The sequence below is a fragment of the Streptomyces sp. NPDC045431 genome (assembly GCF_040646655.1).
Lineage (GTDB): Bacteria > Actinomycetota > Actinomycetes > Streptomycetales > Streptomycetaceae > Streptomyces.
Genome location: NZ_JBEZAQ010000001.1, coordinates 849158 through 905887, shown reverse-complemented (window position 1 = coordinate 905887; position 56730 = coordinate 849158). Strand labels below are relative to the sequence as shown.

The 56730-nt window shown below is 73.5% G+C and carries 49 protein-coding genes, 2 pseudogenes and 1 riboswitch (2 of these 52 only partly in view); of the genes and pseudogenes, 32 read left to right on the top strand and 19 right to left on the bottom strand.

Translation table 11 applies throughout. The annotated features are described in order from the left end of the window. Positions 1-1062: the 5' portion of a ribosomal protection-like ABC-F family protein gene (abc-f, locus tag AB0A69_RS04035; RefSeq protein ID WP_361414996.1), read on the bottom strand. Its footprint begins 537 nt before the window's first position; only the first 1062 of its 1599 coding nucleotides appear in the window; it begins with the start codon at positions 1060-1062; its stop codon lies beyond the left edge, outside the window. Positions 1063-1346: 284 nt separating this feature from the next. On the opposite strand from abc-f, the gene AB0A69_RS04030 reads away from it, so the two are divergent. Further along, on the top strand, positions 1347-1748 hold the full coding sequence (locus AB0A69_RS04030; RefSeq protein ID WP_361414994.1) for a VOC family protein: 402 nt from the start codon (positions 1347-1349) through the stop codon (positions 1746-1748). Positions 1749-1818: 70 nt separating this feature from the next. Here AB0A69_RS04030 and AB0A69_RS04025 read toward each other — a convergent pair whose 3' ends face one another. From AB0A69_RS04025 to AB0A69_RS04015, 3 genes are all read right to left on the bottom strand, one after another. Beyond that, positions 1819-3162 carry a hypothetical protein gene (locus AB0A69_RS04025; RefSeq protein WP_361414992.1) on the bottom strand — a complete coding sequence of 448 codons (1344 nt, stop codon included), beginning with the start codon at positions 3160-3162 and terminating at the stop codon, positions 1819-1821. A gap of 155 nt (positions 3163-3317) precedes the next feature. Then, positions 3318-4445: a hypothetical protein gene (locus AB0A69_RS04020; RefSeq protein WP_361414990.1), complete on the bottom strand. Its 1128-nt coding sequence runs from the start codon at positions 4443-4445 to the stop codon at positions 3318-3320. 136 nt (positions 4446-4581) lie between these two features. Continuing rightward, positions 4582-5343, bottom strand: coding sequence for a class II aldolase/adducin family protein (locus tag AB0A69_RS04015; RefSeq protein WP_361414988.1), 762 nt, complete (start codon positions 5341-5343; stop codon positions 4582-4584). Positions 5344-5624: 281 nt separating this feature from the next. Here AB0A69_RS04015 and AB0A69_RS04010 point away from each other — a divergent pair, with 281 nt between their 5' ends. The 10 genes and pseudogenes from AB0A69_RS04010 (at position 5625) to AB0A69_RS03965 (ending at position 16487) form a co-directional block, all read left to right on the top strand. Next, positions 5625-6887: an inorganic phosphate transporter gene (locus AB0A69_RS04010; protein ID WP_361414986.1), complete on the top strand. Its 1263-nt coding sequence runs from the start codon at positions 5625-5627 to the stop codon at positions 6885-6887. Positions 6888-6899: 12 nt separating this feature from the next. Next, on the top strand, positions 6900-7121 hold the full coding sequence (locus AB0A69_RS04005; protein WP_361414984.1) for a hypothetical protein: 222 nt from the start codon (positions 6900-6902) through the stop codon (positions 7119-7121). A 173-nt stretch (positions 7122-7294) separates the two neighbouring features. Further along, a riboswitch (cobalamin riboswitch) is annotated at positions 7295-7385 on the top strand. Between the two features lie 95 nt (positions 7386-7480). Then, positions 7481-8458 (top strand): cobalamin biosynthesis protein, encoded by a 978-nt coding sequence (locus AB0A69_RS04000; RefSeq protein WP_361414982.1) that lies wholly within the window; start codon positions 7481-7483, stop codon positions 8456-8458. After that, positions 8455-9966, top strand: a complete 1512-nt coding sequence (locus AB0A69_RS03995; protein WP_361414980.1) for a cobyric acid synthase — start codon at positions 8455-8457, stop codon at positions 9964-9966. The genes AB0A69_RS04000 and AB0A69_RS03995 overlap by 4 nt, the downstream gene beginning before the upstream one ends. 172 nt (positions 9967-10138) lie before the next feature. Next, positions 10139-12175: a putative cobaltochelatase gene (locus AB0A69_RS03990; RefSeq protein ID WP_361414978.1), complete on the top strand. Its 2037-nt coding sequence runs from the start codon at positions 10139-10141 to the stop codon at positions 12173-12175. Beyond that, entirely contained in the window at positions 12175-12783 is a 609-nt protein-coding gene (cobO, locus tag AB0A69_RS03985) for a cob(I)yrinic acid a,c-diamide adenosyltransferase (RefSeq protein WP_361414976.1), read from the top strand. The genes AB0A69_RS03990 and cobO overlap by 1 nt, the downstream gene beginning before the upstream one ends. Next, entirely contained in the window at positions 12777-14117 is a 1341-nt protein-coding gene (locus AB0A69_RS03980) for a cobyrinate a,c-diamide synthase (protein WP_361414974.1), read from the top strand. Before cobO ends, AB0A69_RS03980 begins: the two co-directional genes overlap by 7 nt. A gap of 17 nt (positions 14118-14134) precedes the next feature. Next, positions 14135-14491, top strand: a pseudogene (locus tag AB0A69_RS03975) (cobalamin biosynthesis protein); the annotation flags it as partial. A 192-nt stretch (positions 14492-14683) separates the two neighbouring features. Further along, positions 14684-15754 carry an Rv2231c family pyridoxal phosphate-dependent protein CobC gene (gene cobC / locus AB0A69_RS03970; protein ID WP_361414972.1) on the top strand — a complete coding sequence of 357 codons (1071 nt, stop codon included), beginning with the start codon at positions 14684-14686 and terminating at the stop codon, positions 15752-15754. Between the two features lie 265 nt (positions 15755-16019). Then, a complete protein-coding gene (locus AB0A69_RS03965) occupies positions 16020-16487 on the top strand; it encodes an excalibur calcium-binding protein (RefSeq protein ID WP_361414970.1) in 468 nt (155 codons plus the stop codon). Positions 16488-16494: 7 nt separating this feature from the next. Here AB0A69_RS03965 and AB0A69_RS03960 read toward each other — a convergent pair whose 3' ends face one another. Continuing rightward, the gene (locus tag AB0A69_RS03960) at positions 16495-17445 is read right to left on the bottom strand and encodes an SCO1860 family LAETG-anchored protein (RefSeq protein ID WP_361414968.1); all 951 of its coding nucleotides are present in this window, start codon (positions 17443-17445) and stop codon (positions 16495-16497) included. 244 nt (positions 17446-17689) lie between these two features. Here AB0A69_RS03960 and AB0A69_RS03955 point away from each other — a divergent pair, with 244 nt between their 5' ends. Then, complete coding sequence (locus AB0A69_RS03955) at positions 17690-19744, top strand: penicillin acylase family protein (protein ID WP_361414966.1); 2055 nt, start codon at positions 17690-17692, stop codon at positions 19742-19744. Next, on the top strand, positions 19731-20303 hold the full coding sequence (locus tag AB0A69_RS03950; RefSeq protein WP_361414964.1) for a GNAT family N-acetyltransferase: 573 nt from the start codon (positions 19731-19733) through the stop codon (positions 20301-20303). The genes AB0A69_RS03955 and AB0A69_RS03950 overlap by 14 nt, the downstream gene beginning before the upstream one ends. Here AB0A69_RS03950 and AB0A69_RS03945 read toward each other — a convergent pair. Then, the gene (locus AB0A69_RS03945; RefSeq protein ID WP_361414962.1) at positions 20300-21397 is read right to left on the bottom strand and encodes an amidohydrolase family protein; all 1098 of its coding nucleotides are present in this window, start codon (positions 21395-21397) and stop codon (positions 20300-20302) included. The two genes, AB0A69_RS03950 and AB0A69_RS03945, sit on opposite strands and share 4 nt — an antisense overlap. 124 nt (positions 21398-21521) lie before the next feature. Here AB0A69_RS03945 and AB0A69_RS03940 point away from each other — a divergent pair. Beyond that, positions 21522-22622: pseudogene (locus AB0A69_RS03940) on the top strand (aminotransferase class V-fold PLP-dependent enzyme). Between the two features lie 46 nt (positions 22623-22668). On the opposite strand, the gene AB0A69_RS03935 reads toward AB0A69_RS03940, so the two are convergent. Then, entirely contained in the window at positions 22669-23547 is an 879-nt protein-coding gene (locus tag AB0A69_RS03935; RefSeq protein ID WP_361414960.1) for a LysR family transcriptional regulator, read from the bottom strand. Between the two features lie 26 nt (positions 23548-23573). On the opposite strand from AB0A69_RS03935, the gene AB0A69_RS03930 reads away from it, so the two are divergent. From AB0A69_RS03930 to thpD, 5 genes are all read left to right on the top strand, one after another. Beyond that, the gene (locus tag AB0A69_RS03930; protein ID WP_361414958.1) at positions 23574-24191 is read left to right on the top strand and encodes a cupin domain-containing protein; all 618 of its coding nucleotides are present in this window, start codon (positions 23574-23576) and stop codon (positions 24189-24191) included. Positions 24192-24336: 145 nt separating this feature from the next. Next, on the top strand, positions 24337-24864 hold the full coding sequence (gene ectA, locus AB0A69_RS03925; protein ID WP_361414956.1) for a diaminobutyrate acetyltransferase: 528 nt from the start codon (positions 24337-24339) through the stop codon (positions 24862-24864). 36 nt (positions 24865-24900) lie between these two features. After that, a complete protein-coding gene (ectB, locus tag AB0A69_RS03920; RefSeq protein ID WP_361414954.1) occupies positions 24901-26169 on the top strand; it encodes a diaminobutyrate--2-oxoglutarate transaminase in 1269 nt (422 codons plus the stop codon). 44 nt (positions 26170-26213) lie between these two features. Continuing rightward, on the top strand, positions 26214-26612 hold the full coding sequence (locus AB0A69_RS03915) for an ectoine synthase (protein ID WP_355360336.1): 399 nt from the start codon (positions 26214-26216) through the stop codon (positions 26610-26612). Positions 26613-26616: 4 nt separating this feature from the next. Next, positions 26617-27489, top strand: a complete 873-nt coding sequence (gene thpD / locus AB0A69_RS03910; RefSeq protein ID WP_361414951.1) for an ectoine hydroxylase — start codon at positions 26617-26619, stop codon at positions 27487-27489. Positions 27490-27593: 104 nt separating this feature from the next. Here thpD and AB0A69_RS03905 read toward each other — a convergent pair whose 3' ends face one another. After that, entirely contained in the window at positions 27594-28676 is a 1083-nt protein-coding gene (locus AB0A69_RS03905; RefSeq protein ID WP_361414949.1) for an alkene reductase, read from the bottom strand. Positions 28677-28811: 135 nt separating this feature from the next. On the opposite strand from AB0A69_RS03905, the gene AB0A69_RS03900 reads away from it, so the two are divergent. Next, positions 28812-29366 carry a MarR family winged helix-turn-helix transcriptional regulator gene (locus tag AB0A69_RS03900; protein WP_361414947.1) on the top strand — a complete coding sequence of 185 codons (555 nt, stop codon included), beginning with the start codon at positions 28812-28814 and terminating at the stop codon, positions 29364-29366. Here the strand turns inward: AB0A69_RS03900 and AB0A69_RS03895 are convergent. Beyond that, the gene (locus AB0A69_RS03895) at positions 29312-30373 is read right to left on the bottom strand and encodes an aminotransferase class V-fold PLP-dependent enzyme (protein ID WP_361414945.1); all 1062 of its coding nucleotides are present in this window, start codon (positions 30371-30373) and stop codon (positions 29312-29314) included. The genes AB0A69_RS03900 and AB0A69_RS03895 overlap by 55 nt on opposite strands. Positions 30374-30443: 70 nt before the next feature. Next, on the bottom strand, positions 30444-31175 hold the full coding sequence (locus tag AB0A69_RS03890) for a DsbA family oxidoreductase (protein WP_361415219.1): 732 nt from the start codon (positions 31173-31175) through the stop codon (positions 30444-30446). A 309-nt stretch (positions 31176-31484) separates the two neighbouring features. Here AB0A69_RS03890 and AB0A69_RS03885 point away from each other — a divergent pair, with 309 nt between their 5' ends. Both AB0A69_RS03885 and AB0A69_RS03880 read left to right on the top strand, forming a co-directional pair. Continuing rightward, positions 31485-32003 (top strand): GNAT family protein, encoded by a 519-nt coding sequence (locus AB0A69_RS03885; RefSeq protein ID WP_361414943.1) that lies wholly within the window; start codon positions 31485-31487, stop codon positions 32001-32003. A gap of 47 nt (positions 32004-32050) precedes the next feature. Further along, positions 32051-32647 (top strand): hypothetical protein, encoded by a 597-nt coding sequence (locus tag AB0A69_RS03880; protein WP_361414941.1) that lies wholly within the window; start codon positions 32051-32053, stop codon positions 32645-32647. A 4-nt stretch (positions 32648-32651) separates the two neighbouring features. On the opposite strand, the gene AB0A69_RS03875 is transcribed toward AB0A69_RS03880, so the two are convergent. Further along, positions 32652-33656, bottom strand: coding sequence for a helix-turn-helix domain-containing protein (locus AB0A69_RS03875; protein ID WP_361414939.1), 1005 nt, complete (start codon positions 33654-33656; stop codon positions 32652-32654). Between the two features lie 71 nt (positions 33657-33727). On the opposite strand from AB0A69_RS03875, the gene AB0A69_RS03870 reads away from it, so the two are divergent. Continuing rightward, the gene (locus AB0A69_RS03870) at positions 33728-35269 is read left to right on the top strand and encodes an MFS transporter (protein ID WP_361414937.1); all 1542 of its coding nucleotides are present in this window, start codon (positions 33728-33730) and stop codon (positions 35267-35269) included. Here AB0A69_RS03870 and AB0A69_RS03865 read toward each other — a convergent pair. Beyond that, on the bottom strand, positions 35173-36702 hold the full coding sequence (locus tag AB0A69_RS03865; RefSeq protein ID WP_361414935.1) for an aldehyde dehydrogenase (NADP(+)): 1530 nt from the start codon (positions 36700-36702) through the stop codon (positions 35173-35175). The genes AB0A69_RS03870 and AB0A69_RS03865 overlap by 97 nt on opposite strands. Before the next feature lie 110 nt (positions 36703-36812). Between AB0A69_RS03865 and AB0A69_RS03860 the strand changes: the two genes are divergently transcribed. From AB0A69_RS03860 to AB0A69_RS03830, 7 genes are all read left to right on the top strand, one after another. Next, positions 36813-37583 (top strand): IclR family transcriptional regulator, encoded by a 771-nt coding sequence (locus tag AB0A69_RS03860; protein WP_361414933.1) that lies wholly within the window; start codon positions 36813-36815, stop codon positions 37581-37583. Positions 37584-37732: 149 nt separating this feature from the next. Beyond that, positions 37733-38755 (top strand): hypothetical protein, encoded by a 1023-nt coding sequence (locus AB0A69_RS03855; RefSeq protein WP_361414931.1) that lies wholly within the window; start codon positions 37733-37735, stop codon positions 38753-38755. 80 nt (positions 38756-38835) lie between these two features. Beyond that, entirely contained in the window at positions 38836-40095 is a 1260-nt protein-coding gene (locus AB0A69_RS03850) for a histidine kinase (protein ID WP_361415217.1), read from the top strand. An 11-nt stretch (positions 40096-40106) separates the two neighbouring features. Then, positions 40107-40781: a response regulator transcription factor gene (locus tag AB0A69_RS03845; RefSeq protein ID WP_361415215.1), complete on the top strand. Its 675-nt coding sequence runs from the start codon at positions 40107-40109 to the stop codon at positions 40779-40781. A 65-nt stretch (positions 40782-40846) separates the two neighbouring features. Next, on the top strand, positions 40847-42295 hold the full coding sequence (locus AB0A69_RS03840) for a penicillin-binding protein 2 (RefSeq protein WP_361414929.1): 1449 nt from the start codon (positions 40847-40849) through the stop codon (positions 42293-42295). 197 nt (positions 42296-42492) lie between these two features. Continuing rightward, positions 42493-42882, top strand: a complete 390-nt coding sequence (locus AB0A69_RS03835) for a hypothetical protein (protein WP_361415213.1) — start codon at positions 42493-42495, stop codon at positions 42880-42882. Then, positions 42879-43526: a hypothetical protein gene (locus AB0A69_RS03830; protein ID WP_361414927.1), complete on the top strand. Its 648-nt coding sequence runs from the start codon at positions 42879-42881 to the stop codon at positions 43524-43526. Before AB0A69_RS03835 ends, AB0A69_RS03830 begins: the two co-directional genes overlap by 4 nt. Positions 43527-43554: 28 nt before the next feature. On the opposite strand, the gene AB0A69_RS03825 is transcribed toward AB0A69_RS03830, so the two are convergent. Next, positions 43555-44964, bottom strand: a complete 1410-nt coding sequence (locus tag AB0A69_RS03825) for an NCS2 family permease (protein WP_361414925.1) — start codon at positions 44962-44964, stop codon at positions 43555-43557. A 190-nt stretch (positions 44965-45154) separates the two neighbouring features. Here AB0A69_RS03825 and AB0A69_RS03820 point away from each other — a divergent pair, with 190 nt between their 5' ends. Continuing rightward, on the top strand, positions 45155-46219 hold the full coding sequence (locus AB0A69_RS03820) for a LacI family DNA-binding transcriptional regulator (protein ID WP_361414923.1): 1065 nt from the start codon (positions 45155-45157) through the stop codon (positions 46217-46219). Here AB0A69_RS03820 and AB0A69_RS03815 read toward each other — a convergent pair. Both AB0A69_RS03815 and AB0A69_RS03810 read right to left on the bottom strand, forming a co-directional pair. Beyond that, entirely contained in the window at positions 46179-46742 is a 564-nt protein-coding gene (locus AB0A69_RS03815) for a hypothetical protein (RefSeq protein ID WP_361414921.1), read from the bottom strand. The two genes, AB0A69_RS03820 and AB0A69_RS03815, sit on opposite strands and share 41 nt — an antisense overlap. A gap of 131 nt (positions 46743-46873) precedes the next feature. Then, positions 46874-47560 carry a hypothetical protein gene (locus tag AB0A69_RS03810; RefSeq protein ID WP_361414919.1) on the bottom strand — a complete coding sequence of 229 codons (687 nt, stop codon included), beginning with the start codon at positions 47558-47560 and terminating at the stop codon, positions 46874-46876. Positions 47561-47912: 352 nt separating this feature from the next. Between AB0A69_RS03810 and AB0A69_RS03805 the strand changes: the two genes are divergently transcribed. Beyond that, a complete protein-coding gene (locus AB0A69_RS03805) occupies positions 47913-49058 on the top strand; it encodes a cellulose binding domain-containing protein (RefSeq protein ID WP_361414917.1) in 1146 nt (381 codons plus the stop codon). Positions 49059-49364: 306 nt separating this feature from the next. Here the strand turns inward: AB0A69_RS03805 and AB0A69_RS03800 are convergent, their stop codons facing one another. The 4 genes from AB0A69_RS03800 to AB0A69_RS03785 all read right to left on the bottom strand — a co-directional run. Beyond that, a complete protein-coding gene (locus AB0A69_RS03800) occupies positions 49365-51578 on the bottom strand; it encodes a glycoside hydrolase family 6 protein (RefSeq protein ID WP_361414916.1) in 2214 nt (737 codons plus the stop codon). 102 nt (positions 51579-51680) lie between these two features. Continuing rightward, positions 51681-53903, bottom strand: coding sequence for a glycoside hydrolase family 3 N-terminal domain-containing protein (locus AB0A69_RS03795; RefSeq protein WP_361414914.1), 2223 nt, complete (start codon positions 53901-53903; stop codon positions 51681-51683). 1 nt (position 53904) lies between these two features. Next, positions 53905-56256, bottom strand: coding sequence for a glycoside hydrolase family 9 protein (locus AB0A69_RS03790; RefSeq protein WP_361414912.1), 2352 nt, complete (start codon positions 56254-56256; stop codon positions 53905-53907). A 28-nt stretch (positions 56257-56284) separates the two neighbouring features. Next, positions 56285-56730 carry the 3' portion of a cellulase family glycosylhydrolase gene (locus AB0A69_RS03785; protein ID WP_361414910.1) on the bottom strand. 1645 nt of this gene lie beyond the right edge of the window, so 446 of the gene's 2091 nt are visible here — the last part of the coding sequence; the start codon falls outside the window, past its right edge; it ends in the stop codon at positions 56285-56287.

The window sequence follows — 56730 nt, the reverse complement described above, 5'->3', positions numbered from 1 at the left end:
GACGCGGGAGCCCTTGTCGATGGCGAGGTCCACGTCGGTGAAGATCTCCAGCGAGCCGTACGACTTGGAGAGCCCCTCCGCGGTGAGCGGGGTCTTGCCGCAGGGCGCCGGCTCGGGGAAGCGGAGCTTGGCGACCTTGTCGGAGGCGCGGACCTCTTCCAGCCCGGACAGCAGGCGCTCGGCGCGGCGGGCCATGTTCTGCGCGGCGACGGTCTTGGTGGCCTTGGCGCGCATCTTGTCGGCCTGCGCGTTGAGGGCGGCGGCCTTCTTCTCGGCGTTGGCGCGCTCGCGCTTGCGGCGCTTCTCGTCGGCCTCGCGCTGCTGCTGGTAGAGCTTCCAGCCCATGTTGTAGACGTCGATCTGCGACCGGTTGGCGTCCAGGTAGAACACCTTGTTGACGACGGTCTCGACGAGGTCGACGTCGTGGGAGATCACGATGAAGCCGCCGCGGTACGTCTTGAGGTAGTCGCGCAGCCAGACGATCGAGTCGGCGTCGAGGTGGTTGGTGGGCTCGTCGAGGAGCAGCGTGTCGGCGTCCGAGAAGAGGATGCGGGCGAGCTCGACGCGGCGGCGCTGACCGCCGGAGAGCGTGTGGAGGGGCTGCCCGAGGACGCGGTCCGGCAGGCCGAGGGCGTGCGCGATGGTGGCGGCCTCGGCCTCGGCGGCGTACCCGCCCTTGGTGAGGAACTCGGTCTCCTGGCGCTCGTACTGCCGCAGCGCCTTCTCGCGGGTGGCGCCCTGGCCGTTCGCGATCTTCTCCTCGTTCTGCCGCATCTTGCGGATCAGGACGTCGAGGCCGCGGGCGGAGAGGATGCGGTCGCGGGCGAGGACGTCGAGGTCGCCGGTGCGCGGGTCCTGCGGGAGGTAGCCGACCTCACCGGAGCGGGTGATGGTGCCGGCGGCGGGGATGCCCTCGCCGGCGAGGCACTTGGTGAGGGTGGTCTTGCCGGCGCCGTTGCGGCCGACAAGGCCGATGCGGTCGCCCTTGGCGACGCGGAACGAAGCGGATTCGATGAGGACGCGGGCGCCGGCGCGCAGCTCGATGCCGGAAGCGGTGATCACGGACAGACTCCAGGGCGGGTGGGACGGCGGAAGGACGGCGGGTGCGGTGGCTTCGACGCCGGCTAATGCACAGGGAGAATGGCCATACGGGCCAGTCTAACGGGCGGGTGCAACTGGTTTTCCGGCCGCGGAGGGCGGTCCGGGGCCGCGTTCGCGGCGTCCCACGGCCGGTGGAGCGCGGGGGTGCGTTGTCGGTGGCGGGTGCCAGACTGGGGAACAGCTGAGACCCGGATCACATCGCAGTCGGAAGGCCGTAGCGAGCACCGAATCGGAGAGTGACCAGCATGGCCGACGTACCGAGCATCTATCCCGCGATCCTGTACGAGGACGCGAAGGCGGCCATCAGGACGCTGAAGGAGGCCTTCGGGTTCACCGAGGTGAGTGTGTACGAGGGCGAGGACGGCCAGATCGTCCACTCCGAGCTCGCCTATGGGAACGGCATGGTGATGCTGGGCACCAAGAGACGTGAGGGCGTGTACGCCAAGGCGATGGCGGGGGCGGGCCCGGTCGGGGTGTACGTGGTGGTGGACGACGTGGACGCGCACCACGCCCGGGCCGTGGAGCACGGTGTGGAGATCCTGATGCCCCCGACGGACCAGGACTACGGCTCCCGCGACTACATGGCGCGGGACGCCGAGGGCAACGTCTGGAGCTTCGGCACGTACGCGCCGGGCGCGGCGGGGTAGCCCCGCGGCGGCCCGGGCCCCGGCGGCCTGGAGCCCTGGGCCCCGACAATCCAGAGCCCAGGGGGGGCGGTCAGGCGCCGCCCGTGTGGACCTGGAAGGCCGCGCGGCGGACGGCTTTCGCGAAGGCGGGGTCCGGGTGGGCCGCGGCCAGGGCGACCAGGACCTGGACCGTGCGGGGGTGGCCGACGGCGCGGACCTCGTCCAGGAGGGCCGGGACCGAGCCCTGGACCGCGGACTCCAGGTGGCGTACGAGGAGCGTGGCGTCCCCGTGGTCGGCGACGGCCGCGGCGGTGTCCACCCAGAGCCAGGTCGCCTCCTCGCGGGTGAGGACGTCGGTGGCCTCGTCGGGGTCGGCGCCGTCGTGCTCGGCGAGCCAGATGAGGGCGTAGGGGCGCAGCGGGGGCTCCTCGGCGGCGGCTCGCACCCCGGCCTCGGCGGCGGAACCGACCACCCGCAGGGCCTCGAAGGCGAGGCCGCGCAGCAGGGCGTCCTCGCCCCGCGCGACGCCGAGGAGCTCGGTGACGGCGCTGCCCACGGGGCGGGCGGCGAGCCAGGCGCGGTACTCGACGCGGGCCGGGCCCGGGGTGAGGCGGGCGCAGGCGCGCAGCATGTCCTCGGCGGACTGCTCGATGTGCCCGGCGGGGCTCTGTGCGGCGACGCAGATCTGCTCCAGCTTGACCCACACGGCCCAGTTGCCGAGCGGGGTGAGGGTCGCCTGGCCCTGGCCGAGGGTGAGGGCGCCGACGGCGGCCAGGCCCTCCAGGGCCCAGTCGAGCAGGCGCGCGAGCGGGTCGGGCCCGGGCGCCGGGTCGGGGACGGCACGGCGGGACACGGCCCCGGACGCCTCGACGGACCCCTCGCCGGGTGCCGCACCGGGTTCGTCCCGCGGCGCAGCCGGCACCTCGCAGCGCTCCTCGCGGAGCTCGGCGACGCGCTGCCGCAGCAGGTCGAGGAGGGACGGCACGGGCACGGGGCCCGCGGAGAGCTGGAGCAGGGAGAGGACCTGGGGAACGGCCTCGACGACCTCGGCCACGGCGGTGGGCTCGACGTCGCCGGGGGCGGGATGGACGAGTGACCAGGCGTCGAAGAGCGCGACCCAGCCGCGCAGGACGGCCGAGTCGTCGCGGTCCCAGGCGCGCAGCCGCCAGCCGGGGCGGGCGGTGCCGCCGTGCAGCTCGACGAGTCCGGCGAGGCGGGCCCGGTCCCAGCCGGCGCGCACCTGGTCCGGGGTCAGGCCGAGCGCGACCGCGGCCCGTTCCTGGGCGGGGGTGGCGTCGGGCTGGCGGTCGACGGCGGCCCAGCGGGCGATGCGTACGGCGTCGTCGAGGACGGCTCGCGCCTGACGGGCCAGCTCGGCCGGGGGCGGCGTGCCCTCGGGCGGTCGCGACGCCGGCCGCGTACGCCGGGTGGTCACAGCCCGTCGTGCCGTGGTCAGGGGCCGCGGACGGACGAGTCGGAGTCTGGAGTTGCGCGCCAATTGCTCATCAGGCTTTCGAGACGTCACGGGGGCAGTCTTCCCGCTGACGGCCCGAAAGCCCAAACGGAATCGGTTTCACCGGACGGCGGGGGCTACAGGAGGGGGGTGAGGAAGCGGCGCAGGGCCTCTTCGTAGCGGTCGGGGGCGGCGTTCCACATGGCCGCGTGCGGCGCGTTCGCAACGGTGTGCAGGGTGACCAGGTCGGGGCGGCGGGCGGCGAGTTCGCGGGAGCCCTGCCAGGGGGCGAGGTGGTCGTCCGGTCCGTGGAAGAGGAGGGCCGGCACGCGCAGCCCGTCGGCGTCGGCGGCCTCGGCGATGCGGTCGCCGTGCACGCCGGTCCTGCCCTGGGCGGCGCGGACCGCGAGCGGCAGCAGTGGCGCGGGGGTGCGGCGGGCGGCGGCGAGGGCGCGCAGGGTGGCTTCCCAGTCGAGGACCGGGGAGTCGAGCACGAGGCCGCTGATGCGGTCGCGGACGCCGGAGTTGGCGGCGGCGTGCAGGGCCATGGAGGCGCCGACGGACCAGCCGTACAGGATGACGCGGTCGGCGCCGCGGTGGAGGGCGTGGCGCATCGCGGCGTCCAGGTCCCGCCACTCGGAGTCGCCGAGGTGCCCGAGGCCGTCGGAGGGGCGTGGGGCGCCCTCGTCGCCGCGGTAGGCGAGGTCGAGGACGGGGAGTTGGAGGGAGTTGAGGAACCGCACGACGTTCAGGGGGTGCTCGCGGGTGGTGCCCAGGCCGTGGACGGCGATCACCCAGGTGGAGCGGTTGGCGGGGACGAACCAGGCGGGCAGATTGCCCAGTTCGCCGAGGATGTCCAGGTCCTCGTGGTCGAGGCCGAGTGCGGTGGCGGGGGTGCCGGTGTGGAGCTGCGGGGTGAGCCGGACGCGGCTGCCCACGTCCAGGGTGCCGCGCCGCACGCTCTCCAGCCGGCGTACGACGGTGTCGGCGGAGTGCGGCACATCGTCCAGGACGGGGCCGACGACCGCGTGGACGCCGGGGCCCGTGAGGCCGTAGGTGCCGGGCCGCAGCGAGGCCAGGTGGCGGGTCAGGGTGACCTGTCCGGCGGCGGTGGCGTGCACCGTGAGCCGGGGGTCTCCGGGCAGGGGCCGGTCAGGCCGGGGCCTGAGCGCGGCGTCGCTGGCGTACCGGCCGGCCGCGACCGTGGCCGCGCCGGCGCCGATCAGGGTGGTGACGGCCGCCGCCGTCGCTGTAGCCGGGCGCACCGCTCCAGTGTGGGCACGCGCGCGGCGCGATGCCAGTGGGCGGCGGCGTGCGGGGGACCCGGCGTACGAGGGCCCGGCGCGCGGGGCGGGGCCCGGCCGACCGGTCCTGGCCGCGCTGGGCCTGGCCGCGCCGGTCCTAGCTGCGCCGGTCCTGGCCGCGCTGGCCGTAGCCGCGGAGCTTGTCGGCCGCCTCGTCGAGCTCGTCGGCGGACAGCAGCGCCGGGGTGCGGCCGGGCACGGAGGTGGCGGTGAGCCAGACGCGGCACATCCACTCCAGCTGCGCGGTGCGGTCGTACGCCTGGTCGAGGGTCTCGCCGTAGGTGACGGTTCCGTGGTTGCCCAGCAGGCAGCCCGTACGGTCCTCCAGGGCGCGCAGCATGTTCCGGGCCAGCTCCTCCGTGCCGTACAGGGCGTACGGGGCGACGCGGACGGGGCCGCCGAGGGCCCCGGCCATGTAGTGGATCGGGGGCAGCTCGGGGACGAGGGTGGAGACCGCCGTGGCGTGGACCGCGTGGGTGTGGACGACCGCGCGGGCCGGGGTGCCGCGGTAGATCGCCAGGTGCATGGGCAGCTCGCTGGTGGGCGTGAGGGTTCCGCGCACCCGCGTGCCGTCGAGGTCGACGGCGGTGAGGTCGGCCGGGGTGAGCCGGTCGTACGGCACACCGCTGGGGGTGACGAGGACGAGGTCGCCGACCCGGGCGGAGACGTTGCCGGAGGTGCCGACGACCAGCCCGTCCGCGACGGTCCTGCGGGCGGTGGCCACCAGCGCGTCCCAGGCCCGCTCGACCGCCTGGTCGACCGCCTGGTCGACCGCCTGGTCGACGGCCTGGTCGTCAGCCTGCTCGGTCGGCCGTCCCGCCCCCTGCTCGACAGCCCGTTCGGTCGCATCCCGTGTCATGGATCCGATCCTGTCAGGCCCGGCGGCGAGGGCGTAACGGAAGTCGATCAGATGACAAAAATCTCCTCATCCGAACCCCGTCCGACCACCCCCGCGCACCGGGTGAACGGCGGGAAAGCCCATGGATACGGGCATCCGCCCGCCCGGCCGGGCACCGGCGACGAAACGGTGGCGATGGTTCCGGATCTTCGGTCACCATGATGCCCGACCCAGTTCACCTTCCGTTCACTCAGGTTGCCTACGTTCACCAAGCCACTGACGTCGAACGATTGCCTGGGTAAATGGAACACATCACGCTGCTGCTCGCCATTGTGGTCGTGACAGCTCTCGTGTTCGATTTCACGAACGGTTTCCATGACACCGCCAACGCGATGGCCACGACCATCTCGACCGGCGCCCTGAAGCCCAAGACGGCGGTGGCCATGTCCGCCGTGCTCAACCTGGTCGGCGCGTTCCTGTCCGTCGAGGTCGCCAAGACGATCTCCAGCGGCCTGGTCAACGAAGAAGGAATCACCCCAGAGGTGATCTTCGCGGCGCTCGTCGGCGCCATCCTCTGGAATCTCCTGACCTGGCTGGTGGGCCTGCCCTCCAGCTCCTCCCACGCCCTGATGGGCGGCCTCGTCGGCGCCACCATCGCCTCGGTCGGCCTGAGCGGCGTCAACAGCGGCGTCGTCGTCACCAAGGTCCTCATCCCGGCCGTCGCCGCGCCGCTGGTCGCCGGCCTCGCCGCGATGCTGGCCGCCCGCCTGACGTACAAGGCCGGCGCGAACATCGACGAGAAGACCGGCCGCAAGGGCTACCGCGCCGGGCAGATCGCCTCCGCGGGCCTCGTCTCGCTCGCCCACGGCACCAACGACGCCCAGAAGACGATGGGCATCATCACCCTGGCGCTGGTCGCCGGTGGCATCCTCGCCCCCGGTTCCAACCCGCCCCTCTGGGTGATCGTCTCCGCCGGTGTGGCCATCGCGCTCGGCACCTACCTCGGCGGCTGGCGCATCATCCGCACCATGGGCAAGGGCCTCACCGACCTCCAGCCGCAGCAGGGCTTCGCCGCCCAGACCAGCGCGGCGACCGTGATCCTCGCCTCCTCGAACCTGGGCTTCTCGCTCTCGACGACGCACTCCTGCTCCGGCGCCGTGATGGGCGCGGGCCTCGGCCGCAAGGGCGGCGTCGTCCGCTGGTCCACCGCGACCCGGATGTTCGTCGCCTGGGGCCTGACCCTGCCGGCCGCGGGTCTCGTCGCCGCCGCCTCGGAGTACGTGACCCAGCAGGGCGACTGGGGCGTGGCCGCGGTCGCGGTCTTCCTCATCGCCTCCTGCGCCGCGATCTGGTTCATCTCGCGCCGCCAGGTCGTCGACCACACCAACGTCAACGACGTGGAGACGGACGAGCCCGCGGGCGTCGTGACCACCGCCATCGCGGCCGTCACCCCGCCCCCGGCCGGCACCGTCGCCGACCTCACCGCCGACCTCCAGGCCACCATCCCGGCGAAGGCGCCGGAGACCACCCCGGCGGCCGCGTCCGCACCCGCCGCCACGGTGTAAGGAAAGAACAGCATGAAGATCGACTGGGCAGCTCTCGGCTCCGTGTTCGGCGTGAGCCTCGTGGCCACCGTCGCACTGGTGGGCCTGTTCACCCTCGGCATCCTCGGCCTCTCGAAGCAGGAGCAGGCGGCGGCGAGCGGTGGCTCGGCCGTCCTGGCCCGCACCGGCGCCTACACGGCCTTCGCGGTCTGCGCGGCGGCGATCGCCTTCGGGATCTACCTGATCGTGACCTGACGCGTGAAGCCTTCGGGCACCGGGCCGGTCGCACCCTCACGGGTGTGGCCGGCCCGGCCGCGTTCGTGGCCCCGCCCTGTGGGGCTGAGCACACTGTCCTCCCGCAGGTCAGCGGCGAGTTGACGGGCGTTCGCGGAGCGTGGTGGACTGCCGGGGCCATTTACGGCGGCAGGAGAGGAAGCCGGTGCGAATCCGGCGCGGTCCCGCCACTGTGAGTCCGGCCCGAGGGCGAGACGTCCGACGGGCCGGACGAGTCAGGAACTCTCGTCGCCGGTCACGTCGAGCCAGGGCGCGGACCCTGAGTGAGGACATCACCATGCCCGGCTGCCTTTGCGCTGCCTCGGACGCATCGAGACGCCATGCGACGCGGTGACCGCGTCTTCGCCTACGGCGCGGCCGTCGGGCTCGCCGCCGACCTGCTCCTCGCCGACCCCCGCCGCGGGCACCCCGTGGCCGCCTTCGGGCGTACGGCCGCCCGCGTGGAGCGCGCCCTGTGGCGCGACGACCGCGCCTGGGGCGCGCTGCACGCCGCCGTGTGCGCCGGGGGCGCGGCCGGTGCGGCGGCGCTCGCGGCCCGCGCGGTACGCGGGCGGCGCGCCGCGTCCGTCGCGCTGACCGCCGCCACCGTGTGGTCCGTCGTCGGCGGTACGACGCTGGGCCGCGAGGCCCGCGCCATCGGCGGCGCGCTGGCCGCCGGGGACCTGGAGGTGGCCCGGGAGCGGCTGCCGCATCTGTGCGGGCGCGACCCGCAGGCCCTGGACGGCCCCGGCATCGCCCGCGCGGTCGTGGAGTCCGTCGCCGAGAACACCTCCGACGCCGTCGTCGGCGCCCTCGTGTGGGGCGCGATCGGCGGCGTACCGGGGCTCGTCGCCTTCCGCGCGGTGAACACGCTGGACGCGATGGTCGGGCACAGGTCGCCGCGCTACCGCCGCTTCGGCTGGGCCTCGGCGCGCCTCGACGACGTGGCGGGCTGGCCGGGCGCCCGGCTCACCGCCGCGCTGGCGGCGGTCGCGGGCGGGAACCCGCGCGGCGCGGTCCGGGCCTGGCGGGCCGACGCGGCCCGGCACCCGAGCCCCAACGCCGGCCCGGTGGAGGCGTCCTTCGCGGGCGCGCTGGGCGTACGGCTCGGCGGCACGCTCTCGTACGGCGGACGCGTCGAGCACCGGCCCGTCCTCAACGGTGACGGGCGGGAGGTCGAGGTGGCGGACATCGAACGCGCGGTGCGGCTGTCGCGCCGGGTGAGTGCCCTCACGCTCGCGGTGTGCGCGGGCGGGCGGCTGGCGTACGGAGCGATCAGGGCGCACGGGGCGGTCAAGCGGAGGCGGAGGCGTACATGAGCAAGGGTGGGGGGCTGCTCGTCGCGGGCACCACGTCCGACGCGGGCAAGAGCGTCGTCACGGCCGGCATCTGCCGCTGGCTGGTACGGCAGGGCGTGAAGGTCGCGCCGTTCAAGGGACAGAACATGTCCCTCAACTCCTTCGTCACCCGTGAGGGCGCGGAGATCGGCCGGGCGCAGGCCATGCAGGCGCAGGCCGCCCGGGTGGAGCCGACCGCGCTGATGAACCCGGTGCTGCTCAAGCCGGGCAGCGACCGGTCCAGCCAGGTGGTGCTGATGGGCAAGCCGGTCGGTGAGCTGAGCGCGCGCGGCTACCACGGCGGCAAGCAGCGCGAGTTGCTGGAACCCGTCCTGGACTGCCTCCAGCAGCTCCGCGAGACGTACGACGCCGTCATCTGCGAGGGCGCGGGCAGCCCGGCCGAGATCAACCTGCGGCGCACCGACATCGTCAACATGGGCATCGCGCGCGCCGCCCGCTTCCCCGTCGTCGTGGTCGGCGACATCGACCGGGGCGGGGTCTTCGCCCAGTTCTTCGGTACGACGGCGCTGCTGGCGCCCGAGGACCAGGAGCTGGTCGCGGGCTACCTCGTGAACAAGTTCCGGGGCGATGTGACGCTGCTGGAACCGGGCCTGGACATGCTGCTGGGCCTCACGGGCCGCCGCACCTTCGGTGTCCTGCCGTACGCGCACGGGCTCGGCATCGACGAGGAGGACGGGCTGCGCGTCTCGCTGCGCGGCGCCGTCCGCGAGTCGGTCGTCGCCCCGCCGCTGGGCGAGGACGTGCTGCGGGTCGCCGTCTGCGCCGTACCGCTCATGTCCAACTTCACGGACGTGGACGCGCTGGCGGCCGAGCCCGGCGTGGTCGTGCGGTTCGTGGACCGGCCCGAGGAACTGGCCGACGCGGACCTGGTCGTGGTGCCGGGCACGCGCGGCACGGTCAAGGCGCTGGCGTGGCTGCGCGAGCGTGGCCTGGCGGACGCGCTGGTGCGGCGCGCGGCGGAGGGCCGTCCCGTCCTCGGCATCTGCGGCGGCTTCCAGGCGCTCGGCGAGCGCATCGAGGACGACGTCGAGTCCAGGGCGGGCCTGGTGGACGGCCTCGGACTGCTGCCGGTACGGGTGCGGTTCGCGCCCGGCAAGACCCTCGCGCGGCCGGTCGGCGAGGCCCTCGGCGAGCCGGTCGAGGGGTACGAGATCCACCACGGCGTCGCGGACGTCCGGGGCGGGGAACCGTTCCTGGACGGGTGCCGCGTCGGGGCCGTCTGGGGCACCCACTGGCACGGCTCCCTGGAGAGCGACGGCTTCCGCCGCGCGTTCCTGCGCGAGGTCGCGAGCGCGGCCGGCAGACGCTTCGTCCCGGCGCCGGACACGTCGTTCGGCGTACTGCGCGAGGAGCAGCTGGACACGCTCGGCGACCTGATCGAGGAGCACGCGGACACCGACGCGCTCTGGAAGCTGATCGAGCAGGGCGCCCCGGCAGGGCTGCCGTTCGTTCCACCGGGGGCGCCGTGACCGAGGCCCGCGTCATCCCCGCAGATGCGGGGACCACAGGAGCAGATCCACAAGGTGCTCGTGAAGCAGCGGACCATCCCCGCACATGCGGGGCCGAGAGCCGCAGCATGCCGCTCGCACGGGACAACTCCTCCGAATCCGGATGGAAGCCACTCGAAGGAGTGATCACAACATGAGCACCCGATACCCGTTCACCGCCGTCGTCGGCATGGACGACCTGCGGCTGGCATTGCTGCTCAATGCCGTCAGCCCAGCGGTCGGCGGCGTACTCGTCCGTGGCGAGAAGGGCACGGCGAAGAGCACGGCGGTGCGGGCGCTGGCGGACCTGCTGCCCGAGGTGGCCGTCGTCGCGGGCTGCCGGTTCAGCTGCGACCCTGCTACGCCTGATCCACAGTGCCCGGACGGTCCCCACGAGACCGGTGCCGCTTCGTCGCGGCCCGCGCGCATGGTCGAGCTGCCCGTCGGCGCATCGGAGGACCGGCTCGTCGGCGCCCTCGACATCGAGCGGGCGCTCGCCGAGGGCGTGAAGGCGTTCGAACCGGGCCTTCTCGCCGCCGCGCATCGCGGGATCCTGTACGTCGACGAAGTGAACTTGTTGCATGACCACTTGATCGACCTCCTGCTGGACGCCGCCGCCATGGGCTCCTCGTACGTCGAGCGCGAGGGCGTCTCCGTACGGCACGCGGCCCGCTTCCTGCTGGTCGGGACCATGAACCCGGAGGAGGGCGAGCTACGGCCGCAGCTGCTCGACCGGTTCGGGCTGACCGTGGAGGTGGCCGCCTCGCGGGAGCCCGAGCAGCGGGTGGAGGTCGTACGGCGCAGGCTGGCGTTCGACGACGACCCGGCCGGTTTCGCGGCGCGGTGGGCCGGCGAGGAGGCCGCACTGCGGGAGCGGATCGCGGCCGCGCGGGCGCTGCTGCCGTCCGTGACGCTGGGGGACGCGGCGCTGCGGCAGATCGCGGCGACGTGCGCGGCGTTCGAGGTGGACGGCATGCGCGCCGACATCGTGATGGCGCGTACGGCGACGGCGCTGGCCGCGTGGGCGGGGCGGACGGACGTCACGTCCGACGACGTACGGCAGGCGGCGCTGCTGGCGCTGCCGCACCGGCGCAGGCGCAATCCGTTCGACGCGCCGGGGCTGGACGAGGACAAGCTGGACCAGACGCTGGAGGAGTTCAAGGGCGACGACGACCCGGAGCCGGACCCGGGGCCTGACGGGCCCGGCGGTCCGGACGGTCCCGGTGGCGGTGGCGGTGTGCCTCCGCAGGGCGGGGCGCCGGACGGGGAGTCGGCGTCTCCCGAGGACGCCCCGGCCCCGGATCGGGCTCCCGCGTCCGGCCCCGCCTCCGCGCCCGGCCCCGGCGGCGCCGAGCAGGCGCCCGTCGCGGCCGCCGAGCCGTTCCGTACGAAGGTGCTGAGCGTGCCGGGCCTCGGCGAGGGCGCCGCCGGGCGGCGTTCCCGGGCGCGTACCGCCCACGGCAGGACGACCGGGGCGGTACGCCCGCGCGGGGCGCTGACCAAGCTGCACCTGGCGGCGACCGTGCAGGCGGCCGCCCCGCACCAGCGGGCGCGCGGCCGGTCGGGGCCCGGGCTGGTCGTACGGCGGGACGATCTGCGGCAGGCGACACGTGAGGGGCGCGAGGGCAACCTGGTGCTGTTCGTGGTGGACGCGTCCGGGTCGATGGCGGCCCGGCGGCGGATGGGCGCGGTGAAGGGCGCCGTGCTGTCGCTGCTGCTGGACGCGTACCAGCGGCGCGACAAGGTCGGCCTGGTCACCTTCCGGGGCGCGGCCGCCGAGGTCGTACTGCCGCCCACGTCGTCCGTGGACGCGGCCGCCGCCCGGCTGGAGCAGCTGCCGACGGGTGGGCGCACGCCGCTCGCGGCGGGGTTGCTGAAGGCGCACGACGTGCTGCGCGTGGAGCGGCTGCGCGACCCGTCGCGCCGCCCGCTGCTGGTCGTCGTCACCGACGGCCGGGCGACCGGCGGTCCGGAGCCGCTGGCGCTGGCCGCGCGGGCGGCCGGGCTGCACGCCGCCGAGGGCACCGCGTCCGTGGTCGTGGACTGCGAGAGCGGGCCCGTACGGCTGGGTCTGGCGGCCGAACTGGCCGCCCGGCTGGGCGGCACCGCCGTCACCCTGGACGAGCTGCGGGCGGACTCGATCGCCGGGCTGGTCAGGGATGTTCAGGGAACTTCGAGGAGGGCCGCTTAATGCCGCAGGGACAGCCGACCGTCGTACCGGACGACGGGCTCACCACCCGCCAGCGCCGCAACCGCGCGCTGGTGATGGTGCACACGGGCGTCGGCAAGGGGAAGTCGACGGCCGCCTTCGGGATGGCGCTGCGCGCCTGGAACCAGGGCTGGCCGATCGGGGTGTTCCAGTTCGTCAAGTCCGCCAAGTGGAAGGTCGGCGAGGAGAACGCCCTCAAGGCGCTCGGCGAGACCGGCAAGGGCGGGACCGTGACCTGGAACAAGATGGGCGAGGGCTGGTCCTGGATCCAGCGCGACCCCAAGGACGGCGAGCAGTCGCACGAGGACAAGGCGCGCGAGGGCTGGGAGCAGGTCAAGCGCGACCTGGCCGAGGAGAAGTACACGTTCTACGTCCTCGACGAGTTCGCGTACCTGCTGCACTGGGGCTGGATCGACACCGCCGAGGTGGTGGAGGTGCTGCGGAACCGGCCCGGTCGGCAGCACGTGGTGATCACCGGGCGCAACGCGCCGCAGGAGCTGGTGGACTTCGCCGACCTCGTCACCGACATGTCGAAGGTCAAGCACCCGATGGACGCGGGTCAGAAGGGCCAGCGGGGCATCGAGTGGTAGCGCGTCTCGTCATCGCCGCGCCGTCGTCGGGCGCGGGCAAGACCACGGTCGCGACGGGCCTGATGGCCGCGTTCGCGGGCCGTGGTCTCGCGGTGTCGCCGCACAAGGTCGGCCCCGACTACATCGACCCCGGCTACCACGCGCTGGCGACGGGCCGCCCGGGCCGCAACCTCGACGCGTACATGTGCGGTACGGAGCTGATCGCGCCGCTCTTCGCGCACGGCGCGCGCGGCTGCGACCTGGCCGTCGTCGAGGGCGTGATGGGCCTGTACGACGGCGCCGCCGACCAGGGCGAGCTTGCGTCCACGGCCCAGGTGGCGAAGCTGCTGCGGGCGCCGGTGGTGCTGGTGGTGGACGCGTCGTCGCAGTCGCGGTCGGTGGCGGCGCTGGTGCACGGCTTCGCGTCCTGGGACCCGGAGGTGCGGATCGGCGGGGTGATCCTGAACAAGGTGGCCACCGACCGGCACGAGCACCTGCTGCGCGAGGCGCTCGGCGAGTCCGGCGTGCCGGTGCTGGGCGTGCTGCGGCGGGCGCCCGCCGTCGCCACGCCGTCGCGGCACCTGGGTCTGGTGCCGGTGGCCGAGCGGCAGGCGGCGGCCGTGGAGGCGGTCGCGGCGCAGGCCGAACAGGTGCGGCAGGGCTGCGACCTGGACGCGCTGCTCGCGCTGGCCCGGTCGGCGCCGCCTCTCGCGGCGGCGGCCTGGGAGCCGGCCGTGGAACCGGTGGCGGGGGCCCGGCCGGTGGTCGCGGTCGCGGGCGGGGCGGCGTTCACCTTCTCGTACGCCGAGCACGCCGAGCTGCTGGGCGCGGCCGGTGCGGAGGTCGTGCCGTTCGACCCGCTGCGGGACGAGGAGTTGCCGGCCGGGACCCGCGGTCTGGTCATCGGCGGCGGTTTTCCCGAGGTGTACGGCTCCGAGCTGTCGGCCAACGCGCGGCTGCGCGGGGCGGTCGCGGAGCTGGCCGCGTCGGGGGCGCCGGTCGCGGCGGAGTGCGCCGGACTGCTGTACCTGGCGCGGTCGTTGGACGGGCAGCCGATGTGCGGGGTGCTGGACGCCGACGCGCGCATGTCGGAGCGGCTGACGCTCGGGTACCGGGACGCGGTCGCCGTGAGCGACAGCCCGCTGGCGGCGGCCGGGACGCGGATGCGGGGGCACGAGTTCCACCGCACGGTGCTGGAGCCGGGGGCCGGGCCGTCGCCCGCCTGGGGCCTGCGTCAGCCGGAGCGCCGGGTGGAGGGCTTCGTACAGCGCGGGGTGCACGCGAGTTACGTGCACACGCACTGGGCGGCCGTGCCGGAGGCGGCGCGACGGTTCGTGGAGTTCTGCGCGCGGTGACGTCTCCGGTGGCCGGTCTGGTGGTCGGGGTGGGCGCGGGGCGGGGCGTGTCCGCCGACGCGGTGCTCGGGCTGATCGAGGCGACGCTGCGGGAGGCCGGGTTGCCGGTGGGCGAGGTGGCGGAGCTGGCCACGCTCGATACGAAGGCGGACGAACCGGGCATCGTGGCGGCGGCGGCGCGGCTCGGGGTGCCGTTGCGGGCGTACGCGGCGCGGGAGTTGGCGCGCGTCGCCGTACCGCATCCGTCGGACACCGTGCGCGGTGCCGTCGGGACGCCGTCGGTGGCGGAGGCGGCGGCGCTGGCGGGCGGCGGCGAACTGCTCGTACCGAAGCGGAAGGCGGCCGGGCGGGCGGCTCGGGTCACGTGCGCGGTGGCGCGCGGGCGATTGTTGAATGTGGTGCCCGGGTACACGGGTGGGGAAACGGCGTTGACAGCACGGCCGGCGCCGGAGTCTTTAGACAGGGAGCGCACAGGAAGTCCGTTCACCCCCTGACGCACTCCCTGAGTCACCCCATGAGCCACGGGGTGACTCGCCCCCACTCCCCCACCACCCCCCATGGCGGCCATGCATACCGACACTGAGACCCACGACCTGCGGCACCACGGTGACGCGGAGGTCCGCGACGAGAAGCTGACCGACCTCGCGGTCAACGTCCGTGCCGACACCCCCCCGGACTGGCTGCGGGAGCGCATCGCCCGGTCGCTGACCGGGCTCGCCGCCTACCCCGACGGCCGGGCGGCGCGGGCCGCGGTGGCGGCCCGGCACGGACTGCCCGCCGACCGCGTGCTGTTGACGGCCGGGGCGGCGGAGGCGTTCGTACTGCTGGCGCGGGCACTGCCGGCACGAAGACCGGTGGTGGTGCATCCGCAGTTCACGGAGCCGGAGGCGGCGCTGCGGGACGCGGGGCACGAGGTGCGGCGGGTGCTGCTGCGCGAGGAGGACGGTTTCCGGCTGGACCCGGCGGCGGTGCCCGAGGACGCCGACCTGGTGGTGGTCGGCAACCCGACGAACCCCACGTCCGTCCTCCACCCCGCCTCGGTCCTCGCCCGGCTGGCGCGGCCGGGGCGGACCCTGGTGGTGGACGAGGCGTTCATGGACGCGGTGCCGGGCGAACGGGAGGCTCTCGCGGGCCGCACCGACGTACCGGGGCTCGTGGTGCTGCGCAGCCTCACCAAGACGTGGGGCCTCGCGGGCCTCCGGATCGGGTACGTGCTCGCCGACCGGGACACGGTGGCCGCCCTGGAGCGGGCGCAGCCCCTGTGGCCGGTCTCCACGCCCGCGCTGGCGGCGGCGGAGGCGTGCGTCTCCCCGGCGGCGCTGGCCGAGGCGGAGGAAGCGGCCCACCGGATCGCGGCGGACCGGGCCCATCTGCTGGCGGGCCTCGCGGAGTTCGAGGAGGTACGGGCCGTGTCGGCCGCGCAGGGCCCCTTCGTGCTGGTCCGTATCGCCGGCGCCGCCGCGGTACGCGACCGCCTGCGCTCCCTCGGCTTCGCGGCCCGCCGCGGCGACACCTTCCCGGGCCTGGGCCCCGACTGGCTCCGCCTCGCGGTCCGCGACCGGGTGACGACGAACCGGTTCCTCCAGGCGCTGGACCAGGCGCTGGTGATGGCGGGGAGCGCGGCGAAGGGGCACTGAGGGGCTCTCTCCCGAAGCGGGCGCCGCGCAGTGCGGAGCCGAGCGGCGAGGTGCGCCGTGGACCGCGCGCGGCGGAAAGGGCTGACTCATCGCTGTCACGGCGCCGTCGACGTCTCGGCGCGAGCGGACGGGGCGCCCCGGAACGGGGCGCTCCGCCGGGCACAGCGTCGGGCCGTGGCTGAGCGGTTCCCTGGAGTGGCGGGGCGGCGCCTCCCTCCCTATGGTCGATAGGCCATGGTCGTTAAGACCAGGAGGAGGTTTCGTCATGAACTTCCGTACCGCGGCGGCCGCCGCGTTTCTGGCCGGCGCCGCTTCCGTATCGCTTCCCGGCGTCGCATACGCCCAGGCTCTCGACTGCAGCCACTTCACGTACCAGGAAGAGGCGCAGGCCGTGTACGACCAGGACCCCAGCGACCCGCACCGGCTGGACGAGGACGATCCGGCGCCCGATGACGGGATCGCCTGCGAGGCGCTGCCCAGCAGGGCGGAGGCGGGCGTCCCCACGCCCACCGCGCCCGCCACACCCACGACGACGGCCACGGCCGCGCCCACCGCGCCCGCCACGCCCACGGCGCAGCCGACGCGCGGCGTTCGTGGCGGCCTGGGGGGCGCGGCGCCGCAGGACGGGGGCGACCCCGTCTACGGGCTGGCCGTCTGCGCCGGTGGCGCGGCCCTGGTGCTGGCGTGCCTGGCGGCCCGGCTGGGGCGGCGGGGCCGGCGGCCCGGCCGGTAACCGCGGGTCAGGCGCGTCGGCGGCGACGGAGGGTGACCAGCGCCGCCGTGCCCGCCGCCAGGAAGGCCAAGGCGCCGGCCGCGACGTACGGGGTCGTCGGGCCGGCGCCCGTGGCCGCGAGGTCGGGCTGGGTGGTAGCCGGGGCGGGGACCGTGGCGGCCGGCTTCACGGCGGCTGTCTGGGGCTGGACGTGCGCGGCGGGACGGGGGGTCGTGCAGGCGGCTTCGGCGAGGGTCAGGGTGCCCGTGACGTCGGCGACGTTGAGGTTGAGGGGGTTCACCGCGACCTTGAGCGAGAGGGCGGTGGCCGCGGCGGTGCGGGTGGTGGTCTCGGACGTCGAGAGGTGGAGCGTGACCTCGCCGACGCCGGGGGCCTGGACGCGTGTGGGGCCGCCGGGGGTGAGCGTCACCCGTTTGCCGAGGACCGTCACCTTGCCGAGGAGGTTCGCCTCGGCGACCGGGCGCTCGCCCGCCTCGCACACCGCGCGGGCGGTGACCTGTTCGGCCTCGACGAGGGAGAGCAGCGGCAGGCCGGGGACGTGGAGCCGGGCGCGCGCGAGGCGGGTGGAGGCCTCGGCGCGGCGGGAGTCCGCCGTGGCCTTCGCCGTGGCGGCGTCCGCGTGCAGCAGGGTGAAGGGCCTGCCCCGGTCGACGCCGTCCAGGGTGACGGTGAGCGCGGTCTTCTCGGCGCTCACCGGGGCTCCGTTCGCCGCGGCTCCGTTCGCCGCGGCTCCGTTCGCCGGGGCCTGGACCGCGTTGAGCGTGGCGGTGAGCGGGACGTTCACGGACTTGTTCAGGAGCGAGACGTCGAGGGCGGTGCGCAGGACGGCCGCGTTCGCCCGGCCGCCGGCTTCGGTCGCGTGCGCCGGTGCCGGTGGGACGGCCAGGGCGGCGAGCGCCACGAGGACGGTGGCGGCGGGCAGGCGGAGCCCACGGAAGGTGGTTCTGGTCGTGTTCACGGTGGTTCCCCATGGAGACAGTGGGAGAAGGCGTCGCCGCGCCTCGAACCCACGGGGACACGTGGGGTGCGGCGGCAACGCGGGACACCGGAATCCTGGCGTGAAGGGGGTCAAACGTCAGGCACGTAACGGGAGTTCACACCAAGGGGTGGCTTCTGCGTCCACGTTCGAATGTGGCCGGATTGCTTCTCGAACAGCCATGTCTTAAGTTAGGGCAGCCTAACCTAAAGAGATCGGGACAAGAGTGAGCATCGAGGTCTACCGGGACAGCTGGGGAATCCCGCACCTCCGCGCCGCCGACGCGCGGGAACTCAGCTACGCCCAGGGCCGTACCACCGCCCTCGACCGCGCCTGGCAGCTGGAGGTCGAGCGCCACCGGGCCCAGGGCACCACGGCGGCCTTCCTCGGCGCCGAGGCCCTCGACTGGGACCTCTTCGCCCGGCGCGCCCTGCTCGCCGACACCGCGCGGCGCTGCTACGACGCGCTCGACGAGCAGACCCGCAGCTGGGTCGACGCGTACGTCGACGGCGTCAACGACGGCCTCGCGCAAGGCGCCCGCCGCTCCCCCGAGTTCGCCGCCACCGGGCTCGCCCCCGGCCGCTGGGAGCCGTGGACGCCGCTCGCCGTGTGGCTCTCCACCCACATCCTCTTCGCCGGCTTCCCGACCAAGCTGTGGCGCGACACGGTCGCCCGCCGCCTCGGCGAGGAGCACGTCGAGCTTTTCGCCACCGACGGCCCGGCCACCTCCGGCAGCAACGGCTGGCTCGTCACCGGCGAGCGCACCGCCACCGGCGCCGCGCTCATCGCGGGCGACCCGCACCGCTTCATCGAGGCGCCCGGCGTGTACCAGCAGATCCGGCTCGCCTGCCCCGCGTTCGACGTCGTCGGCCTCGCCGTCCCCGGCGTACCGGGCCTGGCGCATTTCGGCCACACCGGCTCGGTCGCCTGGGCCATCACCAACGCCATGGCCGACTACCAGGACCTGTACCGCGAGCGGCTCCGGCGCACCGGTGACGGCGGCGTCGAGGCCCTCGGCCCGGACGGCTGGGCGCCCGCCCGCGTCCACACCGAGACCATCGAGGTCAAGGACGCCGAGCCGGTCGAGGTCGAGATCGTCGAGACCGCGCGCGGGCCCGTGATCATCCCGGAGGACGCCGAGGGCCCGGTCAGCCTGCGTTACCCGCCGCGCGTCACCGGCGAGCTCGGCTTCACCGCCCTGCCCGCGCTGCTCGCCGCCCGCACCGTCGCCGACGTCGACCGTGCCTTCGACCGCTGGATCGAGCCCGTCAACGTCGTCCAGGCCGCCGACACCGAGGGCGGCGCGCTCCACCGCGTCGCCGGCTACGTCCCGCTGCGCCACCCCGACAACCGGCTGCGCGTCGTACCCGCCTGGGAGCCGGGCCACGAGTGGACCGGACACCACGCGCCGCTGCCGCGCGAGGACGTCGACGGCGTCGCCGTGATGGCGAACGCCCGCGGCCTCGCCGCGCCGCTCGGCGTCGAGTTCGCGCCACCGCACCGGGCGCGGCGCATCGCCCGGCTGCTGGACGCCTCCGCCGAGTGGACCGGGCCCGCCATGGCCGCCGTCCACACCGACACCCACCTCGCCTCGGCGCGCCCGCTGCTCACCCTCGTCGCCGGGGCCGCCGACCTCGACCCCGAGGCCGTCGCCCTGCGCGACCGGCTGCTGTGCTGGAACCGCCGCATGGACGCCGACAGCACGGACGCGGCGGCGTTCGCGGCCGTCCGCGCCGAGGTCGTACGCCGCTTCGCCCGGCACCCCGCGCTCGCCGCACTCGCCACGCCGCCCGCGTACCCCGCGCTCTTCCAGCCCTGGCTGGCGCTGGTGCCTCGCGTCGCCTACGCCCTGGAGACCCTGCTCACCGGCGGGCCCGTACCGGAGGCCGACCGGCTGGCGATCGTCCGCGAGGCGCTCGCGGCGGTCGCCGGCGCCGGCGTGCCCGACGAGCCCTGGGGGGCGACGCACCGGCTCGCGCCGTGGGCCGCGCTGCCGGACGACACCACGGCATGGCCCGCACTGGACGGCGACCACGACTGCGTGTGCTCCACGTCGTCCGTGCCCGGCCTCACCGACCGCGCCGCCCGCGGCCCCGCCGCCCGTTACGTGTGGGACCTGGCCCGGCGCGAGAACAGCCTCTGGGTGGTGCCCTTCGGCGCCTCCGGCGTCCCCGGCGACCCGCACCAGCGCGACCAGCTGCCCCTGTGGCTGCGGGGCGACCTCGCCCCCGTCATCACCGACTGGAACCAGCTCACCGAGGAGCGGCATGACCACCACTGACACCGACTGCGTGTACGAGCGCACCCTCGACGGCTTCGGGACCGTCCGGCTCCTCCACATCGACCCCGACCGGGACGCGGAGCTCCTCCACTCCTGGGTCAGCGAGGAGCGGGCACGGTTCTGGGGCATGCGGGACGCCACGGTCGACGACGTACGCGAGATCTACGCGCACCTCAACTCGCTCACCACGCACCACGGGTTCCTGGCGTACCGGGACGGCGAGCCCGTCGCGCTCTTCCAGACGTACGAGCCCGAGGCCGACCGCGTCAGCGAGTGCTACGACGTCGAGCCCGGCGACATCGGCGTGCACCTGCTGCTCGCCCCCGCCCGTACGCCGGAGCCCGGCTTCTCGTCCCGGCTGGTCTCCGTCCTCGTCGCGTACGCGCTCACCGGCCACCGGCGGATCGTCGCCGAGCCGGACGCCGCGAACGACAAGGCCATCGCGCTGCTCGTGCGCAACGGGTTCGAGCTGGGCCCGGAGGTGGTCCTGCCGGAGGTCGTGCTGCCGGAGGTGCACATCGCGGAGAAGCGCGCCCGGCTGCTGTTCTTCAGGCCCTAGCCGACGACGCGGCCGTTGAGGACCACGCGGCGCGGCGCCGCCAGGACACGGACGTCCGCGCGCGGGTCCTCCTCGTAGACCACCAGGTCCGCCGGGGCGCCCTCCTCCAGGGCCGGGCGCCCCAGCCACGCCCTCGCTCCCCACGCCGTCGCCGACAGCGCGTGGAGCGGCGGGATGCCCGCCTTGACCAGCTCCGCGACCTCCGCGGCGACCAGGCCGTGCGCCAGCGAGCCGCCCGCGTCGGTGCCGACGAAGACCGGGACGCCCGCGTCGTACGCCGCCCGTACCGTGTCGTAGCGACGCTCGTGCAGCCTGCGCATGTGGTCCGCCCAGCGCGGGAACTTCGCCTCGCCGCCGGACGCGAGCTTCGGGAACGTCGCGATGTTGACGAGCGTCGGGACGATCGCGACGCCGCGCTCGGCGAAGAGCGGGATGGTCTCCTCGGTGAGGCCCGTCGCGTGCTCGACGCAGTCGATGCCCGCCTCGACGAGGTCCCGCAGCGACTCCTCCGCGAAGCAGTGGGCCGTCACGCGCGCACCCAGCCGGTGCGCCTCCGCGATCGCCGCCTCCACCTCGGCGCGCGGCCAGCAGGCGCCCAGGTCGCCCTTCTCACGGTCGAGCCAGTCGCCGACCAGTTTCACCCAGCCGTCGCCGCGCTGCGCCTCGCGGGCGACGTACGCGACGAGGTCGGCGGGCTCGATCTCGTGCGCGTAGTTGCGGATGTAGCGGCGGGTGCGGGCGATGTGCCGGCCCGCGCGGATGATCTTCGGCAGGTCGTCGCGGTCGTCGATCCAGCGGGTGTCCGCCGGTGAACCGGCGTCGCGGATCAGCAGCGTGCCCGCGTCCCGGTCGGTGAGCGCCTGCTTCTCGCTGGTCGCCTCGTCGACGGCGCCGTGGGCGTCCAGGCCGACGTGGCAGTGCGCGTCGACGAGGCCTGGCAGCGCCCAGCCGGTGACGGTGCGGACGTCCGCGGCGGCGGCACCCGTGGGGCGGTCGTAGGTGACGCGGCCGTCGATCACCCACAGCTCGTCCCGTACGTCCTCAGGACCGACGAGCACCCGTCCCGTCACGTGCAGCACCACGTCGTTGGTCATGTGCAGCACTCTACGAGGGCGTGGGTAGGCTCGGGCGGGCCGGTCTCGAAGTGATCCGAGGATTCCGAAGAATCCGAAGAGTCCGAAGACTTCGAAGAAGAAGACGAGAAGAGAGCTGTCCGTCGTGAACCATCCCCTCCTCGACCTGCCCCCGCTGACCGCCGACCGCTTCGCGGCCATCGAGCGGCGCGTGGCCGCGCTCCTCGCCACCCAGCAGGACGTGGTCATCACACAGGGCGAGGCGCTGCTGCCGCTGGAGGGCTGCATCCGCTCGGGCGCCCGGCCCGGTTCCACCGCGCTCAACGTCGTCACCGGGCCGTACGGGCAGACCTTCGGCGACTGGCTGCGGGACTGCGGTGCGCGCGTCGTCGACCTGGAGGTGCCGTTCCACACGGCGGTCACCGCCGGGCAGATCGCCGAGGCGCTGGAGCGGCACCCCGAGATCGACTTCGTCTCGCTCGTGCACGCGGAGGCCGCGACCGGCAACACCAACCCGGTCGCGGAGATCGGCGAGGTCGTACGGGCGCACGGCGCGCTGTTCATGCTCGACGCCGTCGCCTCGGTGGGCGCCGAGCCGCTGCTGCCGGACGCGTGAGGCGTGGACCTGTGCGTCATCGGCGCCCAGAAGGCGATGGGCGGCCCGGCCGGGGTCTCGGCGGTGTCGGTGAGCGCACGTGCCTGGGAGCGGTTCGCGGCCAACCCGCGCGCCCCGCGCCGCTCGTACCTCTCGCTCCTCGACTGGAAGGAGCGCTGGATCGACGGCGGGCGCCGGGCGCTCCTGCATGCGCCCGCGCAGCTGGAGATGCTGGCGCTGGAGGCGTGCCTGGAGCGCATCGAGGCGGACGGGCTCGATGCGGTGACGGGCCGTCACGCCTCGGCGGCGGCCGCCACCCGCGCGGGGGCTCTGGCGCTCGGCGGCGGGCTGGAGCCGTACGTGCACGAGGCGCGCGACGCGGCGCCGGTCGCCACGACGCTGCGCGTGCCGGCCGGCGCGGACGCCTCGGCCCTCGTGCGCGCGGCGCTGGCCCACGACCCGTCGGTACCGCTGGTCGCGGGCGGGGGCGCGCTCGCGAAGGAGATGATCCGCGTGAACCACTACGGCCCCGATGCCTCGCGGGACGTCGTCGACGCGTCGCTGGCGGCGCTGGCGTCGGCGCTCCGGGAGGCGGGCGCGGCGGTGGACGTGGAGGCGGCGCGGGCCGCTGCCGCGGAGGCTTGGGGCTAGGAGGTACGAGGGTCGCCTGCCCGGAGGCCCGAGGGCTGCGCCCCCGTCAGGGGGCGGGGCGGGCGGCTCCGGCCGTCAGGGCCTCCAGGAGGGCCCGGAGCGCCGGGGACGGCGGGCCCGGTGGCGTGGCCAGGGAGACGGGGACCGTGAGGGCCGGGAGCGCGCGGAAGACCACCCGGGTGGTCGGGGGAAGGCTGCCCACCGGGTAGAACAGCGTCCACGACGGCTCCGGGCCGGACGCCAGGTCGGTGAGGGTGTCCTGGAGCGTGGTGAACGGCGGCCCCGGCGTCACCCGGGGAAGCGCGGACGTGACCAGGTCGTGGAAGGCCGGGTTCGCGGCCCGGGGCGCCAGCCGCAGGGGCAGGTGCGCGAGGGAGTCGAGGCTCAGCACGTCGGCGGCCGCGAGCGGGTGCGTGGCGGGGAGCGCCGCGATCAGCGGGTCGGACCACAGCGGGTGCAGCGCGACGCCCTCGGCCTGGCGCACGGTGCGGACGAGCGCGGCGTCGAAGATGCCGGAGCGCACGGCCGCGAGCCGGGCCTCCTGCGGCGCGCGCTCCAGGCGGACGCGGAGCCCCGGGCGGCGGGCGGCCAGCGTGTCGAGCGCGCGGTAGACGCGGTCGGCGAACGCGCGGGTGGTGCCGAGCCGGATCAGGCCCTCCGTACCGGCGGCGACCCCGGCCGCGGTGCGCCGGACCCGCTCGGCCGCGGCCAGCGCGGCACGGGCCTCGGGCAGCAGCCGCTCGCCGGCGGAGGTGAGGCGTACGTGCCGGGTGGAGCGGTCGAAGAGCCGCAGGCCGAGCTCCCGTTCCAGGCGGGCGATCTGCTGGCTCACCGAGGCCTGGACGATGTGCAGCCGCTCGGCGGCCCGGCCGAATCCGAGCTCCTCGGCGACCGCGACGAAGTACTCCAGCTGACGCAGTTCCACCCTGGTCCCCCCACCCATCACCTTTGATGATCACTGTGCTGGTCAACCGCTTCTTGGTCACGTCTTCTTCCCGCCATGTACTGGAACCCGGACGTACGGAGAAGGGAGCGGGAATGACTCAGACGGTGGTGTGGGAGCGCGCGGCGGAGACGGTGGAGCTGCCCTCGGGGGCGGTGTTCCGGCTGCTGGTGGACGGCGGCGCGGCGGGGGTGAACCGGCTGACGCTGCCGCCCGGAGCCGACGGCGCGAAGCCGCACCGGCACCTGCGGTCGACGGAGCTCCTCTACGTGCTGGGCGGCGCGCTGGAGGTGCTGCTCGACGCGGACGTGAGGACCGTCACGGCGGGCGACCTCGTGGTGGTGCCGCCGGGGCTGACGCACGCGTTCCGCGCGGCGCCGGACCGGGGGGGCGGACCTGCTGGCGGTGCTCACGCCCGGAGTGGAGCGGTTCGGGTACTTCCGGGCGCTGGGGCGGATCGCGCGCGGCGAGGACCGCTGGGAGAGCCTGCTGCCCAGGCAAAGGGAATACGACGTCCATTTTGCGGGGGGAAATTGGTAAGTTATTCGGGGGTAGCTTCCCGCATTCTTCTGCCCGGTTTCCGAAAGGTTAAACAAGCTGATTTCCGGGTCGTGATCAAGGTGTGACCGAGTCCACAGAGTGTCTGATTTGCGGGGGTAATAGCAGGTCAAAAGGGGCGAGGCCGCACCCGCGCGAATAACACATGAGGTGCGGCCAGCCAACCCCTCGCGGCCATGCATTTTCAGAATTTGCTGGGTAAGTTGCATTCGCATGACCGCCGCGCAAGCAGATGTTGCACGTGCCCGAAACGAATTCCTGGAAGTCGACGCTCCCCGCGTCGAGGACGGAGCCGCGATATGGCGCATAGCCCGCGACTCCAAGGTCCTCGACCTCAACTCCTCGTACAGCTACCTGCTGTGGTGCCGGGACTTCGCCGGCACCTCCCTGGTGGCGCGCCGGGCGGACGGTGAGCCGATCGCCTTCGTCACCGGCTACATCCGGCCCGAGCGGCCGGGGACCCTCGTCGTCTGGCAGGTCGCCGTCGACGACGCCCACCGCGGCCGTGGCCTGGCCGGTGTCCTGCTGGACGCGCTGACCACGCGCCTCGCCGGGCGCGGGATCCACACCGTCGAGACGACGATCACCCCGGACAACACCGCGTCCGAGCGGCTCTTCACCTCGTACGCCGAGCGCCGGGGCGCCTCCGTGGAGCGCGAGGTCCTCTTCGACGGAGGACTGTTCCCCGAGGGCACGCACCTGCCCGAGGTGCTCTACCGCATCAGCCCGATCGCCGCCTGAGACCCGAGACCCCCACCCCTTTCCGAGGAGACCGTCGTGACCATCACCCCGCCCGCCCTCAGCGTCTTCGAGACCCTGGAATCCGAGGTACGCAGCTACTGCCGCGGCTGGCCCGCCGTCTTCGACCGCGCCCAGGGCGCCCGCCTCACGGACGAGGACGGGCACACGTACCTGGACTTCTTCGCCGGGGCCGGCTCACTCAACTACGGCCATAACAACCCCGTGCTGAAACGGGCGCTCCTCGACTATCTGGAGCGTGACGGCATCACCCACGGGCTGGACATGGCGACCACGGCCAAGCGCGCCTTCCTGGAGTCGTTCCAGAACGTCGTGCTGCGGCCGCGCGACCTGCCGTACAAGGTGATGTTCCCGGGCCCGACCGGGACGAACGCCGTCGAGGCGGCGCTGAAGCTGGCCCGCAAGGTGAAGGGCCGCGAGTCGATCGTGTCGTTCACCAACGCCTTCCACGGCATGTCGCTCGGTTCGCTGGCCGTGACCGGCAACGCCTTCAAGCGGGCCGGGGCCGGCATCCCGCTGGTGCACGGCACACCCATGCCGTTCGACAACTACCTCGACGGGCGGGTCCCGGACTTCCTGTGGTTCGAGCGGCTGCTGGAGGACCAGGGGTCGGGTCTGAACAAGCCGGCCGCCGTGATCGTGGAGACCGTCCAGGGCGAGGGCGGCATCAACGTGGCCCGGCCCGAGTGGCTGCGGGCGCTGCGGGCGCTGTGCGACCGCCAGGACATGCTGCTCATCGTCGACGACATCCAGATGGGCTGCGGCCGCACGGGTGCCTTCTTCTCCTTCGAGGAGGCGGGCATCACGCCGGACATCGTCACCCTGTCGAAGTCGATCAGCGGGTACGGGCTGCCCATGTCGCTCTGCCTCTTCATGCCGGAGCTCGACGTGTGGAGCCCGGGCGAGCACAACGGCACCTTCCGCGGCAACAACCCGGCCTTCGTGACCGCCACCGCCGCGCTGGACACGTACTGGGCCGACGGCCAGATGGAGAAGCAGACCATCGCGCGCGGCGAGCAGGTCGAGCAGGCACTGCTGACGATCTGCGACGAGAACTCCGCCCACGGCGCCCACTACCGGGGCCGCGGCCTGGTCTGGGGCATGGAGTTCGCCGACAAGGCGCGGGCGGGCCGGGTCTGCAAGCGCGCCTTCGAGCTCGGGCTGCTGCTGGAGACCTCGGGGCCGCAGAGCGAGGTGGTCAAGCTGCTGCCGCCGCTGACCATCACGCCCGACGAGCTCGACGAGGGGCTGCGCACGCTGGCCCGAGCCGTCCGCGAAACCGCCTGAACGCCCCCCACGCCGCCACACCCCCACGCGAAAGGAACGGCGAGTTGATCGTCCGCTCACTGAAGGACATCGAGAACACCGACCGCCACGTGAAGGCCGCGTCCGGCACCTGGGAGAGCAAACGCATCGTGCTCGCCAAGGAGAAGGTCGGCTTCTCCCTGCACGAGACCGTGCTGTACGCCGGGACCGAGACGTCGATGTGGTACGCGAACCACATCGAGGCCGTCCTGTGCGTCGAGGGCGAGGCCGAGCTGACCGACCACGAGACGGGCGAGACGCACTGGATCGAGCCGGGGACCATGTACCTGCTCGACGGCCACGAGCGGCACACCCTGCGCCCCAAGACCGACTTCCGGTGCGTGTGCGTCTTCAACCCTCCCGTCACCGGACGGGAGGACCACGACGAGAACGGCGTCTATCCGCTGCTCACCGAGGAGGGCTGACACCATGACGATGACCGCTGTGCAGGACCTGTACCCGACCCGGGGCGCCTCCGAGGTGATGACGCCCCGCCAGGACCCGGTGGTGTGGGGCACCGTGACCCCGGAGCTCCGGTCGTACGAGCGGGACGGCTTCCTCGCGGTCGACCAGCTGATCACGGACGACGAGGTCTCCGTCTACCGCGCGGAGCTGGAGCGGCTGATCGCCGATCCCGCCGTGCGCGCCGACGAGCGCTCCATCGTCGAGCCGAAGTCCCAGGACGTACGGTCGGTGTTCGAGGTCCACAAGATCAGCGAGGTGTTCGCGGGTCTCGTGCGCGACGAGCGCGTGGTGGGACGGGCGCGGGAGATCCTCGGCTCGGACGTGTACGTCCACCAGTCGCGGATCAACGTGAAGCCGGGCTTCGGCGCCTCGGGGTTCTACTGGCACTCGGACTTCGAGACCTGGCACGCGGAGGACGGGCTGCCGCGGATGCGGACGGTGTCCGTGTCGATCGCGCTGACCGAGAACCACGACACCAACGGCGGCCTGATGATCATGCCGGGATCGCACAAGACGTTCCTCGGCTGTGCGGGTGCCACACCGAAGGACAACTACAAGAAGTCGCTGCAGATGCAGGACGCGGGCACGCCGTCGGACGAGGCGCTGACCAAGTTCGCGGACGCGCACGGCATCCGGCTGTTCACGGGCCGGGCGGGGTCGGCGACCTGGTTCGACTGCAACTGCATGCACGGCTCGGGCGACAACATCACGCCGTTCCCGCGCAGCAACGTCTTCATCGTCTTCAACAGCGTGGAGAACACCGCGGTGGAGCCGTTCGCGGCGCCGGTGCGCCGGCCGGAGTTCATCGGCGCGCGGGACTTCACACCGGTGCGGTGACGCCGGTGCGGTGACGCCGGCGGGCTGATGCCGGTACGGGCGTACGGGAAGGGGCGGGACCGCCGGGCGGTCCCGCCCCTCCGTGGGTCTCAGGCCCGTGGGTCTCAGGCGGTCAGCGCCGGATAGTCGGTGTAGCCGCGGTGGTCGCCGACGTAGAAGGTGGACGTGTCCGGGGTGTTGTACGGGCCGCCCGCCTTCAGCCGGGCCGGCAGGTCCGGGTTGGCGATGAACAGCGCCCCGAAGGCGAGGACGTCGGCCGTGCCGTCCTCGATCAGCGCGAGATCGGCGGCGCTGGTCGGACCGTCGGTGTGCGGGTTCAGCACGAAGGTGCCGGAGAACCGCTTGCGCAGCGCCGACGTGGTCTCACGGCTCGCCGGGCTGTTCTCCAGCACGTGCAGGTAGGCGATGCCCACCGGCTCGATGGCCTGCAGCAGCGCCGTGTACGTGGGCTCGGGCTCGGGCTCGTCGATGTCGTTGAAGGTGTTGCCGGGCGAGACGCGCAGACCCGTGCGCTCGGGGCCGATCTGGGCGGCGACGGCCTTGACGACCTCGACCGCGAAGCGGATGCGGTTCTCGACGGAGCCGCCCCACGCGTCGGTGCGGCGGTTGGTGCCGGGGGCGAGGAACTGGTGGATGAGGTAGCCGTTGGCGCCGTGCAGCTCGACGCCGTCGAAGCCGGCGTCCACGGCGTTGCGGGCGGCGGCGGCGAAGTCGGCGATGGTGGCGCGTACCTCGGCGTCGGACAGCTCGCGCGGGGTGACGAAGTCCTTGAGGCCCTGGGGGGTGAAGATCTGCCCCTGGGCGGGGATGGCGGAGGGGGCGACCGGGTGGAGGTCGCCGGGGTGGTCGGCCACCACGGCCGGGTGGCCGATGCGGCCGGCGTGCATGAGCTGGGCGAAGATCCGGCCGCCCTTGGCGTGGACGGCGTCGGTGACCTCGCGCCAGGCGGCGACCTGCTCGGCGCTGTGCAGGCCGGGCGTGCTCGGGTAGCCCTGGCCGACCGGGGAGGGCTGGACGCCCTCGGTGATGATCAGGCCGGCCGAGGCGCGCTGGGCGTAGTACTCGACGGTCAGGGCGGTCGGCACCCGGGTGTCGGCGGTGGCCCGGCTGCGGGTCATCGGCGCCATGGCTATGCGGTTGGCGAGCTGCGTACCGGAGAGGTCGATCGGGTCGAAGGCGGTGGTCATGGGGAGGCTCCCGAAACATGGTGCGGCACATTATGTGGTCGGCCAATTAACTGCCCGGACGCCACTGTAGCGCATTTCCTTGGCCGACCAAGGGTGAAGGTAGAATGAGAGCGAAGCACACGAAGGAGACGCGCCATGACCGCCGGACCGGCCGAACCCGCCCGCAGCGACGCGTTGCCGGCCGCCGCGCGCGGCGGCCCGGTCAGCCACACCCTCTCCCGGGTGGCCCGGCTGCACCGGATCGCCGCGGGCCGCCTCCTGAAGGCCGCCGGGATCTACCCGGGCCAGGAGTTCGTGATGATGTGCCTGTGGGAGAGAGGCCCGGTGCGCCAGTCCGAGCTGATCAAGGCGGTGGACCTGGACCCGTCGACCGTCACCAAGATGCTCCAGCGCCTGGAGCACGCCGGGTTCGTCCGCCGCTCCCCCGACCCGGCCGACCGGCGCGCGGTGCTCGTCGAGGCGACCGGCTCCAGCTGCGCGCTGCTCGCCGAGGTGTCCGCCGCCTGGAGCGACCTGGAGGACCACACCCTCGCCGGGCTGGACCCGCGCGAGCGGGCCGAGCTCGTCCGGCTGCTGGGGAAGGTCGAGGCCAATCTGTGCCGGGAGGCGGGGGGCTACTGCCCGGCCCCGGGGATTCAGGACGCGGAGAGCACGTCCAGCACCCGGTCGACGTCGGCGGCCGAGTTGTAGAGGTGGAAGGACACCCGGAGGTTGCCGGCGCGGGCGGAGACGATGACGCCCGCGCGCGCCAGCTCCGGCTGCCGCCCGCCGAGGCCCGGCACCGCCACGACGGCCGAGCCGTCGCGACCGGCCGGGACCGGCTCGTGGCCGAGGTCCGCGAGCCCGGCCCGGAAACGGGCGGCGAGCGCCGTGGCGTGGGCGTGGACCGCCTCGATACCGGTCTCCTCCAGCACGGCCAGGGACCGCTCGGCGCCGTAGTACGCGAGGAAGGACTGCGGCTCGTCGTAGCGCCGCGCCGTCGGGGCGAGCCGCTCGACGGGTCCGTACGTGCTGGTCCACGGGTCCTCGCCGGCGACCCAGCTCGCGTGGGCCGGCACCAGGGCCTCCTGGGCCTCCTCGCTCACCGTCAGGAAGGACGCGCCGCGCGGGCAGAGCAGGAACTTGTAGCCGCCGGCGACGGTGTAGTCGTACGCACCCGCCTCCAGCGGCAGCCAGCCCGCCGCCTGTGACGCGTCCAGGAGGGTGCGGGCGCCGTGCGCGGCCGCCGCCTCCCGTACGGCCGCGAGGTCGGCGACCCGCCCGTCCGCGGACTGCACGGCCGAGAAGGCGACGAGCGCGGTCCCCGGCCGCACCGCGCCGGCCAGCTCCTCCAGGGGCACGAACCGCGCCTTGAGGTCGCCGCGCACCGTGAACGGCGTGATGACCGAGCTGAAGTCGCCCTCCACGAAGAGCACTTCGGCGCCCGCCGGAAGCGACTGCGCGATCAGCGCGACGTGCACGGCGACCGATCCCCCGAGGGCCACCCGGTCCGCCGCCACGCCGACGAGCCGTGCGTAACGCCGCCGCGCGCCGTCCACCACCTCGAAGCTGCCGGGCCCGTCCGGCCGCCCGGCGGCGTTCTGCTCGGCGAGCGCCGTGACGGCGTCGACGGCCCGGCGGGGCAGCAGCCCGGAGGTGGAGGTGTTCAGGTAGGTCTGCGCGGGCGCGAACTCGGCGCCTCCGAGGGGGTTTTCCATGCCCCCACCCTCACCGCCGACCTGATCTCTCGTCAATTGCGTATGTTTGCGCGCTACCTCTTAGCAATCCTTATGGACGGCTCGGAGCCTCCGCCTCGCACGCGCCGTCGACACCGCACGCCGCCGCGCCCTCGTCGTCACCGGCGGGGCCGAGCGGCTGGAGGGCGCGCCCCTGCCAGGCCTGCTCCAGGGCGCGGGTAAACACCTCGGCGGGCTGGCCGCCGGAGACGCCGTAGCGGCGGTCGAGCACGAAGAAGGGGACGCCCGTCGCCCCGAGCCGGGCGGCTTCCTCCTCGTCGGCGCGCACGTCGTCGGCGTACACCGTCGCGTCCGCCAGCACCTCGCGGACCTCCTCCTCCGCGAGGCCCGCCTCGACGCCGAGCCGCGCGAGGGACTCGAGGTCGTACACGGAACCCTCGCCCGCGAAGTTGGCCCGGTAGGCGAGGTCGAGCAGTTCGCTCTGGCGGCCGCGGGCCTTGGCGAGGTGGAGGAGGCGGTGGACGTCGAAGGTGCTGCCGGCCATCCGCCCGGCCGTGTCGTACGGCAGCCCCTCACCGCGCGCCGTGGCGGCCACCTGCTCCTCCATCGCCGCGGCCTCCTCGCGGCTGCGGCCGTACTTCCTCATCAGCATGCCGACGACCGGCTCGACGTCACCCTTGGCGCGGTGCGGGTCGAGCTCGAAGGACCGGTGCACGACCTCGATCTCCTCCCGGTGCGCGAAGGCCGCGAGCCCCTTCTCGAAGCGCGCCTTGCCGACGTAGCACCAGGGGCATGCGATGTCGCTCCAGATCTCGACGCGCATCTTCTTCTCTTCCTCCGAGGTCATCACGCGAACCAGGCGGTACGGTGCGGAGGCCACCTCCGCCCAGCACCTGAACGCTCCGGGGTAGCGGCTCATTCCACGGAGCGGGCGGTGTGAGCCGGAGCACGCCCGTCGGCGCGCCGCGGGGCCGGGCCTCGGGGCTCCGGGTCCGGTGGGCCGCTGCAAAACGGTTGGACGCCCGTCACCCTGGTCGGCGAGCATCCGCGGGTGAGAGATGCAGCCGATGGCGGGGGACCGTTCACGCGGAGCCCGAAGTGCGTACGTTTCGTCGAGCTGTCCGGTGGGGCGATGTCCGCCCTGCTCGACGGTGACCTGTCCGAAGCCGGCAGGGTGGCCGGGGTTCCGCTGACCGAGTACTTCCTGACCGACAGGGCGCGGTGGCTCTGGCGGTTCCGGCTCGACCAGATGGCCGCCGATCCCGGCCGGGCGCGGTGGATGGTGCGACAGGCGGTCGTCGGCGACGAGGGTCTCGTCGTCGGACATGCCGGGTTCCACGGACCGCCCGACGAGACCGGCATGGTGGAGATCGGCTACTCCGTCGCTCCCGCATTCCGGCGCCAGGGGTACGCCCGGTCCACGCTGATCGAGTTGCTCCGCCGGGCGGCGGCCGAACCTGCGGTCACGACGGTGCGGGCGACGATCGGTCCCGATAACGTGGCGTCCCTGGCCACGATCGCGGGCTTCGGCTTCGTCGAGGTCGGAGAGCAGTGGGACGAGGAGGACGGTCGTGAACTCGTCTTCGAGGTTCCCGCCCGCCGGGTCCCACCCGCTTGGTGGGAAGGCTCACGGCACCACGCCGAGCTGTGACCGGGCGTCCGCCCCGTGTGCCTCGAGAGGAAGGGGAGTCGTCCCGCGTGAGATCGATACGTCTGCTGGGCGCCGCCGGTGCCGTCTGTCTGTCGCTGCTGGTCGCCGGGTGCGGGGCCGAGCGCGTCACCGGGGCCGGGGGTGCGGGCGGGTCCGGCGGTAGCGCCGTGGTGAGTCCGCCGGCGCCCTCCGCCGCCTCCGAGGGCCCCGACGCCCGGCACGACCGGCTGTTCCCGGGCCTCGCCACCCGGTGCGCCGGGCTCTCGGTAAGCCCCTCCCCCAGCGCGTCCACGAGCAGGGAGCCGCTCAGCCCCGAGGCGCAGAAGTACGCGGAGAACCACGCCTTCAAGCAGCGGCTTCCGCTCGGCGCCCGGGCCGCGTGCCGGGGACGCGCGCATGCCGAGCGCATCGGCGGGGGCGTCGATGGCGTACGCACCGAGGGCGAGCTGCGGGCGGCGCTGGAGAAGCTCGGGTACACGGCGGACGACGTCCAGACGTACGGCTCCGGCACCGGACTCGGCTTCGCGGTGTTCGTGCCCGGCGCCGGGCCCTGCGTCAGCGGCCGGGTGGGGCCGCCGCTCTCGGTCGAGGTGCACGGGCCGTACATGGAGGGCGGCTGCGTGGAGCCCCGGGGCGGGCACTGACCGGTCACGCTGCCGAGGACGCGGGCGCGCGGCCCCCGGTCGCGAGGTGGTTGAAGGTGGCGCGGTAGGCGCTCGGGGTGAGGCCGGTGCGGCGGACCAGGTGCTTGCGCAGCGAGTCGGCGGTGCCGAGGCCGCAGGCGCGGGCGACCTGGTCCATGGGGAGTTCGGTGGTCTCCAGCAGCTCCTTGGCGCGCTCGATGCGCTGGTGCAGCAGCCACTGCAGCGGGCTGACACCGCTCTCGGCGTGGAACCGCCGGGTGAGGGTGCGGACGCTGACGCCCGCGTGCCGGGCCAGGTCGGTGAGGGTGAGCGGCCGGTCCAGGTGGCGCATGGCCCAGCCGCGGGTGTCGGCACAGGTGGCGCCGCGCTCGGGCGGCAGCGGGGTCAGGGTGAACTGGGTCTGGCCGCCCGGACGCACGGGCGCGACGAGCGCGAGCCGGGCGACCTCGTTGGCGACGGCGGCGCCGTAGTCGGTGCGGATCAGGTGCAGGCACAGGTCGATGCCGGCCGCGTACCCGGACGACGTCGCGACGCCGTCCTCGTCGACGAAGAGCACGTCCCCGCGGAGGTCCACGGCGGGGAACCGCTCGGCGAGCTCGCGCGAGAGCCGCCAGTACGTCGTCGCGGCGCGGCCGTCGAGGAGACCGGCGGCCGCGAGGACGAACGCGCCCGAGCAGATCGACGCGATGCGCGTGCCCGCGGCGGCGGCGCGCCGGAGTGCGTCCACCACCCGGGGATCGGGGTTCTCGCGGGAGCCGGTGCCCGCGACGATGACGGTGTCCGCGTCCTCCACCGCCTCCAGGCCGCGCGGCACGTACAGGTCGAGGCCGCCGCTGGTGGTGACCGGGCCGGGGTCCGGGGTGCAGATCACCGTCTCGTACCCGGGCCCGTCGTCGAACGCGACGTTCCCGAACAGCATCTCGGGGATGGCGAGGTTGAACATCGACGCGGGCGGCACCGCGATGACGGCGACGCGGAGCGGACGCCGCACAGGCTGGGCGGGCTGCATGGCCAGATCCTCCGGAGGTGTGGCAATCAGGCCGCTACTGTACGGCCGCGAAGATCGCGAAGGTGTACGGCATGGACACGGAAAGCCGCTTCGTACCCTCCCTTCCCACCGCACGTCCGCCCGCGGGGACCGCGCCCGCGGGGCCCGCACGCGCGCTGGCCGCCGCGCTGCTCGGGTTCGCGCTGATCACCCTCGACACCTCCGTGGTCAATGTCGCCCTGCCCGCCATGGGCGGTGACCTGGGCACCGGGATGACGGGTCTTCAGTGGGTGATGGACGCCTACACGCTGGCGTTCGCCGCGCTGCTGCTGTCCACCGGCGCGCTCGCCGACCGGATCGGCGCGAGCCGGGCGTACGCCGGGGGCGTCGTGGTCTTCACGCTCGCCTCGGCGGCCTGCGGCCTGGCGCCCGGACTGCCGTCGCTCATCGCCGCCCGGACCGTCCAGGGCCTCGCGGCCGCCGTGATGCTGCCCGCGTCACTGGCGCTGGTGCGCGAGGCGTACGCCGATCCGGGGCGGCGGGGCCGCGCGGTGTCGCTGTGGGCGGCGGGCGGCACGGTCGCGATGGCCCTCGGGCCGGTCGCGGGAGGGGCGTTGACCAGTGCGTGGAGCTGGCGCTGGATCTTCCTGATCAATGTGCCGCTGGGACTCCTCGCCCTCGTGCTGCTGCGCCGCGTGGCCCGCTCGCGGCCGCGCCCGGCGCCACTCGACGTACCGGGGCAGCTCACCGCGACGCTGGCACTCGGCGCGCTGACGTTCGCGGCGATCGAGGGCGGGGCCGCGGCCTGGTGGGCGCTGGGGGTCACGGGGGCGTCGTTCGCGGCGTTCCTGCTGGTCGAGGCGCGGCACCCGCATCCGGTGGTGCCGCTGGGCCTGTTCCGGTCGACCACGGTGGCGGTGTGCGTCGCCGCCGGGTCGGCCGTGAGCGTCGCGTTCTACGGCATCGTCTTCGTCCTCAGCCTGTACTTCCAGCAGGTGCTGCACCTGTCCGCGCTGGCGGCGGGGCTGATGTTCCTGCCGATGACGGGCCTGTTGGCGTTCGTGAACGTGTTCTCCGCCAAGGTCGCCGCCCGCCGGGGCCCGCGCCTGCCGATCGTCACCGGCCAGGTCCTGGCGGTCGTCGGCCTGTCGCTCCTGCTGTACGTGGACGCGTCCACGCCCCTCGCCCTGCTCGCCGTGTCGTTGGCGCCCTTCGCCCTGGGCTGCGGTTTCGCGCTGCCGCCGCTGATCGCCGCCATGATGGAGGCGGTTCCGGCGGAGCGGGCGGGCACGGCGGCCGGGCTGCTGAACGCGGCGCGGCAGACGGCGGGCGGGCTGAGCATCGCGGTGTTCGGCACGCTGGTCGCGGGTGGGGAGCTCGCCGCCGGTTCCGGCGCCGGTTCCGCGGGCGGCTTCGTGGACGGCATGCGGGTCAGCCTGGTGGTGAGCGCGGCGCTGCTCGCGGTGACCGCGCTGGCGGCCACGCGGCTCGGCCGGCCGGGCTCCGCCGGTGGGCGGTGCCGGCCGGCCGAGCGGCCTCAGCCCTCCCGGCGGCCGTCCACCCGGCGCGGCAGGCCCAGCGGGTTGTCGTCCCGCAGCTCCGGCGGCAGCAGTGCCTCCGGCGTCGACTGGTAGGTGACCGGGCGCAGCCAGCGCTCGATCGCGGTGGCGCCGACGGAGGTGGAGGTCGAGGTGGTGGCCGGGTAGGGCCCGCCGTGGTGCTGGGCGGGGGCGACTGCGACGCCCGTGGGCCAGCCGTTGACGAGCACCCGGCCGGCGAGCGGGGTGAGTTCGGCGAGGATCGCGGCGCCGTCGCCCGCGCCGTCCGCCTCCTCGGAGGAGAGGTGCACGGTGGCGGTGAGGTTGCCGGGGAGCCGCGACAGGACCGAGGTGACCTCGTCGCCTTCCTCGTACCGGGCGACGACCGTGACGGGGCCGAAGCACTCCTCCAGGAGCAGGTCGTGCGGGCCCTCGGCGGCGAGCCGGGCGGCCGGTACGGTCAGGAAGCCGGGGCGGACGGTGTGTTCGCCGCCGGCGCCCGCCGTGACGGGCGCCTCCACGTCCGGCAGGGCGGCGCGCTCGGTGACGCCCGCGACGAAGTGGTCGCGCATCCGGTGGTCGAGGAGGACGCCCTCGTCGACCGTGGAGACGGCGTCGGCGAGCGACTTGACCAGGTGGTCGCCGGCCGGGCCGGCCGGGGCGAGCACCAGGCCGGGCTTGACGCAGAACTGCCCGACGCCGAGCGTCATCGACCCCGCGAGCCCGGTGCCGATCTGCTCGGCACGCTCGGCGGCGGCGGCCTCCGTGACCACGACGGGGTTGAGGGAGCCGAGTTCGCCGTGGAAGGGGATGGGTACGGGGCGGGCGGCGGCCGCGTCGAAGAGCGCCCGGCCGCCGCGTACCGAGCCGGTGAAACCGGCCGCCGCGACCAGCGGGTGGCGGACCAGCTCGACGCCCGCCTCGAAGCCGTGGACCAGGCCGACGACCGCCTCGGGGAGGGAGTGCTCGGCGGCGGCGCCGCGCAGCACCTCGGCGGCCAGCTCGGAGGTGGCCGGGTGGTCGGGGTGGGCCTTGACGACGACGGGGCAGCCGGCGGCGAGCGCGCTGGCGGTGTCGCCGCCGGGCACGGAGAAGGCGAAGGGGAAGTTGGAGGCGGAGTACACGGCGACGACGCCCAGCGGCACCTTGTAGCGGCGCAGGTCCGGGACGGGCGGGGTGGCGGTGTCGTCCGGGTGGTCGATGATCACGTCCAGGAAGGCGCCCTCGTCGACCAGGTCCGCGAACGCGCGCAACTGGTAGCGGGTACGGGCGAGTTCGCCGGTGAGGCGGGCGGTGCCGAGCGCGGTCTCGGCGTCGGCGGCGGCGACGAGCCGGTCCTGGGCGGCGTCGAGGCGGTCGGCGGCCGTCCGCAGGAAGGCGGCGCGCACCGTGCGGTCGGCGAGCGAGCCCCGGGCGGCGTGCGCGGCGCGCACGGCGCTGTCGACGTCGGCGGCTGTGGCCTCCACCGCAACCTGCTCCCGTCGCTTCCCGGTGCGGGGGTCGACGCTCCAGACTTGTGCTGCTGACACCACGACGTCCTTTCAACCCTGCGGAGTTGTTCGGTATTCTGAACAGCGTTCCTGATTCTGAATGGGACTCTATTGACGGGCGTGGCGTGTCACAAGAGGGGCGAGGTCGAATGTCGGCTACCGAATCCGGCGGAGCGCAGGTCAAGTCCGCCGTCCGCACGGTGGAACTGCTCGAGTACTTCGCCGGCAGCCCCGGGATGCACTCCCTCGCCGCCGTCCAGGAGGCCGTCGGCTATCCCAAGTCCAGCCTGTACATGCTGCTGCGCACGCTGGTGGAGCTCGGCTGGGTGGAGACCGACGCGACCGGCACGCGCTACGGCATCGGCGTCCGCGCCCTGCTGGTCGGTACGTCGTACATCGACGGCGACGAGGTCGTGGCCGCCGCCCGCCCCACCCTCGACCGGCTCTCCGACGACACCACGGAGACCATCCACCTGGCCCGGCTCGACGGCACCAACGTCGTCTACCTCGCCACCCGCCAGTCCCAGCACTACCTGCGGCCGTTCACCCGGGTCGGGCGCCGACTGCCGGCCCACTCCACCTCGCTCGGCAAGGCGCTGCTCGCCACCCACAGCGACGAGCAGGTGCGCAAGATGCTCCCCGAGACGCTGCCCGCCCTCACCGAGCACACCGTCACGGACCGCGAGAAGCTCATCGCGGAGCTGCACGTCATCCGCGAGCAGGGGTACGCCGTGGACCGCGAGGAGAACACGCTCGGTCTGCGCTGCTTCGGCGTCGCCGTCCCGTACCGCACCCCGGCGCGTGACGCGATCAGCTGCTCGGTACCGGTGGCCCGGCTGACCCCGGCGCATGAGCAGATGATCAAGGACGCGCTGTTCGACGCCCGCGACCGGCTGACGCTGGCGACCCGGAGGCTCTGAACGGCTCTCTGAACGGCTCTCTGACCGGCTCTCTGGCCCGCTCGCTGACCGGCTCCCCCCTGGGGATGGACCCTTCTCCGCCGTACGGCGGAGGCGGTTCACCGGTGCGCAGGAGGCGTGCGGGGCGGTGCGGCCGGGAGGGTGGAGGCATGACAACGCCCCCGCTCCGCACACCCGACCGCAGGTCCGACGGCACGCCCGCCCCCGCGTCCGACCGCAGGGGCACGCCGCACCGCCCGCGTGCCGCCGGCCCCGGTAGCGCCCGCCGGGTGCTGCGCGCCCTCGCCGTCGTCTCCTGCGTGCCCTACCTCGGCCTCAAGGCCGCCTGGATCGCCGGGAGCCGCGTCGGTATCCCGGACGGCAGCGTGCTGCTGGAGGACCGGGCCCTGATGGCCGCCGTCAACGGCGTGACCGTGCTGATGGACGGGGCGGTCATCGTGCTGGCGCTGCTGCTGACCCAGGGGTGGGGCCTGCGCGTACGGGCCTGGCTGCTCGCCCTCCCGATGTGGGCGGCGACCGGCCTGCTGGCCCCGATCATGGTCGGCTTCCCGGTCCAGATTCTGAGCCGGGGGGGCTCCGCGCCGGTGCCGAAGGAGCCGTTCCTCGACGAGTGGGTCTTCGGGGTGGTGTACAGCGGCTTCATCGTGCAGGGCCTCACACTCGGCGCACTGTTCGCGCTCTACGCGCGGGACCGCTGGGGGCGCGTGTGGCGGGCCCCGGCGGCCGGGCCGGCCGGGCCGTGGGCGCGGATCGTCGCGGTGGTCGCGTCGGTACCGCTGGCGGCGCTGTGCGCGGTACACCTGATGTGGGCGACCGGCTCGACGGCCGGGCTGCCCGCCCGCCGGATCGCCGAGCGCTCGTCGGACTTCCACGCCCTGGAGGGCGTGCGCGCGCTGTTCGCCGTCGTCGCCGTGGCCGGCGTCCTGGCGCTCGTGTACGGCGCGGGCCGGAGCCGTTCGCGCGCGCCGAAGGTACCGCTGGTCGCGGCGTGGGTCGGGTCGGGCGCGGTGGGCTGCTGGGGCGGGTACCTGCTGCTCACGCTGCTGATGCCGATGGACGATCCGTCGAACGCGCCCACCGCGCTCATGGCGCTGACCTACGCTGGCGAGATGATCACGGGGATCCTGCTCGCCTGCTGCCTGGCCGCCTGCCTCCGGCGGCGTGCCGCGTGACCGGCACGACCGGCGTGACCGGCGCGACCGGCGTCCGGACCTCGCTCCGGTCCCGGCTGCGGGCCGGGCTGCGGGCCGTACTGCGGACCGTACTGCCGGGGCGCCGGGCGCGACTGCGCTGGCTCCACCTCATCCTGGGCGGCGCCCTGTTGATGCCGTACTGGCTCGTGGGCACGGTCGTCGTCGGGCCGTTCGTCGACCCGACCGGTGGCCTGTTCGGCGCCTCCCTGGCCGCACAGTTCGCGGCGTACGCGGTCGCCCTGCCGCTCGCCGCGGTCACGGCGCTCTTCCCGCTCGCCCGGCCGCTGTCGGTCGCGGCGGCGCGGAGCCTGTGCGGGGTGGCGCCGGAGCGGTACGCGGACGGCCCGGCGAGGTCGTGGGCGGCGCGCCGGCGCACGGCCGGCTGGTTCACGCTCCACGCGGGCCTGGGCGCGCTGGTCAGCGGGGCGACGCTGGCGCTGCCGCCGTTCGCGGTCACGCTGATGGTGCTGCCGTTCTCGGAGTCGCTGCGCGCGTCGGCGGTCGCTTCCTCCTGGTCGCTGGACCAGGCGTGGCTGGTGTGGGGCGGGCCGCCCGCCGGGCTGCTGTCGCTCGTCGCCCTCATGGCCGCGGCCGTCGGCACCGGGGCGCTGCTGGCCCGGCAGGCGCCGCGGCTGCTGGGGCCGACGCCCGCGGACCGGCTCGCGGCGGCGGAGCGGCGCGCCGCCGAGCTGGCCGTACGCAACCGGCTCGCGCGCGAGCTGCACGACTCGGTGGGCCATGCGCTGAGCGCGGTCACGCTCCAGGCCGGGGCGGCGCGCCGGGTCCTGGACACCGATCCCGCGTTCGTACGGGAGGCGCTGGCCGCGATCGAGGAGACCACGCGGCGCACGGTCGGCGAACTCGACGCCGTACTGGGCTTGTTGCGGCAGGGCGAGGACGACGCGGAGGCTTTGCCCGGCCCCGGCCCCGGTCTGGAGGCGCTGGACGGGCTGGTGTCGGCGGCGGGCGTCACGGTGGCGCTCGCCGTGGAGGGCGGCGCCGATCTCGGCGGCGTACCGGAGCCGGTGTCGCGCGAGGCCTACCGGATCGTGCAGGAGGGGCTGACGAACGCCGCCCGGCATGCCACCGGAGCGGCGGTGTCGGTGCGCATCGCCGTCAAGGAGGAGGAGTTGGAGATCACCATGGAGAATCCGCTGCCCGCCACACCCGCCGTCGCCCGCCCCGGCGGCGGCCACGGCCTGCGGGGCGTCGCCGACCGGGCCCGCCTGCTGGGCGGCCGGGCCGGGGGACACCCCGTCCCGGACAGAGGCGTGTGGCGGCTGTCCGCGCAGCTGCCGCTGACGGGGCCCGGCCGGTGACCGGGCCCGCGATCCCGCCCGTGATCCGTGTCGTGCTGGCGGACGACGAGCGGATGGTGCGCACCGCCCTGCGTGTCGTCCTGGGCGCCGAACCGGACCTGGAGGTGGTCGGCGAGGCGTCGGACGGCGCCGAGGCGGTGACGGTCGTGCGCGAGCTGCGCCCCGACGTGGTGCTGATGGACGTGCGGATGCCCGGCATCGACGGCATCCGCGCCACCGAGCGGCTGGTGGCCTCGATGGGGGAGGCCGCGCCGCGGATCGTGGTAGTGACGACCTTCGAGAACGACGCGTACGTGTACGACGCGCTGCGCGCCGGGGCCGCCGGGTTCCTGTTGAAGCGGGCGGCGGTCGAGGAGCTGGTCGGCGCGGTGCGGCTGGTGGCACGCGGCGACTCGCTGCTGTTCCCGTCGGCGCTGCGGGGCCTCGCGGCGGCGTACGGCCCGAGGGCGCGCGCGGCCGCCCCGCCGTGGGCGGCGCGGCTGACCGACCGGGAGGCGGACGTGCTGCGGCTGATGGCGAGGGGCCTGACGAACGCGGAGATCGCGGGACGGATCGGCGTCGGCCCGGCGACGGTGAAGACACATGTGGCGGCGGTGCTGGCGAAGACGGGGACGCGGGACCGTACGCAGGCGGTGATCGCGGCGTACGAGTCGGGCTTCATCGTCCCCGCCGAGCAGCCCGGATGAGGATTCCCTGAGAAGCCCGTCCTCGTGGAACGCCTCGCGCCGTCCCGTTCGTCCTCCTGGACGGGATGAACAAGACGATCAGAAGAGCCGCGGTCTTCTCCCTCCTGCTGGTGCTCAGCCTGCTGCTGCGGGCGACATGGGTGCAGGCGTACGAGGCGAAGGCGCTCGCGGACAACGCGCACAACCGGCGGAACGTCATGGAGCAGTACGCCCATCCGCTCGGGAACATCGTCGTGGCCGGTTCGCCGGTCACCGGATCGAAGCGGACGGACGGCGGCGACCTGCGCTACCAGCGCACCTACACCGACGGCGAGCTGTACGCGGCGGTCACCGGGTACGGCTCGCAGGCGTACGGCGCCACCCAGCTGGAGGGCATCTACCAGGACGTCCTCCACGGCACCGACCCCCGGCTGAAGAACCCGCTCGACGCGCTCACCGGCGAGCCCACCAAGCCGGGTGACGTGCTGACGACCATCGACCCGGTGGTGCAGAAGGCCGGGTACGAGGCGCTGGGCGACATCAAGGGCGCGGCCGTCGCCATCGACCCGAAGACCGGGCGGATCCTGGGCATGGTCAGCACCCCGTCGTACGACCCGTCGGCGATCGCCGGGTCGGCGGACGGCGACGCCTGGAAGAAGCTGACCACCGACGAGGACAAACCGCTGGTGAACCGGGCGATACGGCAGCCGGTGGCGCCGGGCTCCACGTTCAAGCTGGTCGTCGCGGCGGCGGCGCTGGAGGACGGGCTGTACGGGTCGGTCGACGAGCCGACGCGGAGCCCGGACCCGTACACGATGCCGGGCACGGTCAGACCGCTGGAGAACGAGAACCCGTCGGCCCCCTGCGAGAACGCCTCGCTGCGCACCGCGCTGCAGTACTCCTGCAACAACGTCTTCGGGAAGCTGGCCGTCGACCTGGGGCAGGACAAGGTGCGGGCCATGGCGGAGAAGTTCGGCTTCAACGACAAGGAGCTGGACGTCCCGGTGCGGGCGTACCCGAGCGTCTACCCGACCGGGCTGAACCCGTCGCAGACGGCGCTGACGGGCATCGGCCAGTTCGACGTGACGGCCACGCCGCTGCAGATGGCGATGGTGTCGGCGGCCCTTGCCCATGACGGTGTGCTGGAGTCCCCGCACATGGTCTCCCGCGTCGTGGACGGGGACGGCGACACCCTCGCGTCGTACGACGACATGGACGCGCGCCGGATCGTGTCGTCCGCCACCGCCGAGCAGCTGCGCAGCGCGATGGTCACCGTCGTCGAGAAGGGGACGGGCGACAACGCCCGGATCGACGGCGCGGAGGTCGGCGGCAAGACGGGCACGGCCCAGCGGGGCGTGGACAACAGCAGGAAGCCGTACGCCTGGTTCACCTCGTACGCCAAGGACGCGAAGACGGGCGAGGAGGTCGCGGTCGCGGTCCTGGTGGAGGACTCGGACGCCCGCCGCGCGGAGGTCAGCGGCAACGGCCTGGCGGCGCCGGTGGCGCGGGCGATGATGGAGGCGGCGCTGACGTAGCGGGCCGGGTCGGGTGTGAACGGCCCCGGGCGCGGGCCGGGTCGGATGTGCACGGCCCCGGGCGCGGGCCGCTGCCCGGCACACGGTATGCAGGGGGCACCACCCCCTGGCCCGCTCCCAGCGTCTGGAGGCCCACCGTGTGCCCGCTGTCCCGCCCCCGCCCCGCCCCGCTCCCCCGCTCCCTCTCCGGCTGGACCATGGCGGTCTTCGGCCTCTGCGCCACGGCACTCGGCGCCCTCGGGCTGGCCGCTCCGGACGGTCTGCTCGCCGTCATGGGCTTCGAGGCCATACCGAGCGCCCGGCGTGCGGAGGGCGACCACACCCTGACGTTCCTGACCGCCTCCTCGATGGCGGCGGTCAACATGGGCGTCTACTACGTCCTGGCGGCGCTCGCCGACTGGAAGCCCTTCTTCCGGTGGACGGTGCCGTTCCGGCTCCTCACCTGCGCGGTCTTCACCGCGGCGGTCCTCGCGGGGCGCGCCCCGGCCGGCTTCCTGGCCGTGGGCCTGTGGGAGGGCCTCGGCGCGGTGGTGACGGGGGCCGCGCTCCGGTACGAGGGCCGGGCGCGGCAGAATGTGGCGGCATGACACACCGGTTCGCCCTGCTCGGCGGGGACCACGACGACGCGGTCTGGAACGACCTCTGGAACGACCTCTGCCACCAGGGCTCCGTCTACGAGGACAGCTTCGCCGCTCTGCCGTTCCTCGCGGCCATCGCGGCGGGCCGCGCCCCCGGCGACCGCGAGCAGGCGGTGCTGATGGCCGGGCTGATCGCCTCCGCCGCCGACGAGGAGCGCCGGGCCCGGTACGCCGGCGAGATCGCCGAGCTGCTGCCGGTGGCGCGGGAGTGCCTGGCGGCCTGCCCGGCGGACGACGCGAGCACCTTCGTCTACTTCACGCAGTGCCTGCTGGCGTTCGAGGGCGTACCGGTCTGGTCGGACTCGCTGGAGGGGTTGTTCAACGAGGAGTTCGAGGTCGAGTGCCCCGAGTGCGGGGCGATGCCCTTCGTCGTCTTCGGTGACCACTCCGAGGACGAGGAGGCCGAGACGCACCCCGCCGAGCCGTCCGAGCTGACGGGCATCGCACAGCGGCTGTACCGGATGGCGAGCGAGGCCGGGCAGGCCGGGGTCGCGCGGGGCGTGACGTACCTCTTCGGGCGGGCGACCTGCCCGGAGTGCGCGACGGAGTTCGCGGTCTCCGACCGGGTCGCCGCCCTGGCCACGGGCGGCTGAGCGGGACGGACCGCCGGCTCCGCCTCCGCTACGCGCCGAGCAGCTGCTCGATCGGGTCGATCGCGAAGTAGACCGCGAACAGCGCCGCCGCGCCCCACAGCAGCGGGTGGACCTCACGGGCCTTGCCCAGGGCCGCCTTGAGGGTGACGTAGGCGAGGAAGCCCGCGCCGATGCCGTTGGTGATGGAGTACGTGAACGGCATGACGGCGATCGTCAGGAACGCCGGGATCGCGATCTCGTACGACTGCCAGTCGATGTGCCGCACCTGTGCCATCAGCAGGAAGCCGACGGCGACCAGGGCGGGTGCGGCGGCCTGGGCGGGGACGACCGTGGCGAGGGGCGTGAGGAAGAGCGCGAGCCCGAACAGCGCGCCGGTGACGAGCGAGGCGAAGCCCGTACGGGCGCCCTCGCCGACACCGGCGGCCGACTCGATGTAGGAGGTGCTGGAGGAGGCGGACGCCACGCCGCCCGCGACCGCCGCCGCGCCGTCGATGAGCAGCACCCGGCCGAGGTTCGGCACCCTGCCCCGCTCGTCGAGGAGGCCGGCCTCGCTGGAGACGCCGACGACCGTGCCCATGGTGTCGAAGAAGTCGCTCAGCAGCAGCGTGAAGACCAGCAGCACCAGCGTCACCGCCCCGACCTGCTCGAACGCGCCGAACAGGCTGAAGGAGCCGACGAGTCCGAAGTCGGGGAGGGCGGCGATGTGGTCCGGGAACGACGGGACGGTCAGACCCCAGGCGAGCGGCTTGATGTCGGCGAGTTCGTCGATGACGATCGCGACGGCCGTCATGGTGACGATGGAGATGAGGATCGCGCCGCGCATCCCGCGTGCCATCAGCGCGATGGTGAGCAGCACACCGAGGCAGAAGACGAGGACCGGCCACCCCGAGAGCTGCCCGGTGGCACCGAGTTGCACGGGCACGGACCCCGTCTCGCCGGGGATGCGGGTGGCGAACCCCGCGTCGATGAAGCCGATGAACGCGATGAACATGCCGATGCCGACGCTGATGGCCTGCTTGAGCGGCTTGGGGATGGCGTGCATCACCGCCTCGCGCAGCCCGGTGACGACGAGGACGCAGATGAGGACGCCCTCCAGGACCACCAGCCCCATCGCGTCGTCCCAGCTCATCAGCGGCGCCAGCTGGTACGCCACGACCGCGTTGAGCCCGAGCCCGGCGGCGAGCGCGAGCGGCAGGTTGCCGCCGAGCCCCATGGCCACCGTCATCACGGCCGCCACCAGCGCGGTCGCGGTGACGAGCTGCCCGGTGGACAGCTGGGTGCCGAACCTGTCCTCGGTACTGCCCAGGATCAGCGGGTTGAGGACGAGGATGTACGCCATGGTGAAGAACGTGGCGAACCCGCCGCGGATCTCGCGCGCCACGCTCGATCCGCGCTCGCTGATACGGAAGTAGCGGTCGACGGCCTGTGCTGCCGGCATGGGACTCCTCGCGGGAGGTGGGGGTGGATGGTGCGGGCTGCGGGGGTGCGGAGGTGCACGATTTTCGCCGCGTGGGAGCCCGGTCCAGGTTTACGGCGTGTAATACATGGGATCAACCGGTGCGGCGCGGGCGTGTCCGGTGCTTCCATGAACCCCTGATCAACTCCGCCCGATCCCAGGAGGTCATGCGATGGCGGCGAACGGACGCTCGGCCCCGCCCACGCTGGAGGAAGTGGCCGCGCTCGCCGGTGTGGGGCGGGGCACGGTGTCGCGGGTCGTCAACAACGCGCCGGGGGTCAAGGAGGCCACCCGAGTGCTGGTGCAGCAGGCGATCGACCGGCTCGGCTACGTACCGAACCGGGCCGCCCGGGCCCTGGCGGGGAGTCGGAGCGACGCGGTGGCCCTGGTCATCGCGGAGAGCGCGCGGCGGTTCTTCACCGAGCCGTTCTTCTCGGACATCGTGCACGGCGTCACGGCCGGGCTGGCGGACACCGAGATGCAGTTGCTGCTGACGCTGGTGCGCGGCGACAAGGAGCGGCAGCGTTTCGTCCAGTACGCGCGCGCCGGGCGGGTCGACGGGGTGCTCCTGGTGTCGGTGCACGACGACGAGCCGCTGCCGGACCTGCTGGCGGAGCTGGACGTGCCGACGGTGCTCAGCGGACGGCGGCGCAGCGACGAGTCCGTGTCGTACGTCGACTCGGACAACGTCGGTGGCGCCCGGGCGGCCGTGCGCCATCTGGCGGGCTCGGGGCGGCGTGCCATCGCCACGATCGCCGGGCCGCTCGACATGTACGGGGCCCGGTGCCGGCTGCGCGGCTACCGGGAGGAGATGCGGGAGGTGTTCGGCCGCGAGCCGGACCCGGCCTGGACGGCGCGGGGCGACTTCACCGAGGAGAGCGGGCGCCGGGCGACGCGGGAGCTGCTGGAGCGCCACCCCGGGCTCGACGCCGTCTTCGCGGCGTCGGACGTCATGGCGGCGGGCGCCCTGCAGGTGCTGCGGGCGGCGGGGCGGCGGGTTCCGGAGGACGTGGCCGTGGTCGGGTTCGACGACTCGCCGATCGCGCAGCACACCGATCCCCGGCTGACGACGGTGCGCCAGCCGGTGGAGGAGATGGGGCGGGCCATGGCCCGGGTCCTGATGGAGAGCATCGACGAGCGCGGCGCCGCGGCGGGGAGCGGCGCCGGAACCGGTGCCGGGACCGCCTGGCGGCACGTCATCCTGCGGACGGAACTGGTGCGGCGGGCGTCGGCCTGACCCCGTCCCCGCACCGCCCGTTCCGGCGCAGGCCGGCGATCGCGGTGTCGGCGCCCCGGGCGTACGGGGCGAGCTGGTCGGGCGTCATCGCGACGCGCCAGCGGCCGTCCTCGTACCGCATGCGCAGGGTGCCCGACGTGCCGCCGCCCTCCCAGTGGGCCTCGACGGTGCGGACGCCTACGGGGACGGCGCGCACCACCTGGAGGGGGACGGCCAGCAGCGGGTGGCAGGCCCGGTGCACGCGGACATAGGTGTCGCGCGGTACGCGCTCCCGGGTGTCGCCGCTGAAGTCGGCCCAGGCACCGGACCAGTCGCCGCCGGAGAGGAGGCCGAGGTGGCTCTGCGCCGCGGCCCGGGCGGCTTGCTCGTCGGCCCCGCTGCCGGTCGCCGTCCCGGTCACCGGACCCGTCGTCGCGGTGTCCTGCGCGCGACTGACCCACACGGCGGCGAGGAGGGCGGCGGCGACGGCCACCGGGGCCAGGCGTCGCCGCCATGGGCGGCGCGGGTGGTCGGGTCGGTGCATGGGGCGGGCGCGCCTTCCGCTGAGCGGGCGGCCGCGTGACCGGGGTCGGCGCCCCGGTCACGCGGCCTGTGGGTGAGGGTCTTTCACGGCGGAGTCCGTCGCGGCGGGCCGCGGCGAGGTCGCGCCAGGGGTCAGTTGGCGTACCGGGTGGTGCCGTACTTCTTCACCAGCTCGGTGTTGGAGGAGACGGCGAGGTCCGCGGTGAAGCGGATCGAGTCGCGCGTGGTCTCCAGGCCGACGGCGCCCTGGTTGGGTCCGCCGAGCTTGTACGTCCAGGTGTGGCCGGGCTCGATGCCGCGCTGGGCCAGCGGTACGTCGTGGAAGCCGAGGCGGGCGATGTAGTACGAGGTCCCGTCGCCCCGCTTGACCTCGACGAAGTCCTGCTGCGGGTGCCCGAAGGCCTGCGAGGCCGCGTAGTGGTGCTGGTCCGAGCCGGACGGGGCGAGGAAGACCAGGACGCCGCAGTCCAGGTGGATCGGCTTGGTGGAGCGGTTGGTGAAGACCAGCTCGCGCAGCCCGTAGCCGGTGGTGCTGTCGGCGCGGACGCTCACGGACAGCGGCACGTTGGACGTGAAGGACCGGGTGAGCGGCTCGTCCAGGATCGGGTTGCGGCCGGAGAGCGGGTAGCTGGGGCTGGTGTGGCAGCGTTCCAGCGGGGTCGTGTACTGCGAGGGTCCCCCGGTCGGGAGCGCCTGCGTGAAGGTGTCGGGGCCGCCGCTGACGGCCGTGGTCTGCCCGGCCGCGGCGGTGGCCGGGCGGGAGACGCCGAGCTGTACGGCGATCGCCGCGACGACGAGGGCGAGGGCGAGGGACGCCACCAGGACTAACTGGACGGCGGGTCCGCGGAGTGCGGAACCGCGGACGACGGCTGAGCGCATGGGGGTGCCTCCTGGGCGGATGGGGAGGGCGGCGCGGCGTACGGGTTCGGCGGTTCCCGGCCGTCGCGCCGCCCAGAGGTGAGGGCGGCAGGTTTTGGGAGCGCTCCCGCCCTCGGCCACCACTGTGGAGACTCGAGCGGCTCACGTCAATGCGTGCGTCGCACTGTCTTGCCAGAGCCACAGGAGGCTTCTACAGTCCAGCGGCAGCACAGAATTGGGAGCGCTCCCACTGACCTCGGCATTCGTCGGTATCCATCGGTATCCGTCCCCCGCCCCTTCCGAAGGGACCCGCATGCCCCGCACGAACTCCCTGCACCGCCACGCCCGCTCCTTACGCGCGGCAGCCACCGCCGTACTCGTCACGCTGGCCTCGCTGACCGCCCTCGTCACGGCGACCGCGACGCCCGCGCAGGCCGACACCCTCATCTGCGAGCAGTTCGGCTCCACGGTCATCCAGGGCCGTTACGTCGTCCAGAACAACCGCTGGGGCACCAGCGGGACGCAGTGCGTCAACGCGACGACCAACGGATTCGAGCTCACCCGCGCCGACGGCTCCGTCCCGACCAACGGCGCGCCCAAGTCGTACCCGTCCGTCTTCAACGGCTGCCACTACACGAACTGTTCACCCGGCACCAACCTGCCCCTGCGGGTGAGCGCCATCGACAACGCGCCGACGAGCATCTCGTACGGCTACGTCGCGGACGCCGTCTACAACGCCTCGTACGACATCTGGCTCGACCCGACGCCCCGCACCGACGGGGTGAACCGCACCGAGATCATGATCTGGTTCAACCGGGTCGGGCCCATCAACCCGGTGGGGTCCCGGGTCGGTACGGCCACGGTCGCCGGGCGCGGCTGGGAGGTGTGGACCGGCAACAACGGCGCGAACGACGTCATCTCCTTCGTCGCCCCCTCCGCGATCAGCAGCTGGAGCTTCGACGTGATGGACTTCATCGACCAGGCCGTCGCCCGCGGCCTCGCCCAGCCCTCGTGGTACGTCACCAGCGTCCAGGCCGGCTTCGAGCCGTGGCAGAACGGCGCCGGGCTGCGCGTGAACTCCTTCTCCTCCACCGTCAACGCCGGCGGAGGCGGCGACCCCGGTGACCCGGGAACCCCGGCCGGCGCCTGCCGGGTCACGTACGCCGCGAACGTCTGGCCCGGCGGCTTCACCGCCAACGTGACGGTCGCCAACACGAGCACGGCGCCCGTCAACGGCTGGAAGGTGGCCTTCACGCTGCCGTCCGGCCAGCGCGTCACGAACGCCTGGAACGCGACCATCGCGCCCTCCTCGGGCGCGGTGACCGCGACGAACCTCTCCTCCAACGCCCAGATCCCCCCGTCCGGCAGCCAGTCCTTCGGCTTCCAGGGCACGTACACGGGCACGTTCACCGCACCCGCGCAGTTCAGCCTCAACGGAACGGCGTGCTCGGTGGCGTAACCCACCGCCGTACGACCGGACCGGTACGCGAGGAGGAGGCCGTGAGCGCCACGGCCTCCTCCTTCGGCGTGCCCGTACGCTGGGCCGCCGCGAAGGGAAGACCGCGGAAACGTAGCTCCTGCGGGCAGGGGTGGAGGCCGGCGCGCCGCCCGACGCCGAGAGCGACGTGCACGACGACGGCCGGCCGTCCCCCCGTGGGTACGGCCGGCCGCTCGCTCCGCCTGTTCAGTGAGTGAGGGATGAGTGAGGCCTGTCCGCCCGGCCCGGCATGTCCGACAAGGCGGGGCGGACAGGAGTGGGTGGGGTTCAGGCCGGGGGCGCGCCCCAGGCGAGGGTGGTGCCGGTGTACGCGGGGATCGCGGGGGCGTCGGCGTACGCGGTCACCGTCGAGCGGCTGTAGTCGTTGGCCTCGTTGAAGTTCGACCAGTCCGACTTGGCCATCCGCAGCTGGATGTCACCGGTGTCCCGCCCGGCGGCCAGCGAGCCCGCCGCGAAGGACACCTCCAGATACGCATCCGCACCCGCCACCGGCGTGCTCAGCGGCACCACACGCAGCTTCACCTGCGCACAGCCGACCGCCGCGTAGTCGCAGTAGGCGTTGACGGAGGCCGAGCCGTCGCGGGTGAAGTAGTAGCGCAGCGACACCTTGCTCAGATCCACGGCCGAGGTGCCGGTGTTGGCCACCTGGAGCGAGGGCCGGATGGCGTTGTCCGTCGCCGAGGAGTCGTTGTTCTTGTAGCGGACCTTCACCCCGCCGGTGGGCGTGGGGTCACCGCCGCCCGCCGAGGTGGTGACGGACAGGGCCGCGGAGGCAGCCGAGACGTTGCCGGCCGCGTCACGCGCCCGCACGGTGTAGCTGTACGCCGTCGAGGCCGCGAGCCCCGTGTCGGTGTACGTCGTCCCCGCCACCGGGGCCGCGTTCACCTTCGTACCGCCCCGGTACACGTCGTACCCGCTCACCCCCACGTTGTCGGTCGACGCCGTCCACGACAGCGTCACGGAGGACGACGTCTTCGCCGGGCTGGTCAGGCCGGTCGGCGCGGTGGGAGCGGTGGTGTCGACGGGAGGAGGCGTGTCACCGCCGCCGACGGCCGGGTGGGCGTTCTGGACGAGCATCGCGAACTGGTTGTGGAACCAGTGGCCGGCCAGCGGTGCGTCGGGCATGGCGCCGGTGGGGTTGTTGCCCGCGTTGGGCGCCGTGTAGGCCGGGTTGCACATCGGGTCCGGACGCTTGCCCTCGTCGTTCGGGATGTCCTTGCTCGCGCCGTCCGACTCCCCCGGCGGCTTGATCCAGAGGAACGCGTCGAGGTGCGAGTCCGGGTAGCCGGCGGGCGAGGCCTGCGGCGGCTGGCCCATGCCGGCGCCGTTCACGTTGCACCACAGGCCGCGGTGCGTGCGGCGGTCGACCTTGGACTGGGTGACGTACGTGTCGAGGACCGTGCTCGTGGACTCGGCGGTCGGCCGTGCGGCGCCGCCCCAGCCGTTGCGGGAGGTGTCGACGACCATGCCGGTGGACGCCGGCCAGCCCTGGGAGACCAGGGCGCTGTGGATCGCCTTGGTGAAGTCGGACTCGTCGAAGTTCGGGTTCCACTCGTAGTACTTGCCCGACTTGATCATGTTGCCGCCGACCGTCTTGTTCGGGTCGGTGAGGAACGGCTCGGCGAGCGGCGTGTAGTTGGAGACGTTGGTGATCAGGCCGTCCACGCTCGCCAGACCGGCCGTCGTGCCCTTGACGACGTCCGTGTACAGCTGGGTGGTCTGGGAGAGGTTGGTGTCCCAGCCGAGCCAACCGGAGTGGGCGAAGTCCATGTACGTGTAGACGTTCGGGATGGCGTGCAGCTTGTTCAGGGCGTACCGGATGGCGTCGACCTGGATGCCGCTGCTCTTGGCCTGGGCGCACTCGGGGTCGGCGAGGTTGGTGACCAGGTTGGGCAGGCCGTCCGGCTCGATGACGGTGGTGATGCGGATGTCCTGGTACTTGGGGTTGGCGAAGACCGAGGCGATGGCGTCGATGTACTCGGTCTTGTAGCGCGCCAGGCCCTCGGCGGTGAGGGGAAGTTCACCGTTGGAGGCGAGGGCGGCGCAGTCGCGGCCCGGGAGGTCGTACACGACGAAGGTGGCGACGAGCGGCTGGCCGGGCTTCTTCTGAGCGAGGGCCAGGTCGAGGTGGTCGGCGAGGCTCTTGCGGCCCGCGTTGACCTCGCCGCCGTGGATGGCGGCGATGCGGTCCAGCCAGACGGCGGTCGGATAGGTCTTGACCTTCTCCATCTTGGCCTTGAGCGCCGTGTCGCTGGTCTGGGCGATGGAGCCGTCGACCAGGCGGGCGTAGTCCGGGTTGACGTAGAAGGAGGCGCCGGCGAACGGGTTGTCGACGTGGGCCTCGGCCGCGGCCGCCGTCGGCGCGGAGCCGAGGAGGCCGGCCAGGCCGAAGAGGAGGGTGGTGGCGGTGGCGGCGGCCACGGCGGTGCGCCGCCGCTTGTGCCGCTTTCCCTTGCGTGTCTCGTGCGTCACGTGCGTCACGTACGGATCTCCCTTTTCGGAAGGTGCGGGGGCAGGGACGGGAGCGGATCGCGATGGGAGCGCTCCCATTTACAAGCAATGAACCAGCGGGGGGCCTTTCTGTCAATGAACATGACAAGTTCCGAAGGAACCGGGGGCATACGGGCTTCCTGTGGCGGTGAACCCGAACGAGACGGACGCGCCCGGCGCCACGGCACCGTTGTAGGCGACGTTGCGGACGGTGGCGCGGCCCGACGCCGTGCTCAGGGCGCCGTTCCAGATGTTCGTCACCGTGGTCCCTGCGAGGTCCCAGGCCACCGACCAGCCGCTCAGGGGCGTGGTGGAGCCGTTCTTGACGGTGACCTCGGCCTGGAAGCCACCGGACCAGGAGTTGGTGACCTTGAGGTCGGCCGTACAGCCGGGGGCGGGCGTTGGCGTGGGCGTCGGGGTGGGCGTCGGGGTCGGGGTGGGCGTCGGTGTCGGTGTCGGTGTCGGGTCCGTGGCGTAGCTCAGGCCGAAGCCGTACGGGAACAGCGGTGTCTTCCCGTCGCCGTCGTTGATCGGCTGCTGCGACGCGGAGGCCATCCACGTCATGGGCAGCTCGCCGGTCGGTTCGTGGTCCCCGAAGAGGACGTCCGAGACGCCGCCCCCCTCGGTGCCCGGCAACCAGGCCGCGATCAAGGCCTTCCAGTCCGGCAGTTGGGCCGCGATGTCCAGCGGCCGCCCGGAGACGAGGACCACGACCACCGGAACGCCGCTCGCCTTGAGCTTGGCGAGGGTCTGCAGGTCCTCCTGGTCGAGCCCCATGGCACCGGGCCGGTCGCCGTGCATCTCGGCGTACGGCGTCTCGCCGATCACGGCGACGGCGGCGGTGTAGCTGCCGTCGACCCCGTTGCCGTACCGGTCGTACGCGACGCGGGACGGGTCGGTGACAGCGGCGCGGATGCCCTGGAGGACGGTCGTACCGGGGGTGATATTGCCGCTGCTGCCCTGCCAGCTCATGGTCCAGCCACCGCTGAGGTTGCCGATGTCGTCGGCCGACTTGCCGGCCACGAAGAGCTTCGCCGACTTGGCGAGCGGCAGCACCCTGCCCTCGTTCTTCAGCAGCACCTGCGACGCGCGCACCGCCTGCCGGGCGAGCGCCCGGTGGTCGGCCGAGCCGACGGTCCCGGTGTACGCCCGGTCCGCCAGCGGCTTCTCGAAGAGGCCCAGCTCGAACTTCTTCGTCAGGATGCGGCGGTTGGCGTCGTCGATCCTGGCCATCGGGATACGCCCGGCCTGCACCTCGCCGCGCAGCAGCGAGAGGAACTTCTTGTAATCGTGCGGCACCATCACCATGTCGACGCCCGCGTTGACGGAGGTGGTCACCTCCGCCGCCGTGAAGCCGCTCTGCCCGTCGAGCTGGTCGATGGCCGCCCAGTCGGAGACCACGAAGCCGGTGAAGCCCAGCTCGCCCTTGAGCAGGTCGGTGACGAGGTACTTGTGGCCGTGCAGCTTGACGCCGTTCCAGCTGCTGTACGAGAGCATGACCGAGCCGGCGCCCCGCCGCAGCGCCTCCTTGAACGGCGGCAGGTGGATCGCCCGCAGCTCGGCTTCGGAGAGCTGGGTGTTGCCCTGGTCGGTGCCGTTCGTCGTACCGCCGTCGCCGATGAAGTGCTTGGCGGTGGCGAGGACCGAGGCGGGGGCGCCGCCGAGCTTCTCGCCCTGGAGGCCGGTGACGTACGTCGCCATCGACGTCGGCAGCTCGGGGGTCTCGCCGAACGACTCGTACGTACGCCCCCAGCGGTCGTTGCGGGCCACGCACAGACACGGCGCGAAGTTCCAGTCGATGCCGGTGCCGGAGACCTCCTCGGCGACCGCGCGGCCGATCCTCTGCACGAGGGCCGGGTCGCGGGTGGCGCCGAGCCCGATGTTGTGCGGGAAGATCGTCGCGCCGCGCACCGCGTTGTGGCCGTGCACCGCGTCGATGCCGTAGATCATCGGGATGGCGAGCGGCGTGGTCAGCGCGGTGCGCTGGTACGCGTCGTACGTGTCCGCCCACGTCTGGGCGTTGTTGGGGCTGACCGTGGAGTTGCCACCGGACAGCACGGAGCCGATGCGGTAGGTCGCCAGGTCCGACTGCGGGACGAGCGCCTCGCGCTCGACCTGGGTCATCTGCCCGATCTTGTCGTCGAGCGTCATCCGCGCCAGGAGGTCGTCGACCCGCGTCTTCACGGGCAGGGACGGATCCTGGTAGGGCAGGGCGGCGGTGGCAGTGACGGAGGCGGAGCCGGAGGCTCGGGGCTGGGCGGCGGTCAGCCCGGTGAGCGAGAGGACCGCTGCCAGCACGGGGATGAGGGCTCTCATGTCAGCCGCACTCCTTTCCGTTGAGGGTGAAGGCGGCGGGCGTACCTGCGGGTGCGCCGGAGCCCTGGAAGCCGAAGGAGACGGTGCCGCCCGCCGGGATGGCGGCGTTGTGGGCGACGTTGGCGGCCGTCACCTGCGCACCGGTCTGGGTGACCGTGGCGTTCCAGGCGTTGGTGACCTTCTCGGCGCCCTTGAAGGCGAAGCCGAGCCGCCAGCCGTTCACGGCGGTGGCGCTGGTGTTCTTCACCGCGACCTCCGTGGTGAAGCCGCCGCCCCACGACTGGGTGACGGTGTACGTCACGGCGCACGAGCCGACAGGGGTCGGCGTGGGAGTCGGAGTGGGCGTGGGAGTCGGAGTGGGGGTCGGAGTGGGCGTGGGAGTAGGCGTGGGAGTCGGGGTCGGGGTCGGGACCGTGCCGTCCGGTGTGGCGCCCCACTGCTTCTGCGCGCCCTCCATCAGCACGATCTTCGGTGCGTCCACGGGAGTGGACCCCGGCGTCGTCGCCGTGGACGGGTACGACCAGTCGTTGGCGGCGCTCCACGCGCCCGCCGAGCTGATCCGGAACTGCACCTCCTTGCGGTAGGCCGACTGCCCCGCCGGGGCGATCGTCGCGTCCGAGCAGTCCACGGTCACGTAGTACATGTTGTCCTTGTACTGCGTGGGCCCGCTGACCCTGCCGCACTGGTTGTAGTTGGTGGTGTAGCTGATCTGGTCCGGGGCGACGCCCGGCTCCAGGGTGAAGTAGTAGCGCAGCGAGGCGTCGGTCAGCGCCCGCGCCGGCCAGGCGGACTTGTTGACGAGGTACGCCTTGATCTCGGTGAAGTTCGGCCCGGTCGCGTTGACCGACGCCTGTACGAGGACCTCCGGCCCGTCCGGCTGCTCGGCCTTCGGGAAGTCGGCGAGCGGAGTGCCGCCGTACTCGGCGTACAGCCGGGCCAGTGCCCCGGTGAAGGCCGCGTTGTAGTCGGTGGCGACCTCGTTGTTCACGTAGTTCGACCGGTCGTCGGTGTACGTGTCGTCCGGCGCGCTCGGCCCCCCGACCAGCGCGCCGTACAACGTGTGCCTGCTCTCGACCGGGTTGTTGATCTGGTCGGTCCACGAGCCGTGGGCCGTGCGGTGGTGCGGCTTGGTCGGCGGGTTGGCGCCGAAGCCGACGACGTAACTGGACTTGCGGGGGTTGTCGCCGAGCGCGTAGTTGATCTGCCGTACCGCGAAGTCGTGGTACCGCGCCTCGCGCTCGCTGTCGCCGCCGGTCCGTGAGAGCCAGTCGGAGTACTGGAGCGCGGCGAAGGCGGTGTTCGCCGCGTACCGCAGGGAGCCCCAGCTGTCGAGGACGGCCTGGCCGCCGGGTGAGTAGCGGACGCGCTGGCCGTTCACGCCGACCGTCCACCAGTCGAGCCAGCGGTTGGCGTCGTCGACGTACTTCCGCTTGCCGGTGAGCTGGGCGAGCAGCACGTACGCGCCGTAGGAGGAGTCGTCCCAGGAGAGGGTCCAGCGGTAGGAGCGGGTGGTGGTCTGCGGCTCGGTGGAGAGGTTGTCGTAGTACGTCTCCGCCTTGGCGAGGTAGGCGGCGTCGCCGGTGGCCTTGTGGAGCCAGATCGCGCCCCACACGAGCTCGTCCTGGTAGCCGCTCCAGGAGTTGTAGTACGCCTTCGCGTCGGTGATGCAGTCGCTGTACTTGCCGCGGTAGGTGTCGGCGAAGGCGTACAGCTGCTTGGCATGGGTGATCAGCTTGTCGGCGTAGGCCGGGTCGCTGTCCTTGAACACGAGGGAGGAGGCGGCCATCGCGGCGGCGGTCTGACCGGCGAGGTCGGAGCCCGGGCAGGAAGCGTCGATCTTGTAGGCGGGCCGCGCCATCGGCATGACCTCGGCGGGGCCCCACCACTTGTGGTCGTCGGCGCCGTTGCCGATCTGGCCGTAGAGGACGTTCGGGGCGGGGTGGGCCTTGAGGAAGTAGTCGTTGACGAAGCGGAGGTTGTTCTTCAGGTACGGCAGCTGGCCGGAGGAGGTGTACGCCTCCTTCTCCGCCACCCCGCCCCAGGCGAGCATGGTCGCGGAGAAGGCCATGGGCAGGCCGAACTTCACGTGGTCACCGGCGTCGTACCAGCCACCGGTCAGGTCGAGTCCGACATCCTTGCCGTCGTCCAGACCGGAATCGCCGCGCCAGTTGACGCGGTTGGTGTCGGGAAGCTTGCCGGACTGCTGGGCCTCGTAGAAGAGGAGCGACTTCTGGAGCGCCTCGCCGTAGTTGAAGGCGGGGGCGGCGGAGGCGGAGACGGTCGAGAGGGACAGGGGGACGAGCATCCCGGCGCCGACGGCGGCGGCGGTCAACCAGGTGGTGAGCGCGCGCAACGGAACGTTCCTTCCGTACGTGGGGGGGTCAGGCCGGGGGCGCGCCCCAGGCGAGGGTGGTGCCGGTGTACGCGGGGATCGCGGGGGCGTCGGCGTACGCGGTCACCGTCGAGCGGCTGTAGTCGTTGGCCTCGTTGAAGTTCGACCAGTCCGACTTGGCCATCCGCAGCTGGATGTCACCGGTGTCCCGCCCGGCGGCCAGCGAGCCCGCCGCGAAGGACACCTCCAGATACGCGTCCGCACCCGCCACCGGCGCGCTCAGCGGCACCACACGCAGCTTCACCTGCGCACAGCCGACCGCCGCGTAGTCGCAGTAGGCGTTGACGGAGGCCGAGCCGTCACGCGTGAAGTAGTAGCGCAGCGACACCTTGCTCAGATCCACCGCCGAGGCGCCCGTGTTCGCCACCTGGAGCGAGGGCCGGATGGCGTTGTCCGTCGCCGAGGAGTCGTTGTTCTTGTAACGAACCTTGACCG

Bases quoted from the DNA above. Each gene is read 5' to 3' on its own strand.
- AB0A69_RS04030 (WP_361414994.1), top strand. From the start codon at position 1,347: ATGGCCGACGTACCGAGCATCTATCCCGCGATCCTGTACGAGGACGCG.
- AB0A69_RS04015 (WP_361414988.1), bottom strand. From the start codon at position 5,343: ATGACACGGGATGCGACCGAACGGGCTGTCGAGCAGGGGGCGGGACGG.
- AB0A69_RS04010 (WP_361414986.1), top strand. From the start codon at position 5,625: ATGGAACACATCACGCTGCTGCTCGCCATTGTGGTCGTGACAGCTCTC.
- AB0A69_RS04005 (WP_361414984.1), top strand. From the start codon at position 6,900: ATGAAGATCGACTGGGCAGCTCTCGGCTCCGTGTTCGGCGTGAGCCTC.
- AB0A69_RS04000 (WP_361414982.1), top strand. From the start codon at position 7,481: ATGCGACGCGGTGACCGCGTCTTCGCCTACGGCGCGGCCGTCGGGCTC.
- AB0A69_RS03995 (WP_361414980.1), top strand. From the start codon at position 8,455: ATGAGCAAGGGTGGGGGGCTGCTCGTCGCGGGCACCACGTCCGACGCG.
- AB0A69_RS03990 (WP_361414978.1), top strand. From the start codon at position 10,139: ATGAGCACCCGATACCCGTTCACCGCCGTCGTCGGCATGGACGACCTG.
- cobO (WP_361414976.1), top strand. From the start codon at position 12,175: ATGCCGCAGGGACAGCCGACCGTCGTACCGGACGACGGGCTCACCACC.
- cobC (WP_361414972.1), top strand. From the start codon at position 14,684: ATGCATACCGACACTGAGACCCACGACCTGCGGCACCACGGTGACGCG.
- AB0A69_RS03965 (WP_361414970.1), top strand. From the start codon at position 16,020: ATGAACTTCCGTACCGCGGCGGCCGCCGCGTTTCTGGCCGGCGCCGCT.
- AB0A69_RS03950 (WP_361414964.1), top strand. From the start codon at position 19,731: ATGACCACCACTGACACCGACTGCGTGTACGAGCGCACCCTCGACGGC.
- AB0A69_RS03945 (WP_361414962.1), bottom strand. From the start codon at position 21,397: ATGACCAACGACGTGGTGCTGCACGTGACGGGACGGGTGCTCGTCGGT.
- AB0A69_RS03930 (WP_361414958.1), top strand. From the start codon at position 23,574: ATGATCACTGTGCTGGTCAACCGCTTCTTGGTCACGTCTTCTTCCCGC.
- ectA (WP_361414956.1), top strand. From the start codon at position 24,337: ATGACCGCCGCGCAAGCAGATGTTGCACGTGCCCGAAACGAATTCCTG.
- thpD (WP_361414951.1), top strand. From the start codon at position 26,617: ATGACGATGACCGCTGTGCAGGACCTGTACCCGACCCGGGGCGCCTCC.
- AB0A69_RS03905 (WP_361414949.1), bottom strand. From the start codon at position 28,676: ATGACCACCGCCTTCGACCCGATCGACCTCTCCGGTACGCAGCTCGCC.
- AB0A69_RS03900 (WP_361414947.1), top strand. From the start codon at position 28,812: ATGACCGCCGGACCGGCCGAACCCGCCCGCAGCGACGCGTTGCCGGCC.
- AB0A69_RS03895 (WP_361414945.1), bottom strand. From the start codon at position 30,373: ATGGAAAACCCCCTCGGAGGCGCCGAGTTCGCGCCCGCGCAGACCTAC.
- AB0A69_RS03890 (WP_361415219.1), bottom strand. From the start codon at position 31,175: ATGCGCGTCGAGATCTGGAGCGACATCGCATGCCCCTGGTGCTACGTC.
- AB0A69_RS03885 (WP_361414943.1), top strand. From the start codon at position 31,485: ATGTCCGCCCTGCTCGACGGTGACCTGTCCGAAGCCGGCAGGGTGGCC.
- AB0A69_RS03875 (WP_361414939.1), bottom strand. From the start codon at position 33,656: ATGCAGCCCGCCCAGCCTGTGCGGCGTCCGCTCCGCGTCGCCGTCATC.
- AB0A69_RS03870 (WP_361414937.1), top strand. From the start codon at position 33,728: ATGGACACGGAAAGCCGCTTCGTACCCTCCCTTCCCACCGCACGTCCG.
- AB0A69_RS03860 (WP_361414933.1), top strand. From the start codon at position 36,813: ATGTCGGCTACCGAATCCGGCGGAGCGCAGGTCAAGTCCGCCGTCCGC.
- AB0A69_RS03855 (WP_361414931.1), top strand. From the start codon at position 37,733: ATGACAACGCCCCCGCTCCGCACACCCGACCGCAGGTCCGACGGCACG.
- AB0A69_RS03840 (WP_361414929.1), top strand. From the start codon at position 40,847: ATGAACAAGACGATCAGAAGAGCCGCGGTCTTCTCCCTCCTGCTGGTG.
- AB0A69_RS03835 (WP_361415213.1), top strand. From the start codon at position 42,493: ATGGCGGTCTTCGGCCTCTGCGCCACGGCACTCGGCGCCCTCGGGCTG.
- AB0A69_RS03830 (WP_361414927.1), top strand. From the start codon at position 42,879: ATGACACACCGGTTCGCCCTGCTCGGCGGGGACCACGACGACGCGGTC.
- AB0A69_RS03825 (WP_361414925.1), bottom strand. From the start codon at position 44,964: ATGCCGGCAGCACAGGCCGTCGACCGCTACTTCCGTATCAGCGAGCGC.
- AB0A69_RS03820 (WP_361414923.1), top strand. From the start codon at position 45,155: ATGGCGGCGAACGGACGCTCGGCCCCGCCCACGCTGGAGGAAGTGGCC.
- AB0A69_RS03815 (WP_361414921.1), bottom strand. From the start codon at position 46,742: ATGCACCGACCCGACCACCCGCGCCGCCCATGGCGGCGACGCCTGGCC.
- AB0A69_RS03805 (WP_361414917.1), top strand. From the start codon at position 47,913: ATGCCCCGCACGAACTCCCTGCACCGCCACGCCCGCTCCTTACGCGCG.
- AB0A69_RS03795 (WP_361414914.1), bottom strand. From the start codon at position 53,903: ATGAGAGCCCTCATCCCCGTGCTGGCAGCGGTCCTCTCGCTCACCGGG.